The following is a 57,671-nucleotide window of genomic DNA, read 5'->3' on the forward strand; positions in this document are numbered from 1 at the left end:
TCTGAAAACCAGCAGAAACTGGTCGAGGCCTATGAGAAAAACGACATGGTCTTTGCTGTTGGTCCTGCCGGAACGGGCAAAACCTACCTGAGTATTGCCCTTGCAGTGAAAGCACTTAAGGAAAAGATCGCTAAAAAGATTATCCTGTCGCGCCCCGCGGTGGAGGCCGGAGAGAAATTAGGTTTCCTTCCGGGTGACATGAAAGATAAAATCGATCCTTATTTGCAGCCACTCTACGATGCTCTCGAAGACATGATACCGGCCGTAAAACTACAAGATATGATGGAAAAGCACATCATACAGATCGCTCCGTTGGCTTTCATGCGCGGACGAACACTAAGTGATGCGGTGGTAATCCTTGATGAAGCACAGAATACAACGCCTGCTCAAATACGTATGTTCCTCACCCGAATGGGATGGAATACCAAGATGATTATCACAGGCGATATGACTCAGGTGGATCTGCCCCGCGAACAAAAGAGCGGACTGCGCGAGGCATTGCGCATACTCGGCAATATAGAAGGCATAGGTGTAGTAACATTAGGACAAAAAGATATCGTACGCCATAAACTTGTTACCCGCATTGTAAATGCATACGATGCTTACGATAAGAAAAACAGCGATGAACACAAGCCGAAGCTGCAAGAAACAACATCTAACAATATACAAGAATGAAGGCATTAACAAAGACTGATTTCCATTTTGAAGGACAAAAGAGCGTTTATCATGGTAAGGTACGCGATGTGTATAACATCAACGACGATCTGATGGTAATGGTAGCCACCGACCGTATTTCGGCATTCGACGTTGTTCTGCCTAAAGGTATTCCTTTCAAAGGACAGGTGCTGAACCAGATTGCAGCCAAGTTTCTCGATGCTACAAAAGACATCTGTCCGAATTGGAAACTGGCAACACCCGATCCAATGGTAACAGTCGGTCTTAAATGCGAGGGGTTTCGTGTAGAAATGATCATTCGGTCAATTCTCACAGGTTCGGCTTGGCGTGCATATAAAGATGGGTGCAGAGACCTTTGTGGCGTAAAATTACCCGATGGAATGAGGGAAAATGAATGCTTCAAAGAGCCGATTGTCACCCCTACCACTAAGGCCGACGAGGGACACGACATGAATATATCGCGCGAAGAAATTATCTCGCAGGGCATCGTAAGTGCAGAAGACTATGCCATTATCGAAGACTATACCCGCAAACTCTTTAAGCGCGGTCAGGAAATTGCAGCCAAACAAGGACTGATACTCGTAGATACAAAATATGAATTCGGTAAGCGAAGCGGCAAAATCTACCTGATAGACGAGATACACACGCCGGACTCAAGCCGCTATTTTTATGCAGACGGCTACGAAGAAAAGTTCGAAAAGGGTGAGCCGCAGCGGCAACTGTCTAAAGAGTTCGTACGCCAATGGCTCATCGAACATAATTTCATGAACGAACCCGGGCAGCAAATGCCGGAAATAACAGACGAGTATGCCGAAAGTGTAAGCGAAAGATATATCGAACTATACGAACACATAACCGGAGAAAAGTTCGATAAAGCGGTCGAAGAAGGCAATATTGCAGCAAGAATAGAGAAGAACGTAGCCGCTTATTTGGCATCGAGATAAGCGACAAGTCGGTCGACAAACTTGTACAAAAGCCCGAAAACTCAGGCTTGATTGCATGCTTTAAGAAAATTGACGCTTTCTTCTATTTTTAAAAGAATACGGATGTTTGAACAAGAAAAGATAAAACCATACGGGGAGAAGGGCGAAAAAGAGGAGCTCGTCGAACAAATGTTCGACAATATAGCACCCACTTATGATAAACTGAACCATCGCTTGTCGTGGGATATCGACAGAGGTTGGCGCAAAAAGGCTATCAAGCAGTTGATACCATACCGTCCCGCATCGATTCTTGACATAGCGACCGGAACCGGCGACTTTGCCATCTTGGCTGCCCAAATACTGCATCCGGCAGGTCTTACAGGTGTAGACATTTCCGAAGGTATGATGGAAATAGGAAAAGAGAAGGTAAAAAGAGCCGGTCTCGACCATATCATTAACTTCCAAAAAGAAGACTGTCTTCACATGAGTTTTCCCGATAATACTTTCGAAGCGGTAACAGCTGCTTTCGGTATAAGGAACTTCCAAGACCTTCACAAAGGACTGAAAGAGATGCACAGAGTATTGAAAACGGGCGGTCATCTTAGTATCGTGGAGCTGACAACTCCGGTTTCGTTCCCGATGAAGCAACTGTTCAAGATATATTCACATACCTTTTTACCTGCTTACGGGCGACTGATTTCTAAAGACAGGAGTGCATATAACTATCTTACGGCAACAATAGAAGCCTTTCCGCAGGGAGAAACGATCGTTGAAGTTCTTAGGAATATAGGATTTGCAAAGGCTTCTTTCAAGAGGCTTACTTTCGGTATATGTACGATGTATTTTGCCGAAAAGTGATATAAGATATATGCTGTCTGGTAACAAGTTGCCCTCAAACAATTGCCGGTTAAATAATAAATAACGACTATATGGACAAGTACGGACTGATAGGTTATCCGCTGGGACACTCTTTCTCGATAGGTTATTTTAACGAAAAGTTCGAGAATGAGGGTATCGATGCTAAGTATATCAACTTTGAAATACCCGACATAAAAGATTTCCCCGAAATCCTTGCATCCAATACAGACCTGAAAGGGCTGAACGTAACCATTCCCTACAAGGAAAAGGTTATAGATTATTTGGACTCGCTCAGTCCTGAGGCTAAAGCTATCGGGGCCGTTAATGTAATCCGTGTTACCCATAAAGGTGGGAAAATAGTGCTAAAAGGGTTCAACAGCGATGTGATCGGTTTCACAAAAAGCATAGAACCAATTCTCGAAAGTTACCACAAGAAGGCACTTATACTCGGAACCGGAGGCGCTTCGAAAGCCATAGACTACGGTTTGAAATCGCTCGGATTAGAGACATTATTTGCAAGCAGAAGCAATAAGCCCAATGCCATTCAGTACAAGGATATCACTGCCGATACGGTAAAAGAATACAACGTCATCGTAAACTGCACCCCTTTGGGCATGTATCCGCATGCCGATTCGTGTCCGCAACTACCGTATGAGACAATGGATAACCATACCTTGCTCTACGATCTTATCTATAATCCCGACGAAACCCTATTCATGAAAAAAGGCTTGGAGCATGGTGCAACGGTCAAGAATGGCTTGGAGATGTTGCTTTTACAGGCCTTTGCGAGCTGGGAGTTCTGGCACGGAACGGAATAATCAAGATATGACATATTGAATTTACCTAATTTTTAAATTGCATACGAGTGGACAACAGATACATGATGCGTGGCGTGAGTGCCGCCAAGGAGGATGTACATAACGCCATAAAAAATATAGATAAGGGCATTTTTCCGCAGGCTTTCTGCAAGATTATACCCGACATTCTCGGCGGAGATCCGGAATATTGCAACATTATGCATGCCGACGGAGCCGGCACAAAGTCGTCTTTAGCGTACATATATTGGAAAGAAACGGGCGATATAAGCGTTTGGAAAGGCATCGCACAGGACGCCATCGTAATGAATACCGATGACCTGTTATGCGTAGGGGCTGTAGACAACATTCTTGTTTCGAGCACTATCGGAAGAAACAAATTGCTTATTCCGGGCGAAGTAGTATCGGCCATCATCAACGGGACCGACAATCTGCTCGCCGACATGCGCAAGATGGGAGTGGGAATTTACCCAACTGGCGGCGAAACTGCCGATGTGGGAGACCTTGTACGCACCATTATAGTCGACTCAACCGTAACGTGTCGCATGAAACGTTGCGATGTTATCGATAATTCCAACATACGTCCCGGCGATGTTATCGTGGGATTGAGCTCTACCGGACAGGCAACCTACGAGAAACAATACAACGGTGGAATGGGAAGTAACGGACTTACAAGCGCCCGACACGATGTTTTTTCAAAATATCTTGCCAATCTCTTTCCCGAGAGTTACGACCATGCGGTGCCGGAAAAACTGATATATAGCGGTACTAAAAAGCTGACCGACCGTATAAAAGGCGTAGAAATAAACGCAGGACAATTAGTTCTGTCGCCCACGCGCACCTATGCTCCGGTCATTAAACGCGTGCTCAACGAACTGCGACGGGATATTCATGGAATGGTACATTGTACGGGTGGCGCCCAAACTAAGGTTCTGCATTTCGTGAACGAGAATTGCAAAGTGATAAAAGACAATATGTTTCCCGTTCCTCCCCTATTCAAACTGATCCACGATGAGAGCGGAACAGACTGGGAAGAAATGTATCAGGTGTTCAATATGGGGCACCGCATGGAGATTTATGTACGTCCGGAAATTGCAGAAAAAGTAATCGCTATCAGCAAATCATTCAATATCGACGCCCGAATTATCGGTCATATAGAAGAAGGACAACGTTCGCTTACCATCCAATCGGAGTATGGTACCTACAATTATTAATTAAAGAAAATGGCAGAAAACAACAGTATATTAGAGAAATTAGACGGCCTTGAAAGCCGCTACGAGGAGGTTTCAACGCTGATAACCGATCCGGATGTGATCAACGACCAGCAACGCTATGTAAAGCTGACCAAGGAATACAAGGATTTAGGAGATATAATGGAAGCCCGCAGGCGCTACATTGCCTGCCTGAATGCAATCCAAGAAGCCAAAGAATTGCTTGCCAACGAAAGCGATGCCGATATGAAAGAAATGGCACGCGAAGAACTGGCAACGAACGAAGCTCTACAACCTAAGCTGGAAGAAGAGATAAAATTGGCACTCGTTCCTAAGGATCCGGAAGACGAAAAGAACGTGCAAATGGAGATTAGAGCGGGAACGGGCGGCGACGAAGCAGCGCTGTTCGCGGGCGACCTCTTCAATATGTATAAGAAATATTGCGACTCCAAGGGATGGACTCTTTCCGTTACGAGCGAATCGGAAGGCGCCGTAGGTGGTTTCAAGGAGATAGATTTCGCCGTTAGCGGTGCCAATGTGTACGGAACATTGAAGTATGAAAGCGGCGTACACCGAGTACAACGCGTGCCCGCAACAGAAACACAAGGCCGCATGCATACCTCTGCAGCTACTGTTGCCGTTCTGCCTGAAGCAGACAAATTCGAGGTGAACATCAACGAGGGCGATATAAAATGGGACACATTCAGAAGTTCCGGTGCCGGTGGACAGAATGTAAACAAGGTGGAATCCGGTGTGCGTTTGCGTTATCCGTGGAGGAATCCGAACACTGGGGAGACCGAAGAAATACTCATAGAGTGTACGGAGACACGTGATCAACCCAAGAACAAAGAGCGTGCATTGTCGCGTCTTCGTACGTTTATATATGACCGCGAGCATCAAAAATATGTAGATGACATCGCAAACAGACGCAAGTCGTTGGTATCGACCGGCGACAGAAGTGCCAAAATACGCACTTACAACTTTCCGCAGGGACGTGTTACAGACCACCGCATAGGCTTTACCACACACGATCTGCAAGGCTTCTTAGGAGGCAATATACAAGAAATGATCGATGCACTCACCGTGGCCGAGAATGCTGAAAAGTTAAAAGAAACCGAATTATAACGAAGAGTAATGAATAGAAAACAACTGGTCGAGCAGATTTTCACCAAGAGAAGTTTCCTTTGCGTAGGCCTCGATACCGACATAAAGAAAATACCGGAGCATCTGAAGAACGAAGAACACCCGATATTTTCTTTCAATAAAGCAATTATAGATGCCACGGCTTCTTACTGTGTTTCCTATAAACCTAACCTCGCTTTCTACGAAAGTATGGGCGTGAAAGGAATCGTTGCATTCGAAAAAACCATAGCCTATCTGAAAGAGAACTACCCTCAACACTTTATAATTGCCGACGCCAAGCGCGGTGATATAGGCAATACATCGGCAATGTATGCCCGTACGTTTTTCGAAGAATACCGGCTCGATGCCCTGACAGTAGCCCCATATATGGGCGAAGACAGCGTAACGCCTTTCTTGGAATACAAAGATAAGTGGGTAATACTCCTTGCATTGACAAGCAATAAGGGGAGCCAAGATTTCCAACTTACCACATCGACCGACGGTGAAAGGCTCTTTGAAAAGGTAATCCGCATATCACAACAGTGGGGAAACGAACAGAACATGATGTACGTTGTGGGTGCCACCCAAGGCTCCATGTTCGAAACAGTACGCAAATATGCCCCCAACCATTTTCTTCTTGTGCCCGGCGTGGGCGCACAGGGCGGCAGTCTGCAGGAGGTATGTAAATATGGTATGACGAAAGAATGCGGCCTGCTGATCAACAGTTCGCGCGGTATTATATACGCAAGCAATGGCCGCGACTTTGCACAAGCAGCAAAAGAGAAGGCACAGGCATTACATCTGCAGATGTCAGACCTACTGGATATGCTTTAAAGAAGGCATATCTATTTGAATTAGAGCAACGGTATATGGACGATAGTAAAATCATAAGCGATCCGGTTTTCGGCTTTATAAAAATTCCACATGGTCTGCTTCTCGACATCGTAAGGCATCCATTGATACAACGCCTTACGAGAATTAAGCAATTGGGGTTAGCTTCTGTCGTTTATCCGGGGGCTCAACATACCCGTTTTCAGCACTCCCTCGGGGCTTTTCATCTGATGAGCGAAGCCATAACATCGCTTGGGCAGAAAGGAATATTCATCTTTGATAGCGAAGCAGAAGCCGTAGAAGCAGCGATACTGATGCATGATATCGGGCACGGACCGTTCTCGCATGTGCTTGAGAATACATTAATTCATGACATATCGCATGAAGAAATCTCGTTAATGATGATGGAACAAATTAACCGTGACATGAACGGAAGCCTGAATTTAGCCATCAATATCTTTAAAGACAAATACCCCAAACGCTTTTTACACCAGCTGATTAGCAGTCAATTGGATATGGACCGTCTTGACTATCTGCGGCGCGACAGTTTCTTCACCGGTGTGAATGAAGGAAACATCGGTTCTGCACGTATCATCAAAATGCTGAATGTAATAGACGATCAGTTGGTGGTCGAAGCAAAAGGAATTTACTCCATCGAGAATTATCTTACCTCGCGAAGACTCATGTATTGGCAAGTTTACTTGCACAAAACGGCTGTCGCCTGCGAGAAGGTTTTAATTAATACGCTGAAAAGAGCAAAGCAATTGGTACGCGAAGGGCACGCTTTGTTCGCTTCTCCCGCCCTTCTGTATTTTCTGGAGAACGAAGTCGATGCCAGAATATTTGAAGAAGACGACCGAGCATTGGCCTATTATGTGCAACTCGATGATAACGATATATGGAGTGCACTAAAGGTTTGGGCGACATCCGATGATAAAATTCTGTCTATATTATCGACAGATATCATCGACCGACGGCTCTTTAAAGTGGAAATCCATGAGGAATCGATACAACAGGAGCAATTGGAAACATTGAGAGAAAAACTTTCTACTCAATTCGGCATATCCTACAACGATACACAGTACTTATTGAGTGTAGACACGATACGAAAAGATATGTACGACGTGAACGACGACCACATATCGATCTTGTACAAAGATGGCACGATAAAGGATATTGCCGAGGCTTCTGAAATTCTGAATGTTTCGCTTTTATCTAAAAAAATCGTCAAATATTACCTATGTTATCAACGTTTCTGAATTAATTTTGCTATATTTGCAGAATTAAATCAATCTATTTGATAAAAATGGAATTTACCGCAAGACAAATTGCCCAATTCGTACAAGGGCGCATTGAAGGAGATGAGAATGCTTCCGTCAGTACATTTGCCAAGATTGAAGAAGGCACGGAAGGTTCGCTATCATTTCTTTCAAACCCCAAATACACACACTATATTTATAATACCAAATCATCGATTATTCTAATAGATGAAAATGTAGTTTTAGAGAAACCCGTAACTACAACACTCATTCGTGTGCAGAATGCCTATGAATGTATAGCCAAATTACTGCAACTCTACGAGGCTTCCAAAACAAAGAAAACGGGGATAGACTCATTGGCTTTCATCTCTCCGACAGCAAAAATAGGTAAAGATGTATATATCGGAGCTTTTGCATATATAGGTGACAATACCGTTATCGGAGACGGCACACAAGTGCATCCGCATGCAGTGATTGGCGAAAATGTTACCATTGGCGAACACAGCATTATCTATCCCAATGTTACCATCTACCATGGATGCAAATTAGGCAACAGGGTTATTCTTCATGCAGGTTCGGTAATCGGTGCCGATGGTTTCGGTTTTGCACCGTCGGCAAATGGATATGACAAAATTCCCCAGATAGGAATAGTCACCATTGAAGACGATGTAGAAATCGGAGCAAATACCTGTATCGATCGTTCAACAATGGGAAGTACCAACATACATAAAGGTGTAAAACTTGATAACTTAGTGCAAATCGCCCATAACACGGAGATTGGAAGCAACACGGTGATGAGTGCACAAGTAGGAGTTGCCGGCTCTACCAAGGTTGGAGAATGGTGCATGTTCGGCGGACAGGTAGGCATTGCCGGACATATACAAATAGGCAATAAAGTCTTTTTAGGAGCTCAATCCGGGGTTCCGAGTAGCTTAAAAGACAACCAATCGCTCATTGGAACACCACCGATGGGGAAAACGGCATTCTTTAAATCGCATGCTATCTATAAAAGATTACCCGAGATTTACAAACAGTTGAATGCTCTGCAAAAAGAAGTGGAAGAACTTAAAAACAGTAATTCAAGAACTTGAATATAAAACGAATGTAAAATATAGCTTAATAAGAAAATAGGTTACATAATAAATGGAAACGTCTAAACAAAGAACATTAAAAGGTAGTTTTTCGCTCTATGGTAAAGGATTGCACACAGGACTAAGTCTTACGGTTACATTTAATCCTGCACCGGAGAATACCGGATATGCTATTCAGCGAATAGATCTCGAAGAACAGCCCATAATAGAAGCAATTGCCGAAAACGTTGTGAACACAGAACGCGGTACTGTCTTAGCAAAAGGAGACGTTCGCGTTTCAACTGTGGAACATGGTCTTGCCGCCCTTTACGCTTTGGGAATAGACAATTGTCTTATTCAAGTCAATGGACCGGAATTCCCAATACTGGATGGTTCTGCTGCAATGTACGTTAATAAAATCGAAGAGATTGGTATTGAAGACCAAAACGCTCCCAAAGACTTCTATATTATTCGTAAAAAGATCGAAGTAAAAGACGATACAACCGGTTCGTGCATTACAATCTTGCCCGATGAACAGTTCTCTATTACGGCAATGTGCTCATTCCAATCTAAATTTATCAATAGCCAATTTGCTACTTTAGATAACATAAATAACTTTTCTGAAGAGATTGCACCGGCTCGTACCTTTGTTTTTGTGCGCGACATCGTTCCTCTTCTCGAGGCTAACCTTATTAAAGGAGGTGACCTCGATAATGCCATTGTCATCTATGAACGTGAAGTAAGTCAGGAAAAATTAGACCAACTGGCCGACGTATTGAAAGTTCCTCATATGGATGCAACCAAGATCGGTTACATACAGCATAAGCCTCTAATGTGGGAAAACGAATGTACACGCCATAAATTACTTGATATTATCGGCGATATGGCATTGATAGGAAAGCCTATAAAAGGTAGAATTGTAGCAACACGCCCGGGACATACGGTTAACAACAAGTTTGCCCGTCTCATGCGAAAAGAAATCCGAAAGCACGAAGTACAAGCACCTATATACGATCCCAATGAAGAACCGATCATGGATAACAACCGCATACGCGAACTTCTTCCCCATCGTTATCCCATGCAACTCGTAGACAAAATCATCGCGATGGGCTCAAATAGCATTGTTGGTGTTAAGAATGTCACGGCTAATGAACCTTTCTTTCCCGGACACTTTCCGCAAGAACCCGTTATGCCGGGTGTGTTGCAGGTAGAAGCAATGGCACAATGCGGCGGATTATTGGTATTAAATCAGGTCGAAGAACCGGAACGTTGGTCTACATATTTCCTTCGTATAGATGATGTAAAATTCCGCCAGAAGATAGTTCCCGGCGACACATTGCTTTTCCGTGTAGAGTTGCTACATCCCGTACGTCATGGCATCAGTTCCATGAAAGGCTATATGTTCGTAGGCGACACTGTAGTTTCGGAAGCAACATTCACAGCACAGATCGTCAAGAATAAGTAATCGTTATGAATCAAATCAGTCCGTTAGCTTTCGTTCATCCGGAAGCCAAACTTGGAGATAACAATATAATAGGTCCGTTCTGTTACATTGACAAAAATACTGTTATTGGAAACAGTAACGTGATGCAAAACAGTGTAACGGTCAATTTCGGCGCACGCATCGGCGACAATAACGAAATATTCCCGGGCGCCAGCATATCCACAAAACCTCAAGACCTGAAATTTAAAGGTGAGGAGACATTGTGTGAGGTAGGAAATAACAATAGTATTCGTGAAAACGTAACAATCTCACGTGGCACTTTTTCTAAAGGAATAACTAAAGTAGGTAATAACAATCTCTTGATGGAAAATATGCATATAGCACACGATTGTTTCTTTGGTAACAACCTTATCATAGGGAATTCTACAAAATTTGCCGGAGAAGTAACCGTCGATGATAATGCTATTATCAGTGCTGAAGTATTATGCCATCAATTCTGCAGGATCGGAGGATACGTCATGATCCAAGGAGGTAGCCGTTTTTCACAGGACATCCCTCCGTATATCATAGCTGGGAAAGAGCCGATACGCTATGCAGGTATCAACGTTGTGGGATTGCGTCGCCACGGTTTCAGCAATGAACTTATCGACCTTATACACAGTGCCTATCGCCTACTCTACTCAAAAGGAATTAAAGAAGAAGGTATACAAGAAATTCGTAAAAACCTTCAGATCACCCCCGAAATACAATATATTATTGATTTCGTAGAGTCTTCAGAACGCGGTATCATCAAATAGAATAATTACAAGGTTAGGAATGTAAAACCTTTGCTATATTCCTAATTTTATGTTCTTTATCTATCATGAAATCTCTCGTTGTTATTATCGGTCCTACTGGCGTTGGGAAAACAGAGACGTGTTTGCGTATTGCAGAGCATCTCCATACGCCCATTATTAATGCTGATTCCAGACAAATATTCAAAGAATTGCCTATTGGGACAGCTGCTCCCACGAAAGAACAACAGCAACGGATATATCATTATTTTGTAGGAAACCATCAAATAAAAGACTACTACAGCGCTTCCATATTCGAATGCGATGTATTGGAAGTACTTTCAAACTTATTCTTGAAACAGGATACTGCTCTTATGAGTGGCGGAAGTATGATGTATATTGATGCCGTATGTAATGGCATTGACGATATACCAACCGTTGATGAAGATACAAGAGAGCGTATGAAATACAGGCTTGCCACCGAGGGACTCCCCGCACTGGTGGAAGAACTGCACAAATTAGATCCCATACACTATAATATCGTAGATAAGAGCAATCCTCGACGTGTAGTCCATGCACTCGAAATATGCCATATGACTGGCAGGACATATACCTCATTTCGTACTGCCACAATCAAGAAACGTCCGTTCAATATCATTAAGATCGGATTGAATAGACCTCGTGAAGAAATGTACCAACGTATTAACTATCGTGTTCTCGATATGGTGGAACATGGTCTTGTAGAAGAAGCTCTAAACGTTTATCCTCTAAAAGGTATAAACGCTTTAAATACCGTTGGTTACAAAGAACTGTTCGAGTTTTTTGAGAAAAACATAACGTTTGAAGAAGCTGTTATGAAAATACAATCCGATACAAGGCGGTACATGAGAAAACAACTTACATGGTTCAAAAAAGACGAAAAGATCAAATGGTTTCATCCCGACAATATTGAAGAAATCATAAATTATATTGATAATACGATATAGATATACACTTATTTCGTATTTTTGTAATGTAATATACACATAATCTATTATGTTTGAGAAATTAAAAAAACTTGCCACGTGGTGCTGGCATAAATTACGTGCTTTCTTCCCATGGTATAAAAAACTCTACAAAGGGCATGCATGGTATACCAAAGGATTAATCGGATTTGTTTCGTTTATTATTGTATTATTCTTATACCTTGGTGCTGTAGACATTAATTTCCTATGGCTCTTCGGTAAATCGCCGGGCTTTTCGCAAATTATGCATCCCAATACTTCCGAAGCATCTGAGATATACAGTGCCGACGGCAAACTTATCGGCAAATACTTCAATGAAAACAGAACACCCGTAAAGTACGGAGAAGTTAACCCGATGTTCTGGAAAACACTGATAGATACCGAAGACGAACGCTTCTATCATCACTTCGGTATCGATTTCCAAGGCCTTTTCGCAGCTGTAAAGGACGCTATTACAAGAAACGATGCACGAGGTGCTTCCACTATAACGCAACAACTTGCCAAGAATATGTTCCGTGTACGCACGCAATATTCTACCGGATTGCTCGGAAAACTGCCGGGTATCAGAATGCTTATTATGAAAAGTAAGGAGTGGATTATCGCTCTGAAACTCGAAATGGTATACGATAAAAAAGATATTCTGACCATGTATGCCAACACAGTGGACTTCGGTTCCAATTCTTTCGGCATCAAAACAGCAAGCAAAACTTATTTTAACACAACTCCGGCTAATCTGACCGTGGAACAGAGTGCTGTATTGGTGGGTATGCTGAAAGCAACTACATTCTATAATCCGTTTACTAATCCAGAAAATAGTCTTAAACGACGCAACATTGTGCTCAATAATATGGTGCATAGAGGCGATCTGTCAAAAAAACAGTGCGACAGTATCAGCACTATTCCCATTAAACTAAGCTACAGTGTGGAGACCAATTACGACGGGCAGGCCCTATATTTCAGAGAAGCAGTTGCAGATTATCTGAAAGATTGGTGTAGAGACAACGGGTACGATCTCTATAATAGCGGTTTGAAAATATATACAACCATAGATACCCGCATGCAAAAATATGCAGAGGAAGCTGCCATCAAACAAATGAAGCAGGTTCAGCGTAATTTTAATAATCATTGGGGACACAACGATCCATGGATAGATGAAAACGGCAAAGTCATTCCCAATTTCATCGAAGGAATAGCTCGCAAGCAACCGGTATACAAGAACCTATTGGCAAAATTTCCCAATAATCCCGATTCTATCACCTACTATTTGAATAAGCCTCATACCGTTAAACTGTTCGATTATGAGAAAGGTACGATAGAAAAAGAGATGTCCACCATGGACTCTATACGCTACATGGTTCATTTTATGCATTGTGCTTTCGTGGCTATGGAGCCGCAAAGCGGTGCTGTAAAGGCATGGGTAGGCGACATAAACTTCAATTCTTGGAAATATGATAAGGTAACCGCCATGCGTCAACCGGGCTCCACATTCAAGTTGTTTGTATATACAGAAGCCATGAATCAAGGGTTAACACCGTGTGACAAGCGTCGCGACGAATATATTTCCATGCAGGTATTCGACAAGAAGCAGAACAAAGAGGTAACGTGGACGCCCTCGAATGCCAACGGATACTTCACCGGCGACTCTATACCACTGAAAAGTGCCTTTGCAAGAAGCATCAACTCCATCGCTGTAAGGCTCGGTCAAGAAATGGGGATCAAACGAATTGCCGAGACAGCCCATAAGATGGGCATTCATAGTCCACTCGACGAAACGCCTTCTTTGGCTTTAGGTTCAAGCGATGTGAACCTTCTTGAGCTGGCAAATGCTTACTGTACGATTGCTGATGACGGCAAACACCACGAACCGGTGCTTGTTACAAAAATCGTTGATAAAGATGGGAAAGAGGTTTATGTAGGTCCCACAGATACCGAACAGGTAATACCTTACAAAAGTGCATACCTCGTGCAGCAGCTGTTGCTTGGCGGACTACGCGAACCGGGGGCTACCTCTATGAGCCTTTGGGGCTATGTGGGTAACTATCGCGATACCGAATGGGGAGGCAAAACCGGCACAAGTAACAACCACTCCGATGCATGGTTCATGGCTGTAAGCCCAAAATTAGTGGTAGGAGCATGGGTTGGAGGCGAATATAGAAGCATACACTTCCGTACCGGCGCATTAGGACAAGGCAGCCGAACCGCACTGCCTATCTGCGGTTATTTCCTTGATGCCGTACTCAAAGATCCTGCTTTCAAGCAATATCATGCCAAATTCGGCAAGCCTAAAGACGGTGCCGTTACAAGCGATATGTATACCTGTCAGAGTTATTATCAGCACTCGCGGCGCGATACGACTGCTACCGATAGCCTTAGATCGGAAGCCGAAGAAGTGATACTCGATGAAAATGGCAACCCAATTATTAAAAAGATCGACGAAGAAGACGAGACAAAGGGTTCCGATAAGACCAAACCGACAGATCAAAAGCAGCGCCGTAAGCCTACTGAAGAAGAAATCAACTTAGACAATATCTAAGTTCTTTCCACCGCTACAGTGCAAAACTTGTGAAACAAACCGACAGTCAATCGTTCGATATGGATAATCCGGAGCTGCAAAACGCACTTCAGATTATCCAATATACCCGTCGCTCGCTTTTCCTTACCGGTAAAGCTGGCACGGGTAAATCTACATTTTTGCGCCATATTGCCGCAACTACTAAGAAAAAGCACATTATTCTTGCCCCCACAGGCATTGCTGCCATCAACGCCGGGGGCTCCACTTTACACAGCTTCTTTAAACTTCCGTTCCATCCATTACTACCGAACGACACCCGTTACAGCATACGCAACCTGCGGAACACATTGAAATATAACGGCGAAAAGCGCAAGCTGCTGAGAGAAATCGAACTTATCATCATCGATGAAATATCGATGGTACGGGCCGACATCATCGACTTTATAGACAAAGTGCTGCGTGTTTACTGCCGTAATATGCGCGAACCGTTCGGTGGAAAGCAGCTCTTAGTCGTGGGAGACATATATCAACTCGAACCTGTTCTGCGCGAAGACGAACGACAATTGCTCACTCCGTTTTATCCATCCATATTCTTTTTCGATGCACATGTATTCAGAGAAATGCAACTGGTGTCTATTGAACTGAAAACAGTTTACCGCCAGAGCGATCCCGAATTTATCGGAATACTCGATCACATACGTACTTCTAAGGTAGTAAATGCCGATCTCGAATTGCTAAACCGGCGTGTGGGAGCCCCACTCGACACGGCAAATTCGAAGTTGGCTATTACTCTTTCAACCCGAAGAGACACGGTAGACTACATCAACGAACAACATTTGGCACAATTGCCCGGCACCTCTACCGTGTTTAGAGGAAGCATCGAAGGCGAATTTCCCGACAACAGTCTGCCCACACCCATAGAACTTGAACTTAAAACAGGCGCTCAAATCCTTTTTATCCGCAACGATAAAAACAAGCGATGGGTAAATGGTACCCTCGGTACCGTTATCGGATTCGGCGACGAAGAAGACGGAATTATTTACGTACGCACCGAGAATGGCGAAGATTACGATGTAGAACGTGAGATATGGAGCAACATTAAATACACGTATAACGAGAAAGAGCAGAAGATCGAAGAGCAGGAAATCGGCACTTATTGCCAATTTCCGGTACGCTTGGCATGGGCCATCACCGTGCATAAAAGTCAGGGACTCACCTTTAACCAAGTGAGAATAGATTTCACGGGTGGCGTGTTTGCCGGCGGACAAGCATACGTGGCGCTCAGCCGTTGTACGAGCCTCGAGGGCATAAGTCTGCACGAAGCCATACGTAAAGACGAGGTTTTTGTCCGACCGGAGGTTATTAAATTTGCTCATCATTATAATGATAACCGGTTAATACAAACCGCCTTGCAACAGAGTAAAGCCGATAAAGAGTACCACGATGCCGCTGCCGCATTCGACAAAGGCGACATGCAGCAGGCTCTCGATAACTTTTTCTTGGCCATACACAGTCGTTACGATATAGAAAAGCCTTCTGCCAAACGCCTGATCCGCCGTAAACTGAACATTATAAATAGACAACGGCAAGAGATAGAACGGCTGAAAAAAGAACGTAACGACCGCGATAATCTGCTGAAAAAATTAGCTGTAGAATATGTAATGATGGGACGCGAATGCGAAAAAGAGGGCATGCAAGCCGCCGCTCTACGTAATTATGAAAAGGCATTGGAGCTATGTTCTGACATTCCCGAAGCCAAACGTCGCATCAAGAAGCTGAAAAAATAAAACCGTCTTTGTACAATTATCACCTCATACGCAAAGACCTACTCCCCACATTTCTTTCTATTTCCATGCATAGGCCAAGCGTCTACCACAGATAAACAGCCCACTTATCAGTATCAGACGGCACCTATATTCTCGATAGAAGTATCGGCAACCGAAAACGAACATGGAAAAGCAATATTACATGCATGACTTTTAAATAAATTATTAAATCTCAATACAAATAATTCTTCATAAATTTATATTATACATTCGAAATATATTCCTTTACTATAATCCTGAAATGAGAAAAATATCATAAACACTATGCAATCTCTTTATACACTATTGTATTCCATAATACATCCGTTCAACCCAATCGTGATTATGCCTTTTTACTGGTAATACCTCTATAGAGAAAGAAAAGATTATAATATCGAAAATGCCATCTACCGCAAAAATATCAATAAAACAAAATTGGCACTTTTCTTCAATACCCTCATTAAATAATACAAATTCTATTAATGAGAGATGGAACTCTTACAAAAACAACTGCATTACAATGGCATCATGATATTCGTGACCATCGTAAAGCCAGTCTTTCAGCATTGTGTTCTGCTCGAAGCCGAGCTGGGAAAAAAGATTGACAGAGTCGGTATTCTCCATTTCCACAATAGCATACAACTGGTGCAGATGCAATACTTTCAAGGCATAATCGACAATTTTGACCAATGCATGCTTGGCATACCCCAATCCCCGATAACGGTTTTGAATGACGATGCCAATCTCTGCACGCTGATGACGCGGATTGAAATCCACGATATCTACTATGCCTACCGTTTCTTTTTGGCTGTTTTCAATCATGAACCTTACCTGTTTGTCAGTATAAATATCGCCGGCTGCGTTAGCAATATAGTCGTGGAGCATGTAACGTGAGTAAGGCACATTGGTTGTACCCACATTCCATAACTCTATGTTATTCTCTATCATGTACAGCGTATCGAGGTCTTCAGGCTCGATAGCTCTCAAAATTACCTGCGATGTTTTTTGATTGGATGGTGTCATGAAATTATGTCTTCCGGTGTTATAACAATGCCCGAACGACGATCGTAAGTGCCGATAATCACACCAGATCGAGGATTTAAGGCAAAATTGCTCAATATCTTTTGGAAACTATAGGCATCGATATCGTAAACGATATAAGCCTTTTCCACCTCAGGAATATCTAAAGAGAGATGCCCTTCGGGCAATGTTTGTTCGTTACCTTCAAAAAATACGGCATAAAGCCCGCGTTCCTTAGAAAGCCTTCTGCATGCTGCAAGTACATCGGCATTACCCACAAACACATATAACGGCTGCTTATAACGGCGCATTCTGAAAAAACCAAGATTCTTCTCCACCCTCTCCGTTAGCATTCTACCCAGTGCAAACGAAGCCTTAAAGAAAATGGCAGCCTTAATCGGAAGATTTATCAGCATGGTAGTATGGCTGTAGTGCTTTCTGAAAAAGATAAGCATCGCCTCATAAAACACATGTACATAACGGAAAGATGACTTCTCTGTGCTCTCTCCTTTGTAATGCAGAATACATAAAGGCAAATACCAATTCTCATATCCGGCCTTGATAATGCGGTAAGACAGGTCGATGTCTTCTCCATACATGAAGAAATCTTCGTCAAGTAAGCCTATTTTATCGAGTACGCTATGGCGCAGCATGCAATAAGCACCGCTGATAATCTCAATACGTTCGGGCCGGTTCCATGCGAGATACCCCATGTAATAACGACCAAAACGCCTGCTTCGCGGATATTTGGCACAAAGGCCGCACATTTTATAAAAAGCTGTCAACGGCGTCGGCAATCCTCGACGCGATTCCAAGGCATTACTGCCGTCGGCCTTTAGCATCCTCACTCCCACTCCTCCGGCGTTCGGATGAGTATCCATAAAGGCCACACTCTCTCTAACAACATCTTCTCCTACAAACGTATCTGGGTTGATCAACAGCACATACTCGCCCTCGCTTTGTCGGATAGCAATATTGTTGGCACGCGCAAAGCCATAATTATGATTGCTCGCAACGAGCTTCACGTATGGAAAAATCTCCTTAATATAACTTACTGTATCGTCATGTGAATGGTTGTCTACCACATAAACTTCGGCCTCGACACCCTCGAGTGCTCGCTGCAGAGAAACAAGACATTGCGACAGGTAACACCTTACATTATAGCTGACTATGATAACGGAGAGTTTCAAACCTTTAACTCGTATTTTATTTAATTACTGTCTGGCTTCTTTTATTCTTCTTTCAACGTAGTTTCCTCTATGCAGCGATCCGTCGTAGGAACTATAAAGAAAAGACATAAAAACAAGATGATACCCATATAGCCGAATGCTACATTCATAAAAAGATAATAAAATAGAGTGTTGACAAGCATGGGAAAACAAAGCATGCTCAGTCGTATCAACCCCCATTTTGTTAATTGTATCTCACGATTATCACTCGTGGTAAGATCACGGTTTACCCGTTTGAATTTGAATAATCGTAAAGATAACGGAATAGTGATGATTGTTAGCAGCTCCATGACAGACAATACAGTAAATTCACACGGTTTGTCTGCTGCCCATTCTCCGGAAAGCAAAATGTCGTTCTCGAATAAAATAACGATCATCAAAGAAACGAAGATAGACAGATAAAACTCTATTGACAGTATATTACGGACTCTTCGCATGACTGAATACTATTTATTGAATGGCGTTCGATTAAGTATCGAACGCCCCAAGGTTACTTCATCAGTATATTCCAATTCATCTCCTACCGATATTCCTCGTGCAATGACACTTAATTTAACAGGAAAAGATTGAAGCTTACGTGATATATAAAAATTGGTCGTATCGCCCTCCATCGTCGAACTCAACGCAAGAATAATCTCGTCTATTCCTCCTTGCATCACCCTTTCTACGAGCGAATTTATTTCCAAGTCGTTAGGGCCAATGCCATCCATTGGCGAAATTATACCGCCAAGAACATGGTACAATCCCCTGAACTGTTGCGTATTTTCAACAGCCATTACATCCTGTATGTTTTCTACCACACAGATTGTAGAAGCATCGCGATGAGAGTCGGAACAAATAGAACATACATCTGTATCACTGATATTATGACATACGTTACAGTATTTGATATGCTGCTTCATTGTTGTAATGGCTGTAGAAAATGTTTCCACATCCTCATTACTTCGCCTCAACAAATGAAGTACGAGTCGCAAGGCTGTCTTACGTCCGATACCGGGTAACTTGGAAAATTCGTTAACCGCTTTTTCAAGCAATGCCGATGGATATTGCTGATCCATTATAGATATACGCCTATGCCAACTTTCAGACCGAAGGTAGAATAGTCGCTATGCTTCTTAAATGACTGGTCATAATAAATTGCCGGCTCTATCGTTACCGTACGACTGATGAAGAAAGCATAACCGATTTCCACACCCGGCATGATATCATTGTAATTATGGTTGGCATGAAGCAATTTGCAGTTCACTCCTAAATAAATACCATTCTGTTCAATATAATATCGACCGCCTACTCCAACAGAGATATTATCCGGTACACCCTCGGTACCATTATGCTGTATCGATGCCTGAGCGAGAACCAGCAGGTCATCATCAACCATGTATCCGGCTTGAGCCTGCAAACCGACGTTGAAATTACTCAAGCCATTGTAACTAAGATTTAGACCTGTAAGTGATCCACCAACATATACCTTGTCTTGTTCAAACTGCGCACTGGCAGTAAACGTTACCAACAAAGAAAATAGAATAAAAGCAATTTTTCTTTTCATAAAATTATTTTTTAGTTTGTTTGTAATACCAAATAAAGAACCATAGGGCTGCCATACCCATACATCCCATACCCAAAACATAAGCCAATGTATGGTTAAGTGCCAATGCCTGATTGCTGATGAAAATATAGGTAGAACATACGGCTGTCATAAACAATGCAGGAATCAGCGAAATAACAAATGCCTTCTTTCGAATGACAAGATATACGGTTACCGTCCACAATGTAAATACGGCAAGCGTTTGGTTAGACCATCCGAACCATTGCCATATTATATTGAAACCATCCGGATTTTCCATCTGCCAAAACAACAGCGCTATCGCTGCCAAAAACATAGGCAATGCAATGTAGAAACGCTTTATAACACTCTTTTGTTCAAGATGTAATGCCTCTGCTATAATCAAACGAGCACTACGAAAGGCCGTATCGCCACTCGTAATAGGAGCTGCAACAACACCGAACACAGCAAGTATACCGCCAAAAATACCCAGCCATCCGCTACATACATTCTCTACAACATTAGGAGCCGAGAAGAATTGTATTAATGATTTACCATTATCTGAGCCGACTTGTGCCATAAATTGATCGACAACATTTGCATCTACTACTTCTCTCCACCCTCCATAATAAAAGAAATAAGAGGATACTGTAGCCCAAATCAATGCTACTATGCCCTCAGTAATCATCGAACCGTAGAAGATAGGACGCCCCATTTTCTCGCTTCCAAGGCATCGAGCCATCAACGGACTCTGCGTTCCATGAAAGCCACTGATAGCTCCACAGGCAATTGTGATAAACAGACAGGGGAAAAGGGAGTTCTTCTCAAAGAAAGACTCCGTACCTAATATCGACTGTGGATGGTTCAAATTAGCAGCGTCCAGCTTACTCCAAATCTCCGGAATAGCAGGCATTTTGACAAATAACACAACCATCAATGCCACTGCCATGAACAATAAAGCGAAAGCAAATATAGGATAGAACTTCCCTATAATCTTATCTATAGGCAACATTGTGGCCAATACATAATAAGCAAAAATAGCTATAACCCAAATAAAAGTAGAACCTACGTAGTCTTTAAGTATAAGAGCCGGACTATAAACAAAGACAACACCGACCATCATCAAAAGGATTACCGAGAATAGAAGCATCACTTTCCTCGCACGCCCCCCAAGATATGTTCCCACCAACTCGGGAAGATTGGCGCCTCCATGCCGCACACTAAGCATTCCACCGAAGTAATCATGCACGGCACCTGCAAAGATGCAGCCAAATACAATCCACAGGTAAGAAGCCGGACCATACCATGCACCCATAATAGCTCCAAATATTGGACCGGTACCCGCAATATTCAAGAATTGAATCATGAACACCTTCCAGTTCGGCAATGTAATATAATCTACGCCATCAGCCATCGATACAGATGGAGTCGGACGGTTATCGGGGCCGAACACACGCTCCACAAAGCGACCATAGATCAGATAACCTATAATTAAAGCCAATAAGGATATTATGAATGATATCATTATATGATTGTTTAAATACCTCTGCAAAAATACATAATTAATTTGAGAAACGAGAAAAATATAAGTACCTTTGCGACAAAATCGACTTTTATGAAACGATTATTCGTCATTATACTATTAATATTCACATTCCTTCAAACCGATGCACAGAGCTACGGATACATATATCCTAAAAGGGAAGTAAGGGCAGTGTGGCTTACAACTATCGGTGGACTTGACTGGCCTCACGGTTATGCGCAGTCTGTTTCTTCCATTCAAAAGCAACAAGACGATCTTAAAAAGTTATTAGACTTGTATCAGCGTGCCGGTATCAACACCATATTACTACAGACTCGCATCCGCGGCACAGTGATCTATCCCTCTCAATACGAACCATGGGACGGATGTCTTTCGGGCATCCATGGTAAATCTCCTAACTATGATGCTCTGCAATTTGCCATTGATGAAACTCATAAACGGGGTATGGAACTCCACGCGTGGGTAGTTACAATACCGGTAGGCAAATGGAATGCGCTGGGATGCAGAAGGCTACGTTCGCGTTATCCATCGCTCATCAGGCGCATAGGAGAAGAAGGTTTCATGAATCCGGAGAATCCGCAAACGGCCCAATACTTAGCTAATATCTGCAAAGAAATAACCGACAACTACGATATCGACGGCATCCATCTCGATTACATACGTTATCCTGAAACATGGGATATCAAAGTTTCGCGCAGCAAAGGCAGAGAATATATAACTAATATAGTACGAGAAATACACGATCAAGTAAAAGCTGAAAAACCTTGGGTAAAGATGAGTTGCTCTCCTATTGGCAAACACGATGACTTAAGTAGGTATTGGAGTTATGGATGGAATGCCTATACGAGAGTTTGTCAAGATGCCCAAGGATGGTTGCACAACGGACTTATGGATGAACTTTTCCCCATGATGTACTTCAAGGGAGACCAATTTTTCCCGTTCGCTATAGATTGGGCGGAACAAAGACACGGCAAAATCGTAGCACCCGGGCTGGGTATATACTTCATGGCCGCAACAGAAAAGAATTGGAAAATAGATACCATCGTCCAAGAAATGCACGTATTACGACAATATAGTTTGGGACATGCCTACTTCAGAGGGCGCTTCTTTACAGACAACACCAAAGGAATATACACCTTTGCATCAGAACAATTCGACAAATATCCGGCTCTCGTACCGGCCATGACATGGGAACATTCTGTGCCTCCAATGGCACCTACAAAGATATATCTTAACCAAACAACTTCCACACTCCATTGGTCTGGTGCTATCAATACGGGCCATTCACCTTATTTATTATATAACGTTTACGCAAGTCGCACCTACCCTGTAGACATTAACGAAGCCCGTAATCTGATAGCACAGCGTGTACAAAAGCCGTACATAAGGTTGGTAAATACAAAGGACTTTTATTATGCAGTAACGGCAATGGATAGATATGGAAACGAAAGCGAGGCTACACAATACGGTACACAAACAGGTACGACGGTCACAAAAGCACATGCCACCCTACTTACATGTAACGGTTATTGCCTACAAATCCCTCAAATCATGCTTCAAGGAGATACACAATACTTTACGATAGAAACGCTCACAGGAACTGTAGTTGCCACATTCAGGCAACACGGAAATTCAATAGATGTAAGCCGTATTGCTAACGGAATATACACATTGCGTACACTCAATCGAAAAGGGATATCACACCGACTCGGATATTTTGTCGTAAAAAGACGACCATAACAAAATATCACTATTCCTTCAAACCCAATATACGGTAATAAAAACTATTGCATTCTCTTCAATTCTTCATAAATTCGTTGCACCGGCAAGCCCATCACGTTGAAATAACTGCCGTGTAAAAACGTTACGCCGACGTAACCTATCCACTCTTGAATGCCGTAAGCACCCGCCTTATCGAAAGGTTTGTAACGGCCAATGTAATAATCTATCTCTTCTTTACCAAGCACCTTGAACGTAACATCCGTCTCAACGACAAAGGCGCTTTGCCTCTCCGTCGTGGTAAGACACACTCCCGTAATCACCTGATGCGTATTTCCACTTAGCAAACCAAGCATCCGTCGGGCGTCTTCTTCGTCCTTAGGTTTACCCAATACCTCTTTCTTATCGAACACTACCACCGTATCCGCGGTGATTACGAGTTCATCATCGGCAATCTCATAGGCCGCGGCTTTCTCCTTGGCAATATATAACGGGATCTCCGGTACAGGTAAATTCAATGGATAACTCTCTGCTATACCCTCGACAACTCTCACTGTAAACGGAATATCCAAACCGGCCAACAACTCTCTACGTCGGGGAGAATTGGATGCCAATATAATTTTATACTTCATTTCCATTACATCTCACTTAATCAAAACCCTTACCAACCGAAAGCTCTCGCATCGGAAAGCCACTTCCCCTGCGCTCTCAAAATCTGTTCAATGATATCTCTGCCACAACCGTAACCGCCCTTTACGGAACTTACATATCGGCTGATTTCCTTTATATCGGTAGCGGCATCGGCCGGACAACATGCACATCCGCACCGATTCATTACCTCGTAATCGGGAATATCATCGCCCATATAAACGATTTCATCATCAGAAAGTCCGTATGCACTCTTCACCTGCTCGTATTTCTCCACCTTTACGGCGCAGCCCATGTATATGTCTTCCACGCCCAAACGTTCATAACGAGCCCTTATGGCATCAGTGTTTCCACCCGTTAGAATTACAATACGAAGCCCCGATTTCTGTGCCAATTGTATGGCATAACCATCTTTGATGTTCACTGTACGCAATGGTTCGCCGTCTTGTGACATGGGAATAGTCTCGGCAGACAGCACACCATCCACATCGAAAATAACGGCACGCACCTTTTTTAAGTCGTAATCGATCATAGAATATTAATTATCTAAGATTTAAAAAACGTTGTATAAATCGGCTTATTTTATAGAAATATTCTCCCATTTAAGCCGTTCTTCGGCCTTAGGCTTAGACTTTTCTGCCGGATAACCTATGGCAATAACACACAGCACCTGCAGATTTTCGGGAATATCGAGTATCCCGTGCAACACTTCATCGGCAGCATGCCCATCGCTCAACCCACGGCCACGCATCTGAACCCAGCAGGAACCCAGTCCTAAATCGGCAGCCTGATACTGCATGGATATAGCTGCAATGGCACCATCCTCTATCCAACAGTCGTTCATTTGGACATCTCCAAGAACTACAATGGCAAGCGGAGCCTCTTTCATGAACTGTGCACCCTTATCTTTCGCATCGGCTATCTTCTCTATAAGGCCTTTATCGTCCACTACAATAAAGCGCCATGCCTGTTGCCCCTTAGAAGTAGGCGACATCAATGCCGCACGGAGAACCGTCTGAAGGTCTTCCGGCTTTATTTCTTCTGCAGTAAAATGGCGACAACTACGCCGCATTCGTACCAAATTATTAAAATCCATCGCTGCTATCTGTTCGTTTTATATTTCATACATGTATGTCTGACAAAGATAACCATTAATCATCAAATAGGATTACCGAATATTGCATTTTTACAAAACATTTATTATTTTTGCGACATGAAAGAGATAAAAGTTAGGATTATCTCTAAACAAAAGGAATTGCCCGTTATGAACGACGGCAATTTTTTCCACAGTCCGGAGCTTTTCAAGATTATTGCAGACACACCGGGGCATACTCCTTATATGGCCATTGCTACCGACCATCACGGCAACATCGTAGCCCACATGCTCGCAATCATAAGGAGGAGAGGCTCTTTACTGCCTCCCTATCTCTATACACACGGGCATATATTCGGCGAAGGGGCATATCAAGACGGCATTAACAAGGAAGAAGTGTTCGGTTTAATGCTGCGCGAAACCACTCGAAAGTTCAAAAGAAGGCTGTGTCTTTATGCAGAATTCAGCAATATCAGCACCAAAATGTTCGGCTACAGGCATTTCAGAGAGAACGGATACTTCCCTATCAGCTGGCAAGAAATACATAACTCGCTGCACAGTATGCCACCCGAAAACAGACTGAGTAATAAACTTCTAAAACGTATCCGGCATTCCTACAATCTCGGAATAGTAACTCGAGAAGCAAAAAACGAGGCAGAAATCCATCAATTCTATACCATACTCCACAGCTTCTACCGCCTGAAAATCAGGCGTTTCGTACCGCCTGAAAGTCAGATACGGGCCATAGGATGCGGACAGAATGGCCATATATTCGTAACACTTTATAGGAATAAGGTCATTGGAGGGTGTATCTGTGTGCATTACAATGGCAATATGTTTCTGTGGTACCACGCTTCCAAGCGCAAAAGATACATGTTCTTGCATCCCAATACCCTAACCATCTGGCATGCGATAAAGTATGCTTACGACAACAATTATGCCCATATGTCTTTCTTGGATGCAGGTCTACCTTTGATAAAAAACCCACATAGAGACTTTATTTTGAGTTTCGGTGGCAAACCGGTAACCAAATATCGGTGGTTCAGAATATCTATACCGTGGATAAATAGTTTGCTGTCGTGGATATATCGGGAATGAAAAGTAACATATTTTTTGGCTTTTCAGTTTACATGCTGTATCTTTGTATGCTGTATGGATAAGAAAGATTTACGTATTATATTTATGGGAACACCCGAATTTGCGGTAGGTTCTCTGAAAAAACTTGTAGAAAACGGATACAATGTGGTGGCTGTGGTAACGCAACCCGATAAACCTGTGGGCAGACATCACTACACCCTGCACCCATCGGCAGTGAAAGTGTTTGCCACAGAACATGGCATCCCCGTGCTTCAACCGGTAAAAATGAAAGACCAGAGCTTTGTTGAAGAACTGCAATCTTACCATGCCGACCTGCAAATAGTAGTAGCCTTCCGCATGTTGCCGGAAGTGGTATGGGCAATGCCTCGTTTCGGTACGTTCAACGTCCACGCAGCCTTGTTGCCGCAATACCGTGGAGCAGCGCCCATCAACTGGGCGGTCATCAATGGTGAAACGCTCACCGGCGTAACCACTTTCTTCCTTGATCGCAACATAGACACAGGGCGTATCATTATGAAAAAGGAGTTCCCCATACCCGATGATGCCGATGCAGCATACGTGTACGACGGGCTTATGAGGCTCGGCAGTGAGTTGTGCATAGAAACGGTAGACCGAATAATTGCCACAGACGGCAATGTTCCCTCCGTTCCACAGCCCGATATGGAAGGCAATTTGAAATTTGCACCGAAAATATTTAAGGAAACTTGCGAGATCGACTGGCACCGACGTGCCAAGAACGTCTACGATTTCGTGCGCGGACTTAGCCCTATACCGGCAGCATGGACTACACTTGTCAACGATGTCAACGGCAAAAGCATCGTTTTGAAAATATATCGAACGGTTAAAACCTACCGTCCTTGCACTGCCGAAGCGGGCATTTTGCAAGTCGATAAGACGCATCTGTACATGGCAACTGCCGACAATTGGCTCGAAATAACGGAACTTCAGCCCGCCGGCAAAAAGCGAATGACGGCAAAAGACTTCCTCAACGGCATGCACGATATAGAAAACTATACTGCCAAATAAGCATTTGTTCCGGTACAATATTTATTGCCTCACGCTTACGTTTTATCGATTTTATTATTAATTTTGCGCCGTTAAACAAATAAAGACAACCGTTATGACTCAAGCAGAAGATATTAAAAACGCCGTCGAAATAATGAAAAAGGGAGGTGTTATCCTATACCCGACAGATACGGTATGGGGCATCGGGTGCGATGCTACCAATGCCGAAGCCGTGGCAAAAGTATATCGAATAAAACAACGCGACGACTCTAAGGCACTGATATGCCTCGTAGACTCCGACGTGCGCATGCAAAGATATGTAAGAAACGTGCCGAATGTTGCTTGGGATATTATGGAATTGGCCACCAAGCCCACCACTGTAATCCTCGATGATGCTGTGAATTTGGCACCTAACCTTATTGCCGAAGACGGCAGTATAGCCATGCGAATTACGAAAGAGCCGTTCTCTCACGAACTTTGCTACCGCTTTCAAAAGCCGTTGGTCAGCACAAGTGCCAACATAAGCGGTCAGCCTGCCGCTTCTAACTATCGTGATATCAGCCAAGAGTTGCTCGATGCAGTGGACTATGTATGCTGGTCTCGTCGCCAAGAACATAAGCCCCATACCCCAAGCAGTATCATTAAACTGAATAAAAACGGAGAAGTCAGCATCATCAGAAAATAAACTTACCGATGGAAGCCGTACACAATAGGAAGATTACCTTTATAGAAAGGGCCGTTCGATGGAGCAATGCACATCTGGCACGCAGGCAGATGACGCTCATTCTTTCGTTCTTCATCGGCCTTTTGGCATCTGTTGCGGCCTATACACTCCATTGGATTATCTCTGAAATACAATATTTGCTCACGGCCGGTTTCAGCTATACATCGTATAACTGGCTATACCTTGTGCTTCCTGTAGTGGGCATCTATCTCACGTCCTTGTTCGTTAAATACGTCGTAAAAGACAATATATCGCACGGTATCACGCGGGTTCTCTACGCTATATCTACCAAACAGTCGCATCTGAAAGGACATAATTGCTGGTCGTCGGTACTGGCTTCGGCCATTACCATAGGCTTCGGAGGCTCTGTGGGGGCCGAGGCGCCCATCGTATTGACAGGAAGTGCCATCGGCAGCAACCTCGGGCAACTGTTCAAGATGGACAATAAAACACTGATGCTCCTCGTAGGTTGTGGCGCTTCGGCGGCCATTGCGGGCATTTTCAAGGCCCCGATAGCAGGCCTTGTCTTTACACTTGAAGTTCTTATGGTAGATCTTTCCATGGCTTCGCTGATGCCTATTCTCACGGCAAGCGTAACGGCTACCTGCTTCAGTTACATATTCATGGGCGGCAATGCCATGTTCAATTTTCAATTAGACAGTGCATGGAGCATCCAAAGAATACCCCCCAGTATCTTGTTGGGACTGTTTTGCGGACTCATAAGTCTGTATTTTATCCGCATGATGACGGCCTGCGAGAACGTTTTCGCCCAGCTGAAACAGTACCAATACACCAAACTTATGCTGGGTGGCATTATCCTGAGTTCGCTCATTTTCCTCTTTCCGTCGCTCTATGGCGAAGGCTATAACTCCATCAACATATTGTTGCAAGGCCAGACCGAGGCCGACTGGAACACGCTGCTCAATAACTCTCTCTTCTATGGTCACGGCAAATTGCTCGTACTCTACATTGCTTTAGTATTGCTCACAAAGGTATTTGCCACCTCTGCCACTAACGGCGGAGGCGGATGCGGCGGTACTTTCGCACCGTCATTGTTTATCGGTGGCTTCGGTGGGTTCCTGTTTGCGCGCCTTTGGAATATCAATCAAGTGGGCGTATATATTCCGGAAAAGAACTTTACTCTATTAGGTATGGCGGGCGTAATGGCAGGTGTGATGCACGCACCCCTTACGGGTATCTTCCTTATAGCCGAAATTACCGGCGGTTACTCCCTCTTTATGCCGCTCATAATTGTAAGTATAGTATCCGTTCTTACTATCAGTATCTTCGAACCCCACAGCATCTACGCCATGCGTCTGGCACGCGAAGGCAAGCTCATAACGCATCATACCGATCGTTCCGTACTCACCTTGATGAGTTTAAAGAGCGTTGTAGATAAAGACTTCATACCTGTCAACCCCGATCTTCCGCTGGGCAAACTCGTGAATGTTATCAGCAGAAGCCACAGCAGTTTCCTGCCTGTTGTAGATAGCGGGGGCACCTTGCTCGGTGAGATAGACATTACAAAGATACGACAGATAATGTTTCGCACCGAATTATATAACCGATTTACGGTTAAACAGATAATGACACCGGTGCAAGCAACGCTCGGAATTAACGATCCGATGGAGGAAGTGATGCGTAAGTTCGACACCAAGAACACCAATTTCTTGCCGGTAGTAGATGTAAACCAACGAATTATCGGTTACATTTCGCGCACACGTCTTTATTCCATGTATCGTAAAACGGTGGAAGATTACTCAGCCGAATAGGTCTCGCATAAAATGTAACCGAAGCCATCCGCCAATATCGCAACACTACATTTTCCATGTTCATTGAAACAAAATAAAAACAACTCCGCTTAGACCATATATCTAAGGTGCTTAAATAGGCATTCTGAGGAGCTTAGATGGTATATCTATTTACGGCAAAGGGCTATCTGTGATAAACACATGCTTCGTCCGCCTTCCGTTCCTCCTGCAAATACGGCTACCATTCCCTTGTTACATACTAGCCGTTACTAATTAAAAAGCAAGTCATTTATTTTGTGTATTGCACCTTTTACGCTAACTTTGCGGTGCAAAAGCGAACGATATGTCGAGAAAAAGGAAAGCATTACCGATACTTGAAAACGTAACTATAACAGACATTGCCGCCGAAGGAAAGTCGTTGGCGCGGGTTGAAGATATGGTTGTCTTCGTGCCTTTCACCGTTCCGGGCGACATTGTAGACCTGCAGGTGCGCAAGAAAAAACACCATTACTGCGAGGCCGAGGTCATCAGATTTATCGAATATAGCAACAAGCGACAGAAACCGATGTGCGAACACTTCGGCATTTGCGGCGGTTGCAAGTGGCAAAACCTGCCCTACGAGGAGCAGCTAAAGGCGAAACAGCAGCAGGTTTTCGATCAATTATCGCGCATCGGAAAGGTAGAACTGCCCGAACTACGCCCGATACTCGGCTCTGTAAAGACCTCAGAATATAGAAATAAGCTGGAATTCGGCTTCTCCAACAAGCGCTGGCTTACCAAAGAAGAGGTGGCATCGGGTACAGAATTTAGCGATATGAATGCCGTGGGGTTCCATATTACAGGTGCTTTCGACAAGATATACCCCATTGAGAAATGCCATCTGATGGACGACTTGCACAATAAGATACGTAATGAAATCCGCGATTACGCCCTTGCCAACGACCTTTCATTCTTCGACATCCGCCAACAGACCGGCCTGCTGCGCGACATGATGATACGCAACTCGAACACCGGAGAATGGATGCTCCTGCTACAGTTCAAACTTGAAACACTGGAAGATCGCCAAAAAGCAGAGACACTGCTGCAACATATCGCCGACAGGTTCCCGCAAATCACGTCGTTGTTGTATGTAGACAACCATAAAGGCAACGATACTTTCGGCGATCTTCCTGTAGAAGTGTTCAAAGGCAACGACCATATATTCGAGGAAATGGAAGGACTTAGGTTCAAAGTAGGGCCCAAGAGCTTCTACCAGACCAACACCGAACAGGCATTTCACCTATACAGTGTAGCCCGCGAATTGGCTTCTCTCACGGGTAAAGAACTCGTCTACGACCTTTATACCGGCACAGGAACCATCGCAAACTTCGTGGCCGGTCGTGCTAAAAAGGTGATCGGCATAGAATATGTGCCCGAAGCGATAGAAGACGCCAAGGTAAATTCGGCCGTTAACCGCATAGAAAACACCCTTTTCTTTGCAGGAGACATGAAAGATATCCTTACGGACGATTTCATCAGAGAGCACGGACAACCCGACGTGATTATCACTGATCCGCCACGAGCAGGCATGCATACCGATGTTATACAAACCATCTTGCGGGCCAATCCGCAGCGGATAGTTTACGTAAGTTGCAATCCAGCGACACAAGCTCGCGATTTAGCAGCTTTAGACATGCAATATAAGGTGGATATCGTACAGCCCGTAGACATGTTTCCGCATACTCCACATGTGGAAAACGTGGTGCTTTTAACTCGTAAACAAACAACCTGAAAAAACAAATCGATATTATGGTACAGCGCACAAACAAAGTATTGCTCATCTACACCGGCGGTACGATCGGCATGGGGCTTAATCCCGATACCAACGCATTGGAGCCCTTGGATTTTAATCACTTGGTTAAAAAGCTGCCGGAGTTCTCTTATTTGGAGACCGACATAGATATCTATCAGTTCAATCCGGCCATCGACTCGAGTGACATGAGCCCTGCAATGTGGGCGCAGCTCGTGACTATCATCAGTGAACGCTACAACCGTTACGACGGTTTCGTTATTCTGCACGGCACGGACACGATGGCTTACACGGCTTCTGCCCTCTCCTTCATGCTCGAGAACCTCACTAAACCGGTGATACTTACGGGAAGTCAGCTACCTATAGGGCTATTGCGCACCGACGGAAAGGAGAACTTGCTCACAAGTATAGAACTTGCATCGCACGCAAAAGCCGACGGTACGGCAATGGTTCCCGAGGTATGTATCTACTTCAGCGGCGTTCTGCTGCGCGGAAACCGCAGTACCAAGAAGAACGCCGATGGCTTTTCGGCCTTCGAGTCGTTCAATTATCCGCACCTGTGCGACGCGGGCGTGAACTTTGTGTTCCACGAACATCACATTTTGCAGCCCGACTTTTCGAAGCCTATGGCAGCACATACGGCCATGAATTCTAATGTAGTGGTCTTTTCTTTGTTCCCCGGAATTGAAGAAAACATAGTGCATCACGTGCTCGATGCTCCCGAATTGCGCAGCATTGTGATGCGAACGTATGGCAGCGGTAACGCTCCCAAGACGCCTTGGATTATGCATTTGCTGGAAAAGGCGGCCGCCAGAGGCGTTACGATTGTTAATATCAGCCAGTGTATATCGGGCAGTGTGGAGATGGAAAGATACGACACAGGCTATCAACTGAAGCAAATTGGCGTGGTTACAGGTTACGACAGTACGGTAGAGGCTGCCGTTACGAAGCTGATGTATCTGCAAGCCATCTACGACGACAGCACTACCATCCGCCGAATGATGAACCGGTCGATAGCCGGAGAAATAACGATAACGGAATAATCTCCGCGCCTGTATGCCGAACAGCGGGCATGTCTATCGATCATAGGCAGTACAGGTACCGTACATAGGCGGTACATATATGTGCCACAGAGAATATTTCTAAATATGACAAAACAAAAAAAGATGTGCCTCGCAGCACATCTTTTTTAATAATATATCTTATTTAAATTCTGATTTCCTTGAGTACCTCTGCCATTTTCTGCTTGGTTTTGATGGTGGTAGGCACAAGTGGCAGGCGCAACACATTCTCGATATACCCCATATCGTTGAGCAGTGCTTTTACGCCGGCAGGGTTGCCTTCCACAAACAGAAGACTGTAGAGTTCGGTAAACATGTGGTGTATTCTGCGGGCAGGCTCGTATTCTCCCTTAAATTCAAGACGTATCATGCGCGAGAATTCCTTAGGAAGAGCGTTGCCGATCACCGATATTACACCTGCTGCACCGCTGGCTATCATGGAGAAAGCGAGCGCATCGTCGCCGCTGATCACATCGAATTGCGCCGGTTTATTCTTTATTATCTCGTCCATTTGCTCCAAACTACCGCTGGCTTCCTTTATTCCAACGATGTTAGAACAGTCGTTTGCCAAGCGTACAGTGGTATCCGCTTTCAGGTTTACCCCCGTTCTACCGGGCACATTGTAAAGCACAACCGGTAACGGAGATGCCTCGGAAATGGTTTTGAAATGCTGATAAAGCCCTTCTTGAGAGGGCTTGTTATAATACGGACATATACTCAACATACCGTCGATGCCGCTCCAATCGGAGTTTCTTATTTCGTCTACGACTGCTACAGTGTTGTTTCCGCCGCAATATTTAAGGATAGGTATTCTGCCGTTTACCGTCTGTTTGACGAGTTCCGTTATTCTGTTTTTCTCATCAAAGGTCAAACAAGGCGTCTCGCCCGTAGTGGCAAGTATACACAGAAAGTCGGCTCCGTTGTCGATTTGGTATTCTATAAGACGTTTAAGTGCTGCATAATCGACTTCTCTTTCCTGTGTAAACGGTGTGATAAGGGCTACTCCCAGTCCTTTAAAAATATTACCTGCCATAAATAATGTATAACGATTTCGTTGCAAATTTACGACAATATTGCCGAAATGCAAAATAAATAAGTCACTTTTATTTCGAACCGAAATAAAGGAAAAGCATGCCCAAAAGCACCAAGAGCAGGTCGATAGCTTTACCTTTGAGGTTCTTTTCGTGGAACACGGCGGCACCGAAAAGGAAACTGACGATAACACTACCGCGACGAATCATGGAAACTATGGATATCATAGCCCCCGGAAGACTGAGGGAATAGAAGTAAACAAAATCGGCAATACATAGAAAGATGCTGATAAAGACAATGCTCCACGACCATCGGAACGGCGTTGAAGTATTGCGATACGGCACCCATAGCAGTAACAGAACGACAAACATCATGCCGCATTGGTAGATATTGAACCAGCTCTGTACCAACATACGATCCATACCTATACCACCTTCCTCGACCGGCGCCATGAGGTATTTGTCGTAAAGCCCGCTCACAGCACCGAGCAACGCAGCAAGTACAAGAAAATAAATCCACTTGTCGTGCTTGAAATCGATACCTTCTTTCTTCCCACTTCGACTTAGAAGAAAGAAAGAAGCAACAGCTAACAGCACTCCAATCCACTGATAAAGGTTGAGATGCTCGCCATAAACAATCATAGCCCCCACAAGCACCATCACCGGACGTGTGGCATTGATGGGCCCGACGATGGTTAAAGGCAGATGTTTCATGGCAAAATAGCCGAACGTCCACGACGACAACACGATACAACTCTTCAGTATAATATATTTATGCTGCTCCCATCCCCCCGACACAACATGGAAAATGGATTGGTCGAGCACATGTGTAGCAGACGAAAACACAATGAACGGGAGGAATATAAGAGAGCAGAAAAGGGTGTTGAGAAACAATACAGGGATGACGGCATTACCCGTCAGGGCATCTTTCTTGAATGCATCGTAGAAACCCAAGAGCATTGCAGAAAGGAAAGCCAGTGCAAGCCACATCATAATATCAATATTTTATATCTTCTAAAAACAACGCATGTGCGGGCATACTCTCGCCTGCACCGGTGCGGTTGCGGCGCTCTACTATCTTTATAAACTCTTCCTTACTGATACGATGCCTGCCGACATCTATCAAAGTTCCCACAACTGCACGCACCATATTGCGCAGAAAACGGTTCGCAGTGATAACAAAATGCCAGCTGTCTGCATCGTCTTGCACCCACAGAGCTCGAGTTACACGGCATAGAGTGGTCTTGGAATCGTTATGCGACTTGCAGAAAGCGCCGAAATCTTCTACCTGCAACAGATGTTGGGCTACCTCGTTCATTGCACGGAAGTCGAGTTGATAATGCAATTCATAGGAATAAGCACGCTTAAACGGGTTCTTACGGCAGTGTACATAATAATGATAGGTACGGCTAACGGCACTGAAACGGGCGTGCATACTACTGTCTACCGCCACCACCCTATCCACCGAAATATCCTTGGGCAAAAGCCTGTTGAGCTTATAGGCAAGCTGAACCTCATCGACAGGTGTATCGAAATCGAAATGCGCTGCCATCATACGGGCGTGAACTCCGGCATCTGTCCTGCCTGCCCCCACCACCTCTACAGGTTGCCTCAACAAAACAGAAAGAGCATTCTGCAACTCTACCTGCACGGAATTGCCGTTGGGTTGCACTTGCCAGCCATGGTAAGCAGTGCCATCATAGGCAAAATAGACGAAATAACGCTGCATCTGTTTGCGACAGGTTTATTTACGATGACCGATCACACGTTTGAACATCTGCCGATGAAACCTATCCTCAGCCCGAATGATACGGAAAACTTTGCCGGCAGGCAGTATGCGCAGGAACTTATTATGGTATTCTTGCTGTATCTCTTTCATCTTGATATCATTGCTATCATGCCGGCGTATGGCCGACTCACACGCCTTATCGTCGGTCAGATCTACATGTTTAAAACGCCTGTCATCATCGAAGAACACCATTTGTTTCTTCCTCATCTCGCGATACAAAGGGAAAAAATCGGCAGCTTCTTGCGGAGTCAAGGCTGCTTCCATAGTAATGAATTGCTCTAAATCGGCTTGGAATTTAGCGGGATCAAATGGTCTTGGCCCCTGTGCATCGGCTTCCGAAACATGCAAGAGAGCCATTGCTATGAATATAACGAGTATCTTTTTCAATTTAATTTTGAGTTTTTATGTTTAATAATTCGAAACGTAAGCATAGATATCTTCATTATCAAGCATCGAATAGTCGGCTGTCTGATCGATGATATTGTATGAATTTGATGAAGCATATTCCTCCTGCGTACCGACAAGACGGTGCGACTGTGCATCGTGTTTGGACAAAAACAAGTTCAATCCGAATACAACAGCACACACACTTGCCGCTGCCATGCCGACTATCCCATAGCGATAACGTAACTTCCGGTGCATGGCGACTATACGAGCACGGCGTTCCGGCAGCCTTTCCATTATACGATCGGGCAGGTTGTCGAAATATCCATCGGGCACACGGAACGGTTGTTCCGCTCCTAAATGCTCTTTCAGAAATCTTTCTTCCTTATCCATTGTTCTTCTCTCCTTACATTGTTTTGACGTTAGAGCCTGCAGAAAGTTTAATCATTATGCCTAAAATATTCGGTTATTTTCTTCACCGCAAGGTGATAGCTGGCCTTCAGAGCACCCTCGCTCGTATTGAGGAGTTCGCTCATTTCCGAATATTTCATTTCGTCGAAATAGCGTAGATTGAACACAGTGCGCTGCACTTCGGGTAATAGGGCAATGGCCTGTTGCAACTGTGCCTGCGTTTCGTCGCCATCGAAATACTCGTCGGCCATCAGTCTATTAGCCACGGAACCATCTTCATCGGCACTGACAAGAGACGTACTCTTTTGCTTTCGCAGGAAATCAAGTGCCTCATTAATGGCGATCCGGTAAAGCCAAGTAGAGATTTTCGACCTGTTTTGAAAGTCTTCAATATTATTCCACGCCTTGATGAAAGTATTTTGAAGAATATCGTTCGTATCTTCATGCTCCAATACGATACGGCGTATTTTCCAATACAGCGGTTCGCTGTACCGGCTGACCAAAACAGAAAACGCCGTTCGCTGTGTCTTCGGATCGGCCAATTCCTTTAATATTCGCCTCTCATCGTATGTCATTTCGTGTAATTCCCCAAATAATTATATATCACACGGTCATAACCATACACGTCTGGGAACTCCTCCAACTGTCCGTACCGATCGGGATAAAGAGTATAATAAGTTATAAACAACGGCACTTCCGGTTCCACTTTCAGCGAACCGATCAGCTTACTTTTATCCACAGGTGGTCGAAATTCCACACCTCTTTGCCCCTTATCGCGCTGGTTACCGAGGTCTACAGTCATGGAATACCTTATCTTTTCGATAATTTTCTCATCTTTATTCTTCAAAAGAAATACCGCAAGATCTAAAGGTTTCTCTACACGTACACAACCATGAGATACGTCGCGACTGCTCTGTTCGAACACTCCGGGAGCGGAAGTATAATGAAGGAACACCGAAAAGTTATTGTTGAAACGGAAAATAATGCGCCCTAAAGCATTGCCTTCTCCACCCTCTTGTATCACAAAATAGTCGGAACTGTTGAGCATACTCCGCGAAACAAGGCTGACAGGAATACGCTTTATCGTTTTACGCTCACGTACATAATAGCGATGAGAAGCGAAATAGGCACTGTCGCCCGCATGATTAGCGATGCTTTTCCTAACGATACTGCGCGGTATAACCCACTGGGGATTTAAATCCATGCGCATGATACGGCTCGTAAGCAGCGGAGTTTTGGTTTCTAAAGAGCCACATCCTATCTTCATTTCTAATACACTGTCTTGGTCTACGGCCCGCAAATGAAAGGAAGGGATATTGACAAGCACATACTTACGGTGCCTCCACGGATAATCATAAAGCCTCCAACGGCAGCGTTCCATATTACAAAGCATTTTTATGCGCTCGGTCTGCGTACTACATTGCTTCAGCCTGTTCAACAAAGAAACATAAAGTGGATTTTGTGGCTGTACCTCATGAAGAAATTGAGCCACGCTATCGTTTCCGATCTTTCGCAATGCAGCTTCGAAAAACAGCTTTCCTGCAAGTTCCATAGGTATATCATAAAGTCCGCGGAACGACTTATGCAAGCTGTCGGGCTCATAAACATCAAGGCGATTGAATATGCGTTTCGGGTTCATAAAGCCGAAACGCTGGCCCGCAGTGTATCGCAAATATGCTTTGGTCAGATTATATTCGAGGCGCGCCAGCAACCTGTTGATATCATACTTCGCCGCGTCGACATTCAAACTGCGCAGGTGTGTCAAGTCATCTTCTATCGTCTGCGCCCGAAACTTACGAGGCGAAAAGCCCATCTCAGATACCGTTTTGAGAAACGCAAGCAAGCTGTCTGCACGACAGTCTACCCCATTGCGGGTAATCCACAAAAACTTTCCTTTGCTTAGATAGTATGCACGTGTGCGATAGTCTGCCCATGTAGTGTCTTTATCCATACTGCCTATTCGACTTAGATATGCGGATATCCGGTGCGACTTTATAGCATAACCGGCCGTTTTCCATTCGGAAAACGCCTCTATCGTCAAATCATGGTTCGGATTGGTAACCTTCTTATGGCATGCCGATACAATATACACCACAAGAAAGCAGGCCAAAATATACTTAAAAAACCTCAAGAGATTAGTGTTACCTGATAGAGATTTTTCTTACAGTTCTCCCTATTTTGATGATATAGCAACCCTTTGGCAGGTTCATATCAAAGCGTTTGTCCTGCCCGTCTACCTTTATATTCATCACACAAACGCCAGCTACGTTATACACCTGCAGATTTTGGCCGTTCGCACCGGTAACATGAAGCACCGAACCACTTACGGATATCGAAACTTCATCGAAATCATTCTCAATGATTTCTATAGCCTGATTGGCATACATCGTAGTTGGAACTCCTACAAACAAAGCTGCTGCGAAAAATATCGGAAGTATCTTTTTAATCATATACGTACATGTTTGTGCCTTAAAAAAAATATTTTGTGCAAGGCAAAGATAAAAAGAATTATCGGTATTTAATAGACATCAATTATAAACTTATTGTATAATTAGCATTATTTAACGTCGAATATCATTCCTTCCTCACTCAAATAACTCTGCGGAAAAATAGCTTTAGCTTCATCGAGCAATACGTTTTCGTCTTCATAACGGGCACTATAATGGCCGAGCAACAGTTTACCGACGCCGGCATCGCGTGCAACTGCAGCGGCTTGAGTAGCCGTACTGTGGTAGTATAGTTTGGCTCTCTCAATGCTGTCGTTGCCGTATGTCGACTCATGATATAACAGGTCGACTCCTTTCACTAACCGATGAAGCGTGGAAATATATCGGGTATCGCTGCAATAAGCATACGAACGTGGCGGATCGGGCTCTCTCGTAAGCCTGCTATTGGGCACTATATCGCCATTAGGTGTTACCCAATCGGCGCCATTCTTTATATTATTGATTTGCGAAACAGGAATTTCATAACAATCGATCATATCACGTAAGATGTGCCGACGTGTAGGCTTTTCGCGGAAAAGATAACCGCAACAGGCAATACGATGATCTAACGGTATTGTTTCCACGGTCAGACTGCGGTCTTCGAAAACCACTTTGTTTCCCGTTGTATCTACTCCATGGAACGTTACATCGAAATCCAAACCATGACAAAACAATTCCAACTGCCGATAGAACAACGATTCGAACTCGATAGGTGCATAAACATGAAACGGAGATGTGCGCCCCAACATGCCAAAAGTCGATATCATACCGATGAGACCGAGGCAATGATCTCCGTGCAAATGGGATATGAACACGCTGTTGATCTTGGTGAAACTGATACGAGACCGGCGCAATTGTACCTGTGTACCCTCGCCGCAATCTATCATAAAATACTTTCCACGCATCTCAACAACCTGAGACGACGCCGAATGCCGTAGGGTTGGCAACGCACTGCCGCACCCTAAAATATGAATTTTGAATGGTTCCATGCCGAACGACCGGATAAAGAAACCGGCTGATTACTTCTGTCTTTTGTAAGCAAATATGCCGCTTTTATTCTCAAGACATAACGAATCGGCTCCTAAAACATCGATGTCAAAGGTATCGCGGTTCAAAAGCAAGCGCCCATTGAGTATCTTCCATGCGGTCCAAGGGTTGCTTTCGGCCTTGACAAACGACTTTACATCGCCACCTTCTTGTATCTCGAAATTCTTGTCTATGCTCATCCATTTGCCCAATAAGGTAGTTATATTGATGGCATTTCGCACTATATTTTCACCATCCGTATTCTTTAATGCGATTACAGCAAGCCTGTCGCCGGGCATCTTTCCACCTTTAACCTCGGAATTGTCACCACCTTCGAGTACCATGGTTAACGTATCGCCTTGATCGGTAATCAATGCGAACGTGCTCATCCCCATGTCTTCACCGCAAACACCATAAATCGTAGAATCGTTTTCCATTTCCGCATCAGCATTACCATCATGCTGTTGCTGTCCTGCAGATTTCTTGTTATTGCAAGAAAATAAGCAAATTGTCAACATCGCCGATACAACTACGCCTAATAGATATTTTCTTATTTGTTTCATTTAATCGTATTTTTGATTGGAATTCAAAATGTTTATTTTTATCAACAAGTGTGCATTCAACATGAATGCATATTATCTTCATCTTTTTTAGCCTCGTTCCACAGAGCGTCCATCTCGCTTAAAGTCATTTCGGTCAATGGTTTTCCTACTTTTAAAGTATGTTTTTCTATGTAATTGAACCTACGTATAAACTTCTGATTTGTAAGTTCCAAGGCATTATCGGGATTAAGATGATAAAGACGTGCCGCATTGATAACACTGAAAAGAAAGTCGCCTAACTCACGCGTAGAGCCTTCTTTGTCTTCTTTTCGCAACTCTTCTTCGAGTTCGGAAAGCTCTTCACGCACCTTATCCCATACATCTTCTTTCTTTTCCCAGTCGAAACCTACGTTACGAGCCTTATCTTGAATACGATAAGACTTTATCAGCGATGGCAATGCATCGGGCACACCGGCAAGCACACTCTTATTTCCATCTTTCTCACGTTGCTTGATTTGTTCCCATGTTTCTTCTACCTGTTGGCTCGTTTCAGGCTTACTCACATCGTTGTCGGTATGTTTACCGTCCTTAGGATTACCTTCCCAGCCCGTCCAATCGATAAAAGGATGACGAAACATCAACTTGTCGGCTTCCTTATTACATATATCTGCAATATCGAAATCACCATCTTCCTCGCCTAAAATGGAATAAAACAGCACATGTTCCATTACATCTCCGAGTTCTTTGCATATATTTACGCGGTCTTCTTTTATTAAAGCGTCGCACAACTCGTACACTTCTTCGATCGTATTCGGCCGAAGACTCTGGTTTGTTTGCTTGCTATCCCAAGGACATTCCTTGCGCAAACGCTCCTGAACCATAAGCAAACGTGCGAAAGCATGTAGCTTTTCCTCTCTCGTATGCATATTATACCACAATTTATTCCGCAAAAGTAATCAATTTAGATGGAAATTTAGTACTTTTGCAACGTTTTTATAGAAAATAAATAATAATAAGATATCGAATAAATATGGAATTAGCAAGTAAGTACGATCCGAAAGATGTGGAGTCGAAATGGTATCAATACTGGCTCGACAATAAACTCTTTAGTTCGAAACCCGATAACCGTGAACCTTATACTGTGGTAATACCGCCTCCCAATGTCACAGGGGTACTGCACATGGGGCACATGCTTAACAATACCATTCAAGATATTCTCGTGCGACGGGCACGTATGAAAGGCAAGAATGCCTGTTGGGTTCCCGGCACTGACCACGCTTCTATTGCCACCGAGGCAAAGGTTGTAAACAAATTAGCTGAACAAGGTATCAAAAAAACAGATATCACACGCGACCAATTTCTGGAGCATGCATGGGACTGGACACATGAACATGGCGGCATCATTCTGCAACAGTTGCGCAAGTTGGGAGCCAGTTGTGACTGGGATCGTACGGCATTCACCATGGACAAAACGCGCTCCGAAAGCGTAATCAAGGTATTTGTAGACCTTTACAACAAAGGACTTATTTATCGCGGAGTGCGCATGGTGAACTGGGATCCGCAGGCTCAAACGGCGTTATCCGATGAAGAGGTGGTTTATAAAGACGAACACTCCAAACTTTATTACTTGCGCTATAAAGTCGTAGAGGAACCGAATAAGTATGCTATCGTTGCCACCACCCGCCCCGAAACCATCATGGGAGACACGGCAATGTGTATCAATCCCAACGATGCGAAGAACACATGGCTCAAAGGCAAGCACGTTATTGTGCCGTTGGTAGGGCGCGAAATCCCTGTCATCGAGGACGATTATGTGGATATAGAGTTCGGTACGGGCTGTTTAAAAGTTACTCCCGCCCACGACATCAACGACCACAACCTTGGTTTGAAGCACGGGCTGGAAACGATAGACATATTCAATGACAACGGTACCCTGTCCGAAGCAGCCGGCTTATACGTAGGTATGGACCGCATGGATGTACGAAAACAGATCGCAAAAGACCTGCAAGATGCCGGTTTGATGGAGAAAATAGAGGATTACAATAATAAAGTAGGCTACTCAGAGCGTACCAATGTACCAATAGAACCGAAACTTTCTACGCAATGGTTCCTTAAAATGCAGCATTTTGCAGACATTGCATTACAGCCGGTTATGGATGATAACATCAAATTTTATCCCTCCAAATACAAGAACACCTATCGTCATTGGCTCGAAAACATCAAAGACTGGTGTATCAGCCGGCAGCTCTGGTGGGGACATCGTATCCCTGCATACTACTTCACTATAGCAGGTAAGCGCGAATATGTGGTGGCGGAAACTGCCGAGAAGGCACTTGTAGAGGCGCAAAAAAGAGATGCAACGCTGACAAAGACCGACCTTGAGCAAGACGAAGACTGCCTAGACACGTGGTTTTCAAGCTGGCTATGGCCGATATCCGTATTCGATGGCATCAATAACCCTAACAACAAAGAAATAAATTACTACTATCCGACGTCTGATCTTGTCACAGGACCGGACATAATCTTCTTCTGGGTAGCCCGTATGATTATGGCCGGATACGAATACCGCGGCCAGATGCCGTTTAAACATGTTTACTTTACCGGTATCGTTCGCGACAAATTAGGGCGCAAGATGTCGAAAAGTCTTGGCAATTCGCCCGATCCGCTCATGCTGATCGATAAATACGGCGCCGACGGAGTACGTATGGGAATGATGCTTTCGGCCCCTGCAGGCAACGATATTCTATTCGATGAGAGTCTTTGCGAGCAAGGACGTAACTTCAACAACAAGATTTGGAATGCCTTCCGCCTAATAAAAGGTTGGCAAATCGCCGATAAAGAACAGCCCCACACCAACCGTCTTGCTACACAATGGTTCGAAGCCAAACTGCGTATCACGAACAAAGAACTGAACGATTTGTTCGATAAATACCGTATCAGCGAGGCATTGATGGTTGTTTACCGCCTGTTCTGGGACGAATTCTCCAGTTGGTATCTCGAAATGATCAAGCCTGCTTACGGCGTTCCTATCGACAAACAAACCTATGAGAATACGCTTCTGTTCTTCGATATTCTACTGAAAATGCTCCATCCTTTCATGCCTTTCATCACTGAGGAACTATGGCAACACACCTGTGACCGCAAGAATGGTGAGTCTATCATGCATGAGAAGTTGGAGATTACAGCCCCTTCAGAAGCGGAAAACGGCCTTTCAGCCGACATAGAGCTCGTGAAACAGATCGTTAGCAATGTACGTATGGTGCGCAATCAGAAGAATATATCGCCGAAAGACAGCCTTGTACTGCAGGCCATAGGTACAAACAACTTCGATAGATATAACGATATCATCGCCAAGATGGCCAACCTGAGCAGCATAGAGACCGTGGCCGAAAAGGCTACCGATGCCGCACAGTTCATGATAGGCACCGATGAATTTTCCATCCCTGTGGGCAATCTGATTGATATAGAGGCGGAAATCGCCAAGCAGCAGGCGCAACTCGAGCACTTAGAGAAATTCCTCGAAAGCGTTAAACGTAAACTTTCCAATGAAAAGTTCATGGCTCATGCGCCTGAAGCAGTAGTGTCTTTGGAGCGTAAGAAGCAGAGCGACTCCGAAGAAAAGATAGCTGCACTGAAGGTATCTATTGCAGAATTGAAGAACAAATAGCAGTTCTGCCATCCTTATTCGCAATTTCATTCAACCGTATCGGGTGCAGCCGTAATCCCCATGCAGGCACATTACGACTGTCACCAATGATACACTACATTACCACATAGTGCCGACGGCAAGATTTCACACCACATTTTCGGTGCCTGTTTCCATCTCTTTTAGAAAACAGGCTTATAACTTTTATACATCAAACAAATCAAATATGAAAAAGCTAATCGCCCTATGGGCTATATGTATCATCGTTTTCAGCATTTCATCATGCAGCGACAGCGACGACAATTCTGCAGACAATTACACCAAACAGACCATCCTTGTGTACATGCCTTGGTCGGGTTCCGCCACTTCAAACGGTCTTTACAGTTTTTTTCAGCAAAATCTCGACAGTATAGAAGCCGGCATCATCGCCAACAAAGGGCTCAACGGCTGCCGTGTGTTGGTATTCCTGAGCAACACGGCTTCGAGCTCTAACCTTTACGAAATAAACTACGATAACGGGAAATGTACGCATACGCCCATCAAAGAATATTCGGGCAACACCGTTTACACTACTGCCGACGGTATCAAACAGATAGTTTCGGAGACGGCACAATATGCCCCTGCCCTTAATTATGCCATGATCATAGGCTGTCATGGTACAGGTTGGACGCAGAAAGATATTTGGGAAAACTATCCTAACTATGCCAAGAAGTTTCAATTTTACGACCAGCCAACGACATCGTATATGAAAACTCGCTTCTACGGGAGCGTGGATGATATTGCCAATTATGCCACAGATGTGAGCACACTTGCTCAAGGTATCGCAGATACAGGTATCAAGATGCAGTATATACTCTTCGATGATTGCTACATGGCCAATGCAGAAACGGCCTACGAATTGCGAAATGCCACAAATTTCCTTATTGCCTCGACCAGCGAGGTCATAGTTATTGGCATGCCATACAAGTCGATGTGGAGCAGTCTGTGTGCAGGTGTGCCCAATTATACCACGGCTGTATCGCAGTTCAACAACTTTTATAAGAACTATACGGTGCCATGTGGTGCCCTCTCTGTTATAGACTGCCGACAGATGGAGTCGCTTGCCGATGCCATGAAAAAGATAAATGCCAAAAATACTTTCGACGAATCACTGCGCGACAGTCTACAAGTACTCGACGGATTTCATTCAACTATCTTCTACGACATGGGCGACTATGTGAAACGTCTCGACGGTAAAAGCGCGCAATACAGTACATTCACGACCACACTTTCGAAAGCTATCCGTGCTACAGCTACCACAGAGCGACTGTATTCCTACCTTTACAACACGCCTATATATATAAATGTGAAGAATTATTCAGGTATCACGATCTCCGATCCTACACAAAATACCACCGCTTTAAAGGGAGTACAAAAAACTTCTTGGTGGAAAGCAACGCACGAATAGCCGGCAAGAGTCTCCCTTCTGCTATCTCTACTGAGGCGCTTAGAGCGATAATTTTATCTTCTAAGTGCCCTATGGGAAGCTGATTTGCATGCGGAACAACAACTCTATTTGTATCTTCGAATTGAGACGGAAATACGAATAAAAGATGACGAAGTATGTTGTGGCACATAATTTTATAACTCTTTCAGCGTAGGCTCCTTACAACCGGCTCAAACAGGCATGTAATTAAAGGGCCTTAGAATAACCATCTAAGGCTCACAAATATACCGTCTGTCTGTAATAGGATTTACATCTGTAATCCATTAATCCATATCCATACCTACCCCTGCGGTGCACTCGAAAAGCGAATGCACCGCAGGGGTTTTACGTAATCAAAGCACTCAAGCCGTTTACTTTCTATATCTGCAACAAATGCAGAGTTTAAGAAGTGAGCCTATTACATGGAATAAGTGAAGCCGACCGAGAAATATTCCTTAAATTCCCAGTAGCCATGATGGTCGTCTCGGCCACGGCTATCGTCGAAACGTGGAAAAATATAAAGATTACTCGATATGTATTTATTGAATTGAAAGCCTATCGTGTTCTCCCATTCTATCTCCGAACGCTTGTAAGATGTAAATCCATAAAGCCGAGAACGCCAGTTTATCATTGACGACAGTTTGCAATTAAAGTCAATATTCACCTCTGAACCATAATCAGTTTTATGACGATGGCCGGCATCTATGCCATAACGTCCGGCCAAATCGGGGCGATTCACATATTTATAATTAATGGCCAGCGGCGCCAGATGAATGCTTCCGGTAAGACGGTTCTTAAAAAAATTCATATTATAGTCCATACCGATAGACAGATTAAGGTTCAACGGAGACATAAAATCGGAAAATACAATTGTAGAATTGCTATTATATCCACGCATAAACTGTGTGTATGCAATGAACTGGATGGTATAATACCAGTGCTTGGAAGCCTGAAGTCCGAGCTTACCCGTGTATCTTATCTGGTCGTTATTAGTCTTCAAGGGATGCAAAGAGTCGCTTCTTGCCGTCTGAAAACCAAGCTTCATTTCTAATTTATTCTCCCACTTCACCTTCTGTTTGTTATTGTAATTGGCCTGCAACGTTACAGAACCCAGCATTGAGAAAGTGCTTTCGCCCCCTTTGTACCAATTTCCGGAGATATAATTCTGTAAGAATTGCAGGTAATAATCGCCGTTAAATTTCCAGAAGTTAGGACGTTTTACCATCAAGTTTATGGGCTCTACAACCGGTTCATCTGGATTTGGCGCCACCTTATCTACTATATTCGGACGCGTGGCGATAGGTGTAGGATCGGAAGATAATAGAGGTCCGATATTATCGAGCATGCTCTGAGAGCCCAAAACGAGGTCTGGTCGATGATAATAAATATACAATAACGCATTATCTACCTGCAAATCGACATCCGATCTGCTGCTTTTATCAGGATCAAGAGCAAACTTTCGCGAGATTATGCCATGATAAAACATGGTTGGAACGAACAGTCTTGCAAACCTGCCATCGGGGTTTTGAAACGATTTATACAACGTATCGGCGCGCATAACCGAATCTAAACGAGCCTTGCTGCAGTGAAGCGAGTCTAAATAATGACGTACGAAACTTGACAAAGAATCGCTACGATGACCGACACTCCTACCCCGATACTGCGCCCGACCGACAAGTACGGCAAACAGGCATAATATCAATACTGAATATCTAAGTTTCATATTCACGTTTTTTATGTGTGCAAAGGTAATAATAAAAATTAGAAGTTGTTTGTATAGTTCGCTTTTTTGTACTAACTTTGCACGTTGTATCATCATATTTATATATAAAAAACATCTTTAATTGTGACAGAAACAAAATATATCTTCGTCACCGGAGGCGTGGTTTCCTCACTTGGAAAAGGAATAATTTCTTCTTCTATCGGCAAACTTTTACAGGCAAGAGGCTACAACATCACCATTCAAAAGTTCGATCCTTATATAAACATCGATCCCGGAACGCTCAACCCATACGAACACGGCGAGTGTTATGTTACGGTAGACGGCATGGAGACAGACCTCGATTTGGGGCATTACGAACGGTTTACCGGTATTCAGACCACTAAAGCCAATTCGCTTACCACCGGCAGAATATATAAATCGGTGATCGACAAAGAGCGCCGGGGCGACTATTTGGGTAAGACCATTCAGGTTATACCGCATATCACCGACGAAATCAAGCGCAATGTAAAACTGTTAGGCAAGAAATATCATTACGATTTCGTTATCACCGAAATTGGCGGAACCGTAGGTGATATCGAGTCGACTCCGTTCCTCGAGGCTATCAGACAGCTGAAATGGGAACTCGGAAAGAACGCCTTGTGCGTGCATCTTACCTATGTACCTTATTTGAAAGCCGCACAAGAACTGAAAACCAAGCCCACTCAACACAGCGTAAAGGAACTTCAAAGCATCGGAATACAGCCCGATGTACTCGTTTTGCGCACGGAGAAGCATCTCAACGAAGCCATTCTAAAAAAGGTTGCAGGTTTTTGTAACGTCGATTTCGACTGCGTAATCCAGAGCGAAGACTTACCAAGTATCTACGAAGTCCCCGTGAGTATGCAGGCTCAAGGGCTCGACACAGCCATTTTGAAGAAGATGGGAATGGAAATAGGCGAAAAACCTTCGTTAGGTCCGTGGCGTAAATTTCTCGAACGTCGTAACAAAGCTACGGAGGAAGTTAGTATTGGTCTCGTGGGCAAATACGACCTACAAGACGCATATAAGAGCATTCGCGAAAGCCTTTCTCAAGCCGGCACTTATAACGACCGCAAGACCAAACTCGTCTTTATCAACTCTGAAAAGCTGACAGAAGAAAATGTAGCGGAGCAATTGACAGGACTCAACGGCATTGTAATATGTCCGGGCTTCGGACAAAGGGGCATTGAAGGCAAGATTGTTGCAGCACATTACACTCGTACGCACGACATCCCCACATTCGGCATATGTCTCGGAATGCAAATGATGGTAATAGAATTTGCAAGAAACGTATTGGGATATGCTGATGCCAACAGCCGTGAAATGGACGAAAAGACCGAGCACAACGTGATCGATATCATGGAAGAACAGAAAAATATCACCAATATGGGCGGCACGATGCGCCTCGGTGCTTACGAATGTGTATTGAAACAAGGTTCGCGCGTGTTCGATATATATAAACAAGAACATATACAAGAGCGCCATCGGCACCGCTACGAATTCAACAACTCATATCAAAAAGAATTCGAAAAAGAAGGCATGATGTGCGTTGGACGGAACCCCGAAAGCGATTTGGTGGAGATTGTAGAGATACCAAGTCTTAAATGGTATATCGGTACACAGTTCCATCCGGAATATCAGAGCACAGTTCTGAAACCACATCCGCTGTTCGTCGATTTTATTAAAACTGCAATAGAGAATAAGAAAGTAACTCATGGATAAGAATAATATTATCGGTTTCGTACTGATAGCCGTCGTACTCTTCGGTTATACATGGTGGTCGCAACCTTCTGCCGAAGAACGTGCAGCTGCGGTACGAAAAGATTCTGTCGCTGCTGCAGAAAAGGAAAAAGCAGAGATTTTGAAGAAACAAAAGACCTTGCAGATGCAGGCCGAAAGCAAAGAAAAGGAATTAGAAGACACTTCTGCCCTATTTCATGCAGCGCTTCAAGGACAATCTGAAAAGATTATCTTAAAAAATAATAAGCTCGAACTGACACTTAATTCGAAAGGAGCCACCGTAGAAAAGGCGGTTATCCGTGGTTTCAAAGACCGCAACGGCAATGCAAATGTAACGCTGTTCGATGCCGCCGACCAATACATGAACTATACGCTCACGGCCAAAGAAACCAATATTTCTACGGCAGATTTGTTTTTCGTGCCGTCAGACGTTACAGATAGCACTGTTACATTTACGGCACAGGCAGGCAATGGCAAAAACATAACGCTCGCATACCGTTTGGGCACGGATTATTTGCTAAGCATGAAGATGAGCGTTAACGGCATGGCAGGTCTCTTTGCCCCCAACACTAACACGATGGATGTGGACTGGAAAGACAAATGCAGGCAGCAAGAAAAGGGATTTACCTTTGAAAATCGATACGCTACACTGACCTATCACAACGTGGAGGGCGGCACTGATTATCTGAATGAGACTAAAGAAAACGTCGACGAAACGATTGAAGACAAGATCGATTGGGTAGCTTTCAAGAACCAATTCTTCTCGGCTGTGATGATTGCCAAGAACAACTTCTCGGCAAACTCTATGATGACAAGCATCCCACAAGAGAAAGGCAGCGGTTATCTGAAGCAATACGAAGCCAAGATGAAGACGTTTTTCGATCCGTCGGGCAAGATGCCTTCCGAATTCGAGTTCTACTACGGACCTAACGACTTCCGCCTTCTTCAGCGCATAGAGACCGAGAGTACTTTCGGTAAAGACCTGCAGTTGCAGCGCCTTGTGTACCTCGGGTGGCCGTTGTTCCGCATCATCAACCGGTGGTTTACCATCTATGTCTTCGACTGGCTATCGAAAGTATTCCCGATGGGTGTCGTGCTTATCATGATCACATTGCTGCTTAAGCTCATTACATATCCTATGGTGAAGAAGAGTTATATGAGTTCAGCGAAGATGCGTGTACTGAAACCGAAACTTGATGCGGCCACAGCGCAATTCAACAAGCCCGAAGATCAGATGCAAAAGCAACAGGCCATGATGAGCGAATACGCCAAATACGGCGTGAGTCCGTTGTCGGGATGCCTGCCGATGCTGATACAAATGCCCATTTGGATTGCCATGTTCAACTTCGTACCGAACGCTATACAGCTGCGAGGTCAAAGTTTTCTGTGGATAAAAGACCTAAGTACCTATGATCCTATTTGGGAATGGGGACACAATATATGGCTTATCGGCGATCATCTATCACTGACTTGTATCCTTTTCTGTGTGGCCAACCTGCTCTACAGCTGGATGACGATGCGCCAACAGCGCGACCAGATGGTAGGCGCACAGGCCGAACAAATGAAGATGATGCAGTGGATGATGTATCTGATGCCGGTATTCTTCTTCTTCATGTTCAACGACTATTCTTCCGGTCTTAACTTCTATTACTTCATATCTCTGTTCTTCAGCGCAGCTATCATGTGGGCATTGCGTAAGACGACCAACGATGAAAAGCTGCTGGCCACACTGGAAGCACGCTACAAAGAGAATAAAGATAATCCGCAAAAGATGAGCGGACTTGCGGCACGTCTGCAGGCTATGCAGCAGCAACAGCAGGAAATGCAGCGTAAACGAGAAGAGTTGAACCGCAAACGTAAATGATTTTAACTCATAATATATGTACAGGACATTTATTATGGCAACTGCTGTCCTCATGATGGGCGGCAGCCTTGCCAAAGGACAAGGCACAACTGTGAACATTCAAAAGAACAATATTAAGCTGCAGAGCGACCTCATGACACCGGAAGCCTTATGGGCTATGGGAAGAATAAGCGGTGTTTCGGCCTCACCGGACGGTAAGAAAATTGTTTACCAAGTAGGCTATTACAGCGTAAAAGAGAATAAAGGGCACCAAATACTTTATGTGTCTGATGCCGACGGAAAGAATAAAAAACAGCTTACGACATCGGCTGAGAACGAGACAGATGCCGCATGGATCGGTAACGGAAGTAAGATCGCTTTCCTGCGTGACGGGCAGTTATGGAGCATGAATGCCGACGGTAGCAGCCGTAAACAGCTTACCAATAGCAAAACAGATATCGAAGGATTTAAGTTTTCGCCCGATGGAAAGCATGTAATTCTGATAAAATCCATCCCTTACCACGGCACAATCAAGGCCAATCCCAATGATTTACCGTTGGCAACCGGTAGGCTTGTTACAGATATGAACTACCGTCATTGGGATCATTACGTGGAAACAATCGCTCATCCTTTCGTTGCAGAGGTGACAGAGAACGGCATCAGCGACGGTAAAGATATCCTCAACGGCGAACCGTACGAATGTCCGATGGCACCGTTCGGCGGTATCGAGCAACTTTGTTGGAGTCCCGATTCCAAATACATAGCCTACACATGCCGAAAAAAGGAAGGAGTCGGATATGCCATTTCTACCGACTCCGACATCTACCTATATAATATAGACACGCAAGAAACCCGAAATCTCTGTAAACCAGCAGGCTATAAAGAGCCCAATATAGATGCTACAAAGTCTATGAAAGACCAAGCAGTGAACCGACAGGATGGAGATTTCAGCGTCGGATACGACATCAACCCGTCTTTCTCGCCCGACGGAAAATACATAGCATGGCAAAGTATGGCGCGCGACGGCTATGAAAGCGACCGTAACCGCTTATGCATATTCTCGTTGGCCGATGCTTCCAAGAAGTATATAACCGAGAAATTCGACAGCAATGTGGATGCCTATACATGGGCAAACGACTCTCGAACACTGTATTTCACGGGATGTTGGCACGCTACAGTGAACATCTATCAGACCAATCTCGCCGGCGAAGTGAAACAGATGACCGAAGGATGGAACGATTACGGTACTATTCAAATGCTCGGCAATACCGGTAAATTGCTCGCTACACGCCACTCAATGTCGCATCCCGACGATCTTTTCGTCGTTACACCGTCGAAGAAAGAAAAGAAAGCAGCCGTTGTACAGATCACAGATGAGAATAAAAACATTTTCGACCAGCTGGAAATGGGCAAGATACAGGAACGTTGGGTGAAGACAACCGATGGTAAAGACATGCAAGTATGGATTATTTTACCGCCTCATTTCGATGTCTCGAAGAAATATCCTACCCTACTTTATTGCGAAGGCGGGCCACAGAGCCCCGTCAGTCAGTTCTGGAGCTACCGCTGGAACTTCCAAATTATGGCAGCACACGGCTATGTTATCATAGCTCCGAACCGCCGCGGACTGCCCGGTTACGGCTCTGCATGGAACGAAGAGATATCGGGTGATTGGACCGGACAATGCATGCGCGACTATCTTTCGGCCATCGACGACGCGACAACCAACCTTCCGTTCGTAGATAAAGACCGGCTCGGTGCCGTCGGAGCATCTTTCGGAGGCTTCAGTGTGTACTATCTTGCCGGAAATCACGATAAACGTTTCAAGTGTTTCATCGCTCACGACGGTGCTTTCAACCTCGAATCGATGTACACAGATACAGAAGAAGTATGGTTCTCCAATTGGGAATACGACGATGCTTACTGGAACAAAGACCAGACAGCCAACGCCGAAAGAACCTATAGGAACAGTCCCCATCGCTTTGTAGACAAATGGGATACGCCGATACTCTGCATTCATGGCGAGAAAGATTACCGCATCAATGCCAATCAGGGCATGGGAGCATTTAATGCAGCTCGCCTGCGCGGTATTCCTGCAGAGCTGCTCATCTTCCCCGATGAGAACCATTGGGTGCTGAAACCACAGAACGGTATCCTTTGGCAACGCACCTTTTTCAATTGGCTCGACCGCTGGTTGAAACAGTAAAAGCAATCAAGAAAACATCATAACTATGTCAGATCAAATTCAACAAAAGCTGAGTGACAGCCGCAGTATGCGCTGGACTGCACTCATATTACTTGCAGGCGCCATGTTTTTTGCCTACATCTTCGTAGACATTTTGTCGCCTCTTCAAGGTTTATTGCAAACACAACGCGGCTGGGATCCCGTAGCCTACGGGCATTATGCGGGCTCCGAACCATTCCTCAATGTGTTCGTTTTCTTCCTCATCTTCGCCGGTATCATCCTCGACAAGATGGGCGTACGCTTCACAGCCGTACTATCGGGCATCGTTATGGTTATAGGAGCAGGTCTCAACTGGTTTGCCGTAACCGATACATTCGAGGCAAGTTCTTTAAAAATCTTTATGGACAGTATACTCAATCTGCCCGATGTATGGTGGAATATTACACCATGGTACGACGGTATGCCTGCTTCTGCCAAGCTCGCGGCTATAGGTTTCATGGTCTTCGGTTGCGGTACCGAGATGGCTGGAATTACCGTTTCGCGCGGCATTGTAAAGTGGTTTACAGGCCATGAGCTTGCACTTGCCATGGGTGTAGAGATGGCCATTGCCCGTCTTGGCGTGGCTGTAGTTGTCGTGGGCTCACCTCTCTTGGCCTCTATCAATCCCGTCAGTGTGTCTCGTCCGGTGGCGGCAGGCCTTTTATTGGTATGTATCGCCCTTATCAGTTTTATTGCCTATGGCTTCATGGACAAGAGACTCGACGCTCAAGGTGCTACCGAAGAAAAAGACGATCCGTTCAAGGTAAGCGACATAGGCAAGATACTTTCATCAAAGATGTTTTGGGTTGTCGCCCTTTTGTGCGTACTATATTACTCGGCAATCTTCCCATTTCAGAAGTATGCCATTAATATGTTGCAGTGCAATCTCGACTTTACGGACAAACAGGCCGGCTACGTGTTTTTCGTATTCCCGCTGGGTGCAGCAGCCATTACCCCCCTCTTGGGCAACTATCTCGACCGTAAAGGTAAGGGGGCCTCTATGCTTATCCTCGGTGCAATCCTCATGATTGCGTGCCATTTGGTATTTGCATTCGTCGTACCTGCTACGCAATCGGTTGTTATCACGCTTGCCGCCATCGTTATTCTGGGCATTTCGTTCTCGCTGGTTCCCGCCGCTTTATGGCCTTCGGTACCCAAACTCATCGATCAGAAACTGCTCGGAAGCGCCTATGCACTGATATTCTGGATCCAAAACATCGGCCTCTATGCTTTCCCGATGATTATCGGAAGTGTGCTTAAAGCTACAAATCCGAATATCACCAATCCTTTGGAATACAACTATACGGTCCCGATGGTGGTATTCGCAAGTCTCGGCGTGTTCGCTTTATTGCTTGGTTTTTATCTGAAAGCCATTGATAAAAAAGGCGGATACGGGCTTGAAGAGCCGAATATCAAGAGTTGATACGGCAAGGCAAATATAGGCATATACGTACCAAAAGTGATATAAAAACCCATTGCACAAAGCATATTACATAGCTTGTGCAATGGGTTTTCTGCTTTCATACCCTTCGACATGGGCACTACATATACCGGATAAGGCAAACAAATATATCATGTAAGAGCAATAAACAAGATGTCTATTGGTCATAATCATAGGTTACAAACGTGTTATTTTACGCACGCTAAGCCTATACTTTTCACTATAACGAATGCTCATAATACGATATGAATCATGTATTTGCGCCGAAACAGCTAAAGCTGCATGCCCCATTGTCTGCCTGAGATTAAGTTCTACGCACGGATGAAGTAAGAAGCTCCCGTTATGCTCGTCGACCACAATCATCATATCTACCCCGAACGGTCCTGCATAAACACCCTTGAAACAGGGCGTGAGCGTTTGCATGATACATTCGATCGTACGATCTAAGAGCGCCAAATCGAGATATCGGCCGAACATCTCGCGTTTATCGGCCTCCGAGGCAAGTACATTACCCGTATAAGAACCATTTACCGTCTTGAATACAGACAGTCCTTCGAACCGTATCTTACCGTCAGCATCGGCTGTGAATTCCGCCCCTAAATCTTTCACCTTGCGATAAAGCGGTTCCAACATAACACCTCCTTGATGACGGATAACGTTCCTTATCCAGCCCTGCAAGTGTATGCGATAACTCTCTTCGGGGTGTTTTTCATCATGAAGCACATACCTTAACCCCCTTCCGCTGCTGCTCCAAGGTGCCTTGAGTACGCATTCGTCGTTATGGGTAGCCTGCCATGCTTCATCTGCATCCTGTAAATATCGGCTCTGCCCTATCAGTCTGTCATCGCCATTGAGCAATTGCGGCAACAGATTTTCAGCGGCAAAGCGCCGATTACTCAGCATTCTGATGCGAGAAAGTACAACTTCATCGGGCATAAAATGGACCAAATCGGGATTATAAGCCGTAAGTCTACGGCACAAAGCAACATCCCATCCCCATGGTAATATTGCCGTATTGGTGTCATCAACCGGTAGAGTTGCCAGCCGATTAGGTGTAATAAAATGCACCCGATGCATCAAATTTCCTATATGTTTCGAAGATGTTTTTGCCGTTTCCACATCATCTACCAATACATAATCGCCATCTTCAGCCCACAGAGCCGGCAGGAAACCAAGATCGGCGCGCAACCTACATGCAGCATGCGGAGCTGTAAAACGATCAGAACCTATACCTAATGCTATATCATGCTCCGGATTAAATATATGTATCTTCACAGTCTTTCTCTCTTTTCGTATATTCAGGGGTAAAAAAGGTGCGAACAAGCGCAATGAAAGTTTACTTTCAAATTAACAAGTGCACCTTAATTTATGCAAAGGTAGCGTAAATCATATAAAGTACAAAACATGATTAACTTTTTAATCTATATCATATTCTGCTAAAATAACTCCATCCACCGAAACAAGAAATATGGAATAGCACTTATGAATAGTATAAAAATATCTAAATAAATTATGAGATTTTGCTATCTACAGTTTGCAATTTAAGAAATAATCATTACCTTTGCAAGTGGTAGACTGTACCTGCACAACAAATAAAAGAACGATTATGCAAGGTAATACAGTTCTTCAAACTGAAGTATCAAAAACAAACGGATATCAAACATGGAGGCTTTCTTTCGCACACACAAGTATCTTGTCGAGCACACCGATGCTCCGGTACGTCGCGTCCTCATGGATGAGATAGACTGGAACGGCCGTATGATCGGTATCAAAGGTACCAGAGGTGTGGGTAAGACCACATTCCTGTTGCAATATGCCAAGGAAAAATTCGATGTCAACGACCGTCGCTGTCTCTACATCAACATGAATAATTTCTACTTTCAGGGACGGGGTATCGCCGATTTTGCAGGCGATTTTGTGGACAGAGGCGGCAGGGTGCTGCTCATAGACCAAGTATTCAAGCAGCCAAACTGGAGTCGCGAGTTGCGGAAATGCTACGATCTTTATCCGGAACTCAACATAGTTTTCACCGGTTCGAGTGTGATGCGATTGAAAGAAGAGAACCCTGAACTCAACGGAATCGTAAGGAGTTACAATCTTACAGGCTTCTCTTTCCGCGAATTTTTGAACCAACAAACGGGTAATAACTTCAAGCCTTATACCCTCGAAGAGATGCTCACAAACCACGAGAACATCGTAAAACAGATATTACCCAGAGTAAGTCCGACAGAACATTTCCACAATTACCTGCATCATGGGTACTATCCGTTTTTCTTGGAGCACCGCAATTTCTCTGAAAATCTGCTAAAAACGATGAACATGATGACCGAGGTAGACATCCTACTCATCAAGCAAATAGAACTGAAATACCTCACCAAGATCAAGAAATTGTTTTATCTTCTTGCTGTAGACGGCCCGAAAGCTGCTAATATCAGCCATCTGGCACACGACATACAGACAAGCCGTGCCACGGTTATGAACTATATCAAATATCTGTCGGATGCCCGTCTGATCAACATGATCTATCCGGTCGGGCACGATTTCCCTAAGAAACCTTCCAAGGTGATGATGCATAATTCAAATCTGATGTATGCCATTTATCCCATTAAAGTAGACGAACAAGACGTGATGGAGACATTCTTTGTCAATTCACTTTGGAAAGATCATTCGGTAAACCAAAGGAGCAAAGAACAATCGTACGTAGTAGACGGAAGATTAAAGTTTCGCATTTGTGATGCTGCGAGCCCGCATAAGATGCGCTACAATCCCGAGATGATCTACGTACGCTATAATACCGAGATTGGTAAAGACAACCGAATGCCCTTGTGGCTGTTAGGTTTCCTCTATTAATACAAAAAACATTCATTAATATTTTATTCACAACAAAATGGCTAAAGAAAAAAAGTTTATCACTTGTGATGGTAACGAAGCTGCCGCTCATGTAAGCTACATGTTCTCAGAAGTGGCTGCTATCTACCCTATCACGCCGTCTTCACCGATGGCAGAACATGTCGATACTTGGGCTGCCAAGGGGCGCAAGAACCTTTTCGGACAGACTGTAACCGTGCAAGAAATGCAATCTGAAGGCGGTGCAGCCGGTGCCATGCACGGCTCTTTGCAGGCCGGAGCATTGACAACAACCTTCACTGCATCGCAAGGTTTGCTGCTGATGATCCCCAATATGTACAAGATTGCGGGCGAGATGCTACCATGTGTCTTCGACGTTTCGGCTCGTACGATCGCTACACATTCGCTCTGTATCTTCGGAGACCACTCTGATGTAATGGCATGTCGCCAAACTGGTTTCGCTATGTTCTGTTCCGGTTCGGTACAAGAGGTAATGGATCTTACCGCAGTTCCACATCTCGCAACGCTTA

At 44.3% G+C, this 57,671-nt stretch carries 51 protein-coding genes (2 of these 51 only partly in view); 29 read left to right on the top strand and 22 right to left on the bottom strand.

The window, feature by feature from the left end; translation table 11 throughout:
• The 14 genes from HMPREF0663_RS11110 to HMPREF0663_RS11175 form a co-directional block, all read left to right on the top strand.
• A protein-coding gene (locus tag HMPREF0663_RS11110) for a PhoH family protein (RefSeq protein ID WP_004370640.1) crosses the window boundary here: on the top strand, positions 1 to 675 show its 3' portion. The gene continues 321 nt to the left of window position 1, outside the view; 675 of the gene's 996 nt are visible here — the last part of the coding sequence; the start codon falls outside the window, past its left edge; it ends in the stop codon at positions 673 to 675.
• Positions 672 to 1,619: a phosphoribosylaminoimidazolesuccinocarboxamide synthase gene (locus tag HMPREF0663_RS11115; RefSeq protein WP_004370641.1), complete on the top strand. Its 948-nt coding sequence runs from the start codon at positions 672 to 674 to the stop codon at positions 1,617 to 1,619. The genes HMPREF0663_RS11110 and HMPREF0663_RS11115 overlap by 4 nt, the downstream gene beginning before the upstream one ends.
• 102 nt (positions 1,620 to 1,721) lie before the next feature.
• A complete protein-coding gene (ubiE, locus tag HMPREF0663_RS11120) occupies positions 1,722 to 2,456 on the top strand; it encodes a bifunctional demethylmenaquinone methyltransferase/2-methoxy-6-polyprenyl-1,4-benzoquinol methylase UbiE (RefSeq protein ID WP_004370642.1) in 735 nt (244 codons plus the stop codon).
• Between the two features lie 71 nt (positions 2,457 to 2,527).
• Positions 2,528 to 3,274: a shikimate dehydrogenase family protein gene (locus HMPREF0663_RS11125; protein ID WP_004370643.1), complete on the top strand. Its 747-nt coding sequence runs from the start codon at positions 2,528 to 2,530 to the stop codon at positions 3,272 to 3,274.
• 47 nt (positions 3,275 to 3,321) lie between these two features.
• Positions 3,322 to 4,485, top strand: a complete 1,164-nt coding sequence (locus HMPREF0663_RS11130) for an AIR synthase-related protein (RefSeq protein WP_187115880.1) — start codon at positions 3,322 to 3,324, stop codon at positions 4,483 to 4,485.
• 9 nt (positions 4,486 to 4,494) lie between these two features.
• Entirely contained in the window at positions 4,495 to 5,607 is a 1,113-nt protein-coding gene (gene prfA, locus HMPREF0663_RS11135) for a peptide chain release factor 1 (RefSeq protein ID WP_004370645.1), read from the top strand.
• 9 nt (positions 5,608 to 5,616) lie between these two features.
• Positions 5,617 to 6,438: an orotidine-5'-phosphate decarboxylase gene (pyrF, locus tag HMPREF0663_RS11140; RefSeq protein ID WP_004370646.1), complete on the top strand. Its 822-nt coding sequence runs from the start codon at positions 5,617 to 5,619 to the stop codon at positions 6,436 to 6,438.
• Between the two features lie 35 nt (positions 6,439 to 6,473).
• Positions 6,474 to 7,694: an HD domain-containing protein gene (locus HMPREF0663_RS11145; protein WP_004370647.1), complete on the top strand. Its 1,221-nt coding sequence runs from the start codon at positions 6,474 to 6,476 to the stop codon at positions 7,692 to 7,694.
• A 47-nt stretch (positions 7,695 to 7,741) separates the two neighbouring features.
• Entirely contained in the window at positions 7,742 to 8,785 is a 1,044-nt protein-coding gene (gene lpxD, locus HMPREF0663_RS11150) for a UDP-3-O-(3-hydroxymyristoyl)glucosamine N-acyltransferase (protein ID WP_004370648.1), read from the top strand.
• Positions 8,786 to 8,837: 52 nt separating this feature from the next.
• Positions 8,838 to 10,229: a bifunctional UDP-3-O-[3-hydroxymyristoyl] N-acetylglucosamine deacetylase/3-hydroxyacyl-ACP dehydratase gene (locus HMPREF0663_RS11155; RefSeq protein WP_004370649.1), complete on the top strand. Its 1,392-nt coding sequence runs from the start codon at positions 8,838 to 8,840 to the stop codon at positions 10,227 to 10,229.
• A 5-nt stretch (positions 10,230 to 10,234) separates the two neighbouring features.
• On the top strand, positions 10,235 to 11,005 hold the full coding sequence (gene lpxA, locus HMPREF0663_RS11160; RefSeq protein WP_004370650.1) for an acyl-ACP--UDP-N-acetylglucosamine O-acyltransferase: 771 nt from the start codon (positions 10,235 to 10,237) through the stop codon (positions 11,003 to 11,005).
• Positions 11,006 to 11,070: 65 nt separating this feature from the next.
• Positions 11,071 to 11,967, top strand: a complete 897-nt coding sequence (gene miaA, locus HMPREF0663_RS11165; protein WP_004370651.1) for a tRNA (adenosine(37)-N6)-dimethylallyltransferase MiaA — start codon at positions 11,071 to 11,073, stop codon at positions 11,965 to 11,967.
• A 49-nt stretch (positions 11,968 to 12,016) separates the two neighbouring features.
• On the top strand, positions 12,017 to 14,518 hold the full coding sequence (locus HMPREF0663_RS11170; RefSeq protein ID WP_004370652.1) for a transglycosylase domain-containing protein: 2,502 nt from the start codon (positions 12,017 to 12,019) through the stop codon (positions 14,516 to 14,518).
• Between the two features lie 59 nt (positions 14,519 to 14,577).
• On the top strand, positions 14,578 to 16,284 hold the full coding sequence (locus HMPREF0663_RS11175) for an AAA family ATPase (protein ID WP_187115888.1): 1,707 nt from the start codon (positions 14,578 to 14,580) through the stop codon (positions 16,282 to 16,284).
• A gap of 516 nt (positions 16,285 to 16,800) precedes the next feature.
• Here HMPREF0663_RS11175 and HMPREF0663_RS11180 read toward each other — a convergent pair.
• The 6 genes from HMPREF0663_RS11180 to HMPREF0663_RS11205 are packed head-to-tail and all read right to left on the bottom strand — an operon-like array spanning position 16,801 to position 21,619.
• Positions 16,801 to 17,325, bottom strand: a complete 525-nt coding sequence (locus HMPREF0663_RS11180) for a GNAT family N-acetyltransferase (RefSeq protein WP_004370654.1) — start codon at positions 17,323 to 17,325, stop codon at positions 16,801 to 16,803.
• The gene (locus HMPREF0663_RS11185; protein ID WP_004370655.1) at positions 17,322 to 18,512 is read right to left on the bottom strand and encodes a glycosyltransferase family 2 protein; all 1,191 of its coding nucleotides are present in this window, start codon (positions 18,510 to 18,512) and stop codon (positions 17,322 to 17,324) included. The genes HMPREF0663_RS11180 and HMPREF0663_RS11185 overlap by 4 nt, the downstream gene beginning before the upstream one ends.
• 41 nt (positions 18,513 to 18,553) lie before the next feature.
• Positions 18,554 to 18,988: a hypothetical protein gene (locus HMPREF0663_RS11190; protein WP_016665083.1), complete on the bottom strand. Its 435-nt coding sequence runs from the start codon at positions 18,986 to 18,988 to the stop codon at positions 18,554 to 18,556.
• A 9-nt stretch (positions 18,989 to 18,997) separates the two neighbouring features.
• Complete coding sequence (gene recR / locus HMPREF0663_RS11195) at positions 18,998 to 19,609, bottom strand: recombination mediator RecR (RefSeq protein ID WP_004370661.1); 612 nt, start codon at positions 19,607 to 19,609, stop codon at positions 18,998 to 19,000.
• Positions 19,609 to 20,097: a porin family protein gene (locus HMPREF0663_RS11200; protein ID WP_004370663.1), complete on the bottom strand. Its 489-nt coding sequence runs from the start codon at positions 20,095 to 20,097 to the stop codon at positions 19,609 to 19,611. Before HMPREF0663_RS11200 ends, recR begins: the two co-directional genes overlap by 1 nt.
• 4 nt (positions 20,098 to 20,101) lie before the next feature.
• Complete coding sequence (locus HMPREF0663_RS11205) at positions 20,102 to 21,619, bottom strand: carbon starvation CstA family protein (RefSeq protein ID WP_004370665.1); 1,518 nt, start codon at positions 21,617 to 21,619, stop codon at positions 20,102 to 20,104.
• Between the two features lie 90 nt (positions 21,620 to 21,709).
• Between HMPREF0663_RS11205 and HMPREF0663_RS11210 the strand changes: the two genes are divergently transcribed.
• Positions 21,710 to 23,377, top strand: a complete 1,668-nt coding sequence (locus HMPREF0663_RS11210) for a glycoside hydrolase family 10-like protein (RefSeq protein ID WP_004370667.1) — start codon at positions 21,710 to 21,712, stop codon at positions 23,375 to 23,377.
• Between the two features lie 44 nt (positions 23,378 to 23,421).
• On the opposite strand, the gene HMPREF0663_RS11215 is transcribed toward HMPREF0663_RS11210, so the two are convergent.
• From HMPREF0663_RS11215 to HMPREF0663_RS11225, 3 genes are read right to left on the bottom strand one after another with little or no spacing between them, the layout of a single operon-like run.
• The gene (locus HMPREF0663_RS11215) at positions 23,422 to 23,994 is read right to left on the bottom strand and encodes a Maf-like protein (RefSeq protein WP_004370669.1); all 573 of its coding nucleotides are present in this window, start codon (positions 23,992 to 23,994) and stop codon (positions 23,422 to 23,424) included.
• Between the two features lie 23 nt (positions 23,995 to 24,017).
• Positions 24,018 to 24,536: a KdsC family phosphatase gene (locus HMPREF0663_RS11220; protein ID WP_004370672.1), complete on the bottom strand. Its 519-nt coding sequence runs from the start codon at positions 24,534 to 24,536 to the stop codon at positions 24,018 to 24,020.
• 45 nt (positions 24,537 to 24,581) lie between these two features.
• Positions 24,582 to 25,100 (bottom strand): nitroreductase family protein, encoded by a 519-nt coding sequence (locus HMPREF0663_RS11225; protein WP_004370673.1) that lies wholly within the window; start codon positions 25,098 to 25,100, stop codon positions 24,582 to 24,584.
• A gap of 117 nt (positions 25,101 to 25,217) precedes the next feature.
• Between HMPREF0663_RS11225 and HMPREF0663_RS11230 the strand changes: the two genes are divergently transcribed.
• The 6 genes from HMPREF0663_RS11230 to HMPREF0663_RS11255 all read left to right on the top strand — a co-directional run bounded on the left by HMPREF0663_RS11230 (position 25,218) and on the right by HMPREF0663_RS11255 (position 32,507).
• A complete protein-coding gene (locus HMPREF0663_RS11230) occupies positions 25,218 to 26,195 on the top strand; it encodes a GNAT family N-acetyltransferase (protein ID WP_036875437.1) in 978 nt (325 codons plus the stop codon).
• Between the two features lie 54 nt (positions 26,196 to 26,249).
• Positions 26,250 to 27,221: a methionyl-tRNA formyltransferase gene (gene fmt, locus HMPREF0663_RS11235; protein ID WP_016665078.1), complete on the top strand. Its 972-nt coding sequence runs from the start codon at positions 26,250 to 26,252 to the stop codon at positions 27,219 to 27,221.
• A 94-nt stretch (positions 27,222 to 27,315) separates the two neighbouring features.
• The gene (locus HMPREF0663_RS11240; protein WP_004370676.1) at positions 27,316 to 27,885 is read left to right on the top strand and encodes an L-threonylcarbamoyladenylate synthase; all 570 of its coding nucleotides are present in this window, start codon (positions 27,316 to 27,318) and stop codon (positions 27,883 to 27,885) included.
• Positions 27,886 to 27,893: 8 nt separating this feature from the next.
• Positions 27,894 to 29,696 carry a chloride channel protein gene (locus tag HMPREF0663_RS11245; RefSeq protein WP_004370677.1) on the top strand — a complete coding sequence of 601 codons (1,803 nt, stop codon included), beginning with the start codon at positions 27,894 to 27,896 and terminating at the stop codon, positions 29,694 to 29,696.
• Between the two features lie 322 nt (positions 29,697 to 30,018).
• Complete coding sequence (rlmD, locus tag HMPREF0663_RS11250) at positions 30,019 to 31,446, top strand: 23S rRNA (uracil(1939)-C(5))-methyltransferase RlmD (protein WP_004370678.1); 1,428 nt, start codon at positions 30,019 to 30,021, stop codon at positions 31,444 to 31,446.
• 17 nt (positions 31,447 to 31,463) lie between these two features.
• Positions 31,464 to 32,507 (top strand): asparaginase, encoded by a 1,044-nt coding sequence (locus HMPREF0663_RS11255; RefSeq protein WP_004370679.1) that lies wholly within the window; start codon positions 31,464 to 31,466, stop codon positions 32,505 to 32,507.
• Positions 32,508 to 32,670: 163 nt separating this feature from the next.
• Here HMPREF0663_RS11255 and dapA read toward each other — a convergent pair whose 3' ends face one another.
• The 11 genes from dapA to mazG all read right to left on the bottom strand — a co-directional run bounded on the left by dapA (position 32,671) and on the right by mazG (position 41,120).
• On the bottom strand, positions 32,671 to 33,558 hold the full coding sequence (dapA, locus tag HMPREF0663_RS11260) for a 4-hydroxy-tetrahydrodipicolinate synthase (RefSeq protein WP_004370680.1): 888 nt from the start codon (positions 33,556 to 33,558) through the stop codon (positions 32,671 to 32,673).
• A gap of 70 nt (positions 33,559 to 33,628) precedes the next feature.
• Positions 33,629 to 34,546 carry an EamA family transporter gene (locus HMPREF0663_RS11265; protein WP_036875478.1) on the bottom strand — a complete coding sequence of 306 codons (918 nt, stop codon included), beginning with the start codon at positions 34,544 to 34,546 and terminating at the stop codon, positions 33,629 to 33,631.
• A gap of 7 nt (positions 34,547 to 34,553) precedes the next feature.
• Positions 34,554 to 35,285: a tRNA pseudouridine(38-40) synthase TruA gene (gene truA / locus HMPREF0663_RS11270; protein WP_004370682.1), complete on the bottom strand. Its 732-nt coding sequence runs from the start codon at positions 35,283 to 35,285 to the stop codon at positions 34,554 to 34,556.
• 15 nt (positions 35,286 to 35,300) lie between these two features.
• Positions 35,301 to 35,732 carry a hypothetical protein gene (locus HMPREF0663_RS11275; RefSeq protein WP_004370683.1) on the bottom strand — a complete coding sequence of 144 codons (432 nt, stop codon included), beginning with the start codon at positions 35,730 to 35,732 and terminating at the stop codon, positions 35,301 to 35,303.
• 21 nt (positions 35,733 to 35,753) lie between these two features.
• Positions 35,754 to 36,122, bottom strand: a complete 369-nt coding sequence (locus tag HMPREF0663_RS11280) for a hypothetical protein (RefSeq protein ID WP_004370684.1) — start codon at positions 36,120 to 36,122, stop codon at positions 35,754 to 35,756.
• A 47-nt stretch (positions 36,123 to 36,169) separates the two neighbouring features.
• Positions 36,170 to 36,715, bottom strand: coding sequence for an RNA polymerase sigma factor (locus tag HMPREF0663_RS11285; protein WP_004370685.1), 546 nt, complete (start codon positions 36,713 to 36,715; stop codon positions 36,170 to 36,172).
• Entirely contained in the window at positions 36,712 to 38,271 is a 1,560-nt protein-coding gene (locus tag HMPREF0663_RS11290; RefSeq protein WP_309545631.1) for a L,D-transpeptidase family protein, read from the bottom strand. The genes HMPREF0663_RS11285 and HMPREF0663_RS11290 overlap by 4 nt, the downstream gene beginning before the upstream one ends.
• Positions 38,272 to 38,281: 10 nt before the next feature.
• Positions 38,282 to 38,590 carry a T9SS type A sorting domain-containing protein gene (locus tag HMPREF0663_RS11295; RefSeq protein WP_004370687.1) on the bottom strand — a complete coding sequence of 103 codons (309 nt, stop codon included), beginning with the start codon at positions 38,588 to 38,590 and terminating at the stop codon, positions 38,282 to 38,284.
• A 107-nt stretch (positions 38,591 to 38,697) separates the two neighbouring features.
• Positions 38,698 to 39,615, bottom strand: a complete 918-nt coding sequence (locus tag HMPREF0663_RS11300; RefSeq protein WP_004370688.1) for a ribonuclease Z — start codon at positions 39,613 to 39,615, stop codon at positions 38,698 to 38,700.
• A 30-nt stretch (positions 39,616 to 39,645) separates the two neighbouring features.
• The gene (locus tag HMPREF0663_RS11305) at positions 39,646 to 40,215 is read right to left on the bottom strand and encodes a lipocalin-like domain-containing protein (protein ID WP_004370689.1); all 570 of its coding nucleotides are present in this window, start codon (positions 40,213 to 40,215) and stop codon (positions 39,646 to 39,648) included.
• A 56-nt stretch (positions 40,216 to 40,271) separates the two neighbouring features.
• Positions 40,272 to 41,120: a nucleoside triphosphate pyrophosphohydrolase gene (gene mazG, locus HMPREF0663_RS11310; RefSeq protein ID WP_016665073.1), complete on the bottom strand. Its 849-nt coding sequence runs from the start codon at positions 41,118 to 41,120 to the stop codon at positions 40,272 to 40,274.
• Positions 41,121 to 41,224: 104 nt separating this feature from the next.
• Between mazG and HMPREF0663_RS11315 the strand changes: the two genes are divergently transcribed.
• Both HMPREF0663_RS11315 and HMPREF0663_RS11320 read left to right on the top strand, forming a co-directional pair.
• Positions 41,225 to 43,861 carry a valine--tRNA ligase gene (locus HMPREF0663_RS11315; RefSeq protein WP_004370691.1) on the top strand — a complete coding sequence of 879 codons (2,637 nt, stop codon included), beginning with the start codon at positions 41,225 to 41,227 and terminating at the stop codon, positions 43,859 to 43,861.
• A 205-nt stretch (positions 43,862 to 44,066) separates the two neighbouring features.
• A complete protein-coding gene (locus HMPREF0663_RS11320) occupies positions 44,067 to 45,287 on the top strand; it encodes a clostripain-related cysteine peptidase (protein ID WP_004370692.1) in 1,221 nt (406 codons plus the stop codon).
• 436 nt (positions 45,288 to 45,723) lie between these two features.
• Here HMPREF0663_RS11320 and HMPREF0663_RS11325 read toward each other — a convergent pair whose 3' ends face one another.
• Positions 45,724 to 47,028, bottom strand: a complete 1,305-nt coding sequence (locus HMPREF0663_RS11325) for a DUF3078 domain-containing protein (RefSeq protein ID WP_036875476.1) — start codon at positions 47,026 to 47,028, stop codon at positions 45,724 to 45,726.
• A gap of 123 nt (positions 47,029 to 47,151) precedes the next feature.
• Between HMPREF0663_RS11325 and pyrG the strand changes: the two genes are divergently transcribed.
• From pyrG to HMPREF0663_RS11345, 4 genes are read left to right on the top strand one after another with little or no spacing between them, the layout of a single operon-like run.
• Positions 47,152 to 48,768 carry a CTP synthase gene (pyrG, locus tag HMPREF0663_RS11330; protein WP_004370694.1) on the top strand — a complete coding sequence of 539 codons (1,617 nt, stop codon included), beginning with the start codon at positions 47,152 to 47,154 and terminating at the stop codon, positions 48,766 to 48,768.
• Positions 48,761 to 50,650: a membrane protein insertase YidC gene (gene yidC / locus HMPREF0663_RS11335; protein ID WP_004370695.1), complete on the top strand. Its 1,890-nt coding sequence runs from the start codon at positions 48,761 to 48,763 to the stop codon at positions 50,648 to 50,650. Before pyrG ends, yidC begins: the two co-directional genes overlap by 8 nt.
• A 16-nt stretch (positions 50,651 to 50,666) precedes the next feature.
• A complete protein-coding gene (gene dpp5 / locus HMPREF0663_RS11340; RefSeq protein ID WP_004370696.1) occupies positions 50,667 to 52,835 on the top strand; it encodes a dipeptidyl-peptidase Dpp5 in 2,169 nt (722 codons plus the stop codon).
• A gap of 25 nt (positions 52,836 to 52,860) precedes the next feature.
• On the top strand, positions 52,861 to 54,276 hold the full coding sequence (locus tag HMPREF0663_RS11345; RefSeq protein ID WP_004370697.1) for an MFS transporter: 1,416 nt from the start codon (positions 52,861 to 52,863) through the stop codon (positions 54,274 to 54,276).
• 195 nt (positions 54,277 to 54,471) lie between these two features.
• Here HMPREF0663_RS11345 and HMPREF0663_RS11350 read toward each other — a convergent pair whose 3' ends face one another.
• Positions 54,472 to 55,569 carry a hypothetical protein gene (locus HMPREF0663_RS11350; RefSeq protein ID WP_036875436.1) on the bottom strand — a complete coding sequence of 366 codons (1,098 nt, stop codon included), beginning with the start codon at positions 55,567 to 55,569 and terminating at the stop codon, positions 54,472 to 54,474.
• 387 nt (positions 55,570 to 55,956) lie between these two features.
• Here HMPREF0663_RS11350 and HMPREF0663_RS11355 point away from each other — a divergent pair, with 387 nt between their 5' ends.
• A complete protein-coding gene (locus tag HMPREF0663_RS11355; protein WP_004370700.1) occupies positions 55,957 to 57,144 on the top strand; it encodes an ATP-binding protein in 1,188 nt (395 codons plus the stop codon).
• Between the two features lie 37 nt (positions 57,145 to 57,181).
• Positions 57,182 to 57,671, top strand: partial view of a pyruvate:ferredoxin (flavodoxin) oxidoreductase gene (gene nifJ, locus HMPREF0663_RS11360; RefSeq protein ID WP_004370701.1) — the 5' portion only. 3,086 nt of this gene lie beyond the right edge of the window; only the first 490 of its 3,576 coding nucleotides appear in the window; its start codon is at positions 57,182 to 57,184; the stop codon falls past the right edge of the window.

It is taken from the genome of Hoylesella oralis ATCC 33269 (genome assembly GCF_000185145.2).
In the GTDB taxonomy this organism is placed as follows: domain Bacteria; phylum Bacteroidota; class Bacteroidia; order Bacteroidales; family Bacteroidaceae; genus Prevotella; species Prevotella phocaeensis.

Excerpts from the sequence above, each read along its gene's own strand:
- HMPREF0663_RS11115 (WP_004370641.1), top strand. The coding sequence starts at position 672 with ATGAAGGCATTAACAAAGACTGATTTCCATTTTGAAGGACAAAAGAGC.
- ubiE (WP_004370642.1), top strand. The coding sequence starts at position 1,722 with ATGTTTGAACAAGAAAAGATAAAACCATACGGGGAGAAGGGCGAAAAA.
- HMPREF0663_RS11125 (WP_004370643.1), top strand. The coding sequence starts at position 2,528 with ATGGACAAGTACGGACTGATAGGTTATCCGCTGGGACACTCTTTCTCG.
- prfA (WP_004370645.1), top strand. The coding sequence starts at position 4,495 with ATGGCAGAAAACAACAGTATATTAGAGAAATTAGACGGCCTTGAAAGC.
- pyrF (WP_004370646.1), top strand. The coding sequence starts at position 5,617 with ATGAATAGAAAACAACTGGTCGAGCAGATTTTCACCAAGAGAAGTTTC.
- HMPREF0663_RS11145 (WP_004370647.1), top strand. The coding sequence starts at position 6,474 with ATGGACGATAGTAAAATCATAAGCGATCCGGTTTTCGGCTTTATAAAA.
- lpxD (WP_004370648.1), top strand. The coding sequence starts at position 7,742 with ATGGAATTTACCGCAAGACAAATTGCCCAATTCGTACAAGGGCGCATT.
- HMPREF0663_RS11155 (WP_004370649.1), top strand. The coding sequence starts at position 8,838 with ATGGAAACGTCTAAACAAAGAACATTAAAAGGTAGTTTTTCGCTCTAT.
- lpxA (WP_004370650.1), top strand. The coding sequence starts at position 10,235 with ATGAATCAAATCAGTCCGTTAGCTTTCGTTCATCCGGAAGCCAAACTT.
- miaA (WP_004370651.1), top strand. The coding sequence starts at position 11,071 with ATGAAATCTCTCGTTGTTATTATCGGTCCTACTGGCGTTGGGAAAACA.
- HMPREF0663_RS11170 (WP_004370652.1), top strand. The coding sequence starts at position 12,017 with ATGTTTGAGAAATTAAAAAAACTTGCCACGTGGTGCTGGCATAAATTA.
- HMPREF0663_RS11175 (WP_187115888.1), top strand. The coding sequence starts at position 14,578 with ATGGATAATCCGGAGCTGCAAAACGCACTTCAGATTATCCAATATACC.
- HMPREF0663_RS11180 (WP_004370654.1), bottom strand. The coding sequence starts at position 17,325 with ATGACACCATCCAATCAAAAAACATCGCAGGTAATTTTGAGAGCTATC.
- HMPREF0663_RS11190 (WP_016665083.1), bottom strand. The coding sequence starts at position 18,988 with ATGCGAAGAGTCCGTAATATACTGTCAATAGAGTTTTATCTGTCTATC.
- recR (WP_004370661.1), bottom strand. The coding sequence starts at position 19,609 with ATGGATCAGCAATATCCATCGGCATTGCTTGAAAAAGCGGTTAACGAA.
- HMPREF0663_RS11200 (WP_004370663.1), bottom strand. The coding sequence starts at position 20,097 with ATGAAAAGAAAAATTGCTTTTATTCTATTTTCTTTGTTGGTAACGTTT.
- HMPREF0663_RS11205 (WP_004370665.1), bottom strand. The coding sequence starts at position 21,619 with ATGATATCATTCATAATATCCTTATTGGCTTTAATTATAGGTTATCTG.
- HMPREF0663_RS11210 (WP_004370667.1), top strand. The coding sequence starts at position 21,710 with ATGAAACGATTATTCGTCATTATACTATTAATATTCACATTCCTTCAA.
- HMPREF0663_RS11215 (WP_004370669.1), bottom strand. The coding sequence starts at position 23,994 with ATGGAAATGAAGTATAAAATTATATTGGCATCCAATTCTCCCCGACGT.
- HMPREF0663_RS11220 (WP_004370672.1), bottom strand. The coding sequence starts at position 24,536 with ATGATCGATTACGACTTAAAAAAGGTGCGTGCCGTTATTTTCGATGTG.
- HMPREF0663_RS11225 (WP_004370673.1), bottom strand. The coding sequence starts at position 25,100 with ATGGATTTTAATAATTTGGTACGAATGCGGCGTAGTTGTCGCCATTTT.
- HMPREF0663_RS11230 (WP_036875437.1), top strand. The coding sequence starts at position 25,218 with ATGAAAGAGATAAAAGTTAGGATTATCTCTAAACAAAAGGAATTGCCC.
- fmt (WP_016665078.1), top strand. The coding sequence starts at position 26,250 with ATGGATAAGAAAGATTTACGTATTATATTTATGGGAACACCCGAATTT.
- HMPREF0663_RS11240 (WP_004370676.1), top strand. The coding sequence starts at position 27,316 with ATGACTCAAGCAGAAGATATTAAAAACGCCGTCGAAATAATGAAAAAG.
- HMPREF0663_RS11245 (WP_004370677.1), top strand. The coding sequence starts at position 27,894 with ATGGAAGCCGTACACAATAGGAAGATTACCTTTATAGAAAGGGCCGTT.
- rlmD (WP_004370678.1), top strand. The coding sequence starts at position 30,019 with ATGTCGAGAAAAAGGAAAGCATTACCGATACTTGAAAACGTAACTATA.
- HMPREF0663_RS11255 (WP_004370679.1), top strand. The coding sequence starts at position 31,464 with ATGGTACAGCGCACAAACAAAGTATTGCTCATCTACACCGGCGGTACG.
- dapA (WP_004370680.1), bottom strand. The coding sequence starts at position 33,558 with ATGGCAGGTAATATTTTTAAAGGACTGGGAGTAGCCCTTATCACACCG.
- HMPREF0663_RS11265 (WP_036875478.1), bottom strand. The coding sequence starts at position 34,546 with ATGTGGCTTGCACTGGCTTTCCTTTCTGCAATGCTCTTGGGTTTCTAC.
- truA (WP_004370682.1), bottom strand. The coding sequence starts at position 35,285 with ATGCAGCGTTATTTCGTCTATTTTGCCTATGATGGCACTGCTTACCAT.
- HMPREF0663_RS11280 (WP_004370684.1), bottom strand. The coding sequence starts at position 36,122 with ATGGATAAGGAAGAAAGATTTCTGAAAGAGCATTTAGGAGCGGAACAA.
- HMPREF0663_RS11285 (WP_004370685.1), bottom strand. The coding sequence starts at position 36,715 with ATGACATACGATGAGAGGCGAATATTAAAGGAATTGGCCGATCCGAAG.
- HMPREF0663_RS11295 (WP_004370687.1), bottom strand. The coding sequence starts at position 38,590 with ATGATTAAAAAGATACTTCCGATATTTTTCGCAGCAGCTTTGTTTGTA.
- HMPREF0663_RS11300 (WP_004370688.1), bottom strand. The coding sequence starts at position 39,615 with ATGGAACCATTCAAAATTCATATTTTAGGGTGCGGCAGTGCGTTGCCA.
- HMPREF0663_RS11305 (WP_004370689.1), bottom strand. The coding sequence starts at position 40,215 with ATGAAACAAATAAGAAAATATCTATTAGGCGTAGTTGTATCGGCGATG.
- mazG (WP_016665073.1), bottom strand. The coding sequence starts at position 41,120 with ATGCATACGAGAGAGGAAAAGCTACATGCTTTCGCACGTTTGCTTATG.
- HMPREF0663_RS11315 (WP_004370691.1), top strand. The coding sequence starts at position 41,225 with ATGGAATTAGCAAGTAAGTACGATCCGAAAGATGTGGAGTCGAAATGG.
- HMPREF0663_RS11320 (WP_004370692.1), top strand. The coding sequence starts at position 44,067 with ATGAAAAAGCTAATCGCCCTATGGGCTATATGTATCATCGTTTTCAGC.
- HMPREF0663_RS11325 (WP_036875476.1), bottom strand. The coding sequence starts at position 47,028 with ATGAAACTTAGATATTCAGTATTGATATTATGCCTGTTTGCCGTACTT.
- yidC (WP_004370695.1), top strand. The coding sequence starts at position 48,761 with ATGGATAAGAATAATATTATCGGTTTCGTACTGATAGCCGTCGTACTC.
- dpp5 (WP_004370696.1), top strand. The coding sequence starts at position 50,667 with ATGTACAGGACATTTATTATGGCAACTGCTGTCCTCATGATGGGCGGC.
- HMPREF0663_RS11345 (WP_004370697.1), top strand. The coding sequence starts at position 52,861 with ATGTCAGATCAAATTCAACAAAAGCTGAGTGACAGCCGCAGTATGCGC.
- HMPREF0663_RS11355 (WP_004370700.1), top strand. The coding sequence starts at position 55,957 with ATGGAGGCTTTCTTTCGCACACACAAGTATCTTGTCGAGCACACCGAT.